Consider the following 54,843-nt stretch of genomic DNA (forward strand, 5'->3'; position numbering starts at 1 on the left):
CTGGAGGACGCCGGTACGCCCGCCCGCGCGCTGGCCGGCAGCCGGACCGGCGTCTTCGTCGGCGCCGGCTGGCACGACTACGAGCACGTCGGCCGCAAGAGCGGCAGCGGCGTCACCCAGCACACCGCCCCCGGCTACGCGCTCGACATGATCGCCGCCCGGGTCTCCTACTTCCTCGGCCTCACCGGCCCCAGCCTGGTCGTGGAGACCGGCTGCTCCTCCGCGCTGGTCGCCGCGCACCTCGCCGCCCAGGCGCTGCGCGCCGGCGAGGTCGACGCCGCGATCATCGGCGGCGTCGCGCTGATGCTCGACCCGACCGCCTCGATCGGCCTCACCTACTTCGGCGGCCTCTCCCCCGACGGCCGCTGCAAGGCCTTCGGCGCCGGGGCCAACGGCTTCGTGCGCGGCGAGGGCGTCGGCGCCCTGTACGTGAAGACGGTCGCCCGCGCGCTCGCCGACGGCGACCGGATCCACGGCGTCATCGCCGGCACGGCGGTGAACAACGACGGCGGCGGCCAGAGCGTCGTCGCGCCCAGCCCGCTGGGCCAGGAGCGGCTGCTGCGCGACTCCTACCGCCAGTGGGGCATCCCGGCCGACCGGGTCGCCTACCTGGAGGCGCACGGCACCGGCACCGCGGTCGGCGACCCGATCGAGGCCGGCGCCGTCGGCCGGGTCCTCGGGCAGGCCCGCAGCGCGGACGCGGGCCCGCTGCCGATCGGCTCGGTGAAGACCAACATCGGCCACCTGGAGGCCGCCGCCGGCATCCCCGGGCTGTTCAAGGCGCTGCTGTCGCTGCGTCACGGGGTGGTGCCGCCGAGCCTGCACTCCGCCGAGCTCAACCCCGACATCGCCTTCGACGAGCTGAACCTGACGGTGGTGCGCGAGCCGCTGCCGCTGCCCGCCGACGAGCAGGTCTTCCTCGGCGTGAGCAGCTTCGGCTGGGGCGGCACCAACGCGCACGTGGTGCTGACCGGCGCGCCGGACACCCCCGCCCCCGCGCCCGCCGCGACGGACGGCGCGGTGCCGGCCGGGGCGGAGCGCGCGGTGCTGCTGCCGGTCTCGGCCCACAACGAGCAGGCGTTCGCCGAGCGCGCCCGCGAGCTGCGCGAGGTGCTGGTCTCCGGCGCCGCCGCGCTCCCGGAGCTGGCCGGCACCCTGGCCTGGCAGCGCGACCAGTTCCCGGTCCGCGCGGCCGTCACCGCCACCGGCGCGGCCGAGGCGGCCGGGCACCTGGAGCAGCTGGCCGCCGACCCCGGCGCCGCCGGGGCCGGGGTGGTCACCGGACGCGCCGCGCCGCACGGGCGCACCGCCTTCGTCTTCCCCGGCCAGGGCTCCCAGTGGCACGCGATGGGCCGTGAACTGCTCGCCTCGGACCCGGTGTTCGCCGCCGTGATCCGCCGCTGCGCGAAGGCCCTGGAGCCGTACACCGACTGGAACCTGGTGGAGGTCGTCTCCGGCGAGGCCGGCGAGGAGTGGCTGTCGCGGATCGACATGCTCCAGCCGACCCTGTGGGCGGTCTCGCTGGGCCTGTGCGAGGTGTGGCGGGCGGCCGGGGTGGAGCCGGACGTCGTGGTCGGCCACAGCCAGGGCGAGGTCACCGCGGCCACCGCCGCGGGCATCCTCTCCTACGAGGACGGCGCGATGGTCGTCGCCCGGCGCAGCGCGATCGCCCGGCGCACCTCGGGCAAGGGCCGGATGCTGGCGGTGGACCTCTCGCTGGACGCCGCGAAGGCGGCGCTGTCCGGCTTCGAGGAGGGCGTCTCGCTGGCCGTGAACAACGGGCCGAACAGCTGCGTGCTCTCCGGGGACACCGAACTGGTCCTGGCGCTCAAGGAGTTGCTGGAGGCCGAGGGCACCTTCTGCCGGCTGGTCAACGTGGACTACGCCTCGCACAGCCCGCAGATGGACGAGCTGGAGGACGACCTGCTGGCGGCCCTGCGGTCGGTGCGCCCGGGCCGGGGCACCGTCGGGCTGATGTCGACGGTGCGGGTGGCCCCGCTGGAGGGTCCCGAGCTGGACGCCCGGTACTGGGTGGACAACCTGCGCCGCCCGGTGCTGTTCGCCGACGCGATGGAGCGGCTGTTCGACACCGGGGTCACCCATGTGGTGGAGATCAGCCCGCACCCGGTGCTCACCCCGGCGCTGGAGCAGCTGGCCGCGCAGCGGCCCGTCCCGCCGCAGGTGCTGTCGACGCTGCGGCGCGACCAGGGCTCGCCGGGCATGCTGCGCGAGGCGATGGCGCGGGCCTACGTGAGCGGTCTGGAGCCGTTCGGCGCGCTGCCCCGGTCGGCCTGGGCGCCGGTGCCGCCGTACCCGTGGCAGCGCACCGCCCACTGGGTGGAGCCGGCCCGCCGGCGCACCGCGGGCGGCGCGGGGGACGCGCTGCAGCTGGTGCCGTCGGTGACCGAGCAGGGGGCCTGGTCAGGGACGCTGGAGCTGGCCCCGGCTGACCTGCCCTGGGTGCGCGACCACCGGGTGTACGACGCGGTGGTGCTGCCCGGCACCGCGATGCTGGAGCTGGCGCTGCGCACGGCGCTGACCCGCACCGGCGGGGCGCACCGCACGCTCGCCGACGTCGGTCTGCACAGCCACCTCACCCTCACCGAGGAGCCGGTGACGGTGGCGCTGGGCTGGCGGGACGACGTCACCGGCGGTGGCAGCTTCACCCTCTCCTCGCTGGAGCCGGGCGCGCAGGGCTGGGTGCGGCACGCCACGGCGCGGGTGCTGGCCGAGGACACGGCGCGCGCGCTGCCGTCCTTCCCCGAGTGGATGCTCGGCCTGGAGGCGGCCCCGGCCGGGGAGTTCTACGCGGACTGCGCGGCGCGGGGGCTGAACTACGGTCCGGCGTTCCAGGGCGTGGTGGGTCTGCGCGGGGACGCCGCGGAGAGCCTGGCCGAGGTGCGGCTGCCGGACGGACTGCTGGTCTCCGGCTACCCGCACCGGCTGCACCCGGCACTGTGGGACGCGGCGCTGCAGGCGTCGATCCCGCTGTTCCCCGGTGACGAGGCGGCGGTGCCGGTCGGGGTGGGGCGGATCCACCTGCACACGGACCTGGCGGAGCCGGTCACCGCGCTCTGGTCGCACGCGGTGCGCCGGGACGGCGGCGAGGAGGTCGACCTGTTCCTGTTCGACGGCGGGCGCCGGCCGGTGCTGAGCCTGCTCGGGCTGCGGATGCGGGCCCTGGCGGCCTCGGCCGACCCGGGCGCGGCGGACGCGGAGCGGATCCACCGGATGGAGTTCCGGCCGTCGGCCCGGGCGGAGGGCGCGGAGGGCGACGGGGGCGCGGAGGGCGGCGGGACGGCGGCCCCCGGCCGCTGGGCGGTGTGCGCGGTCGAGGCGGCCGACGCCACGGCGGCCCGGTCGCGGGCCGGTGAGCTGGCCGAGGCGCTGGGCGCGCTCGGCGGCACCGCGCAGGCCCGGGTGGTGGACGGCGAGGCGGCCGGGGACGACGGGGCCTGGGAGGAGCGCCTGGCCTCGGTCGAGGGCCTGACCGGTGTGGTCTTCGTGGCGCCGCGCGCGGACGCCGGCCCGGACGCCCAGCGCGCGGGTCTGTCGGCGCTGGCCGCGCTGGTGCGTGCCTGTGCGACCCGCCCGCTGGTGCCCCGGCTGGCCGTGGTGACCGCCGACGCGCAGCTGCCGGCGTCGGCGCCCGGCGAGGGCGATCCGGGTGCGGCGCTGTACTGGGGCTTCGCCCGGGTGCTGCGCGGCGAGCACCCGGAGCTGCGGCCGGTGCTGGTGGACGTGGCCGCGGCGGACGACGGCTGGGCGGCGCGGTGCGCGGCCGAGCTGGCCGCCGAGGGCGGCGCGGACCAGGTGGTGCTGCACGGCGACGAGCGGCTGGTCGGCCGGCTGGTGCGCGGCGCGGCGGCGCCGGACGCCGCGGCGGGGCCGGCCCGGCCCGCCTGGCGGACGGCCGCGGCGCAGCCGTTCCGGCTCGCCCCGGACCGTCAGGGCACCTGGGACGGCCTGGCGTTCCGCCCGCTGGAGCGGCGGGCGCCCGGCGCCGGGGAGATCGAGATCGCGGTGGACGCGGCCGCGCTGAACTTCATCGACGTGATGAAGGTGATGGGCACCTACCCCGACCCGTCGGCCGACGCCCGGCTGCTCGGCCTGGACGGCGCGGGCGTGGTGACCAGGACCGGCGAGGGCGTGACCCGGTTCGCCCCGGGTGACCGGGTGGTCGCCTGCACCAGCGGCGGCGCGCTGGCCACCCACTGGACGGTGCTCGCCGACCACGCGCAGCCCGTGCCGGCGGAGATGTCCGCGCAGGACGCGGCGGCGTTCCCGGCGGTGACCATCACCGCCTGGTACGGGCTGCGGCACCTGGCCTCGCTGCAGCCCGGCGAGACGGTGCTGATCCACTCGGCGGCCGGCGGCCTGGGCCTGGCGGCGATCGAGGTGGCGCGGCTGCTCGGCGCCGAGGTGCTGGCCACGGCGGGCAGCGAGGAGAAGCGCGCCCATCTGCGCGGGCTGGGCATCCGGCACGTCTTCGACTCCCGGGACCTCTCCTGGGCCGGCCTCGTGCGCGGGGCGACCGGGGGCCGCGGGGTGGACGTCGTCCTCAACTCGCTGACCGGCGCGGCGATCCCGCTGGGCCTGGAGGTGCTGGCCGAGGGCGGGCGGTTCGTCGAGGTCGGCAAGGCCGACATCTACGGCGGGCGCACGCTGGCCCTGGACGCCTTCCGCAAGGGGATCTCGCTGGCCTCGCTGGACCTCGCGGGGGTGATCGCCCGCCGTCCGGCGCTGTTCACCCGGCTGTTCGCCGAGGTGTGGGAGCGGGTCGAGGCGGGCGGGCTGCGGCCGCTGCCGGTGCTGAGCCGCCCGTTCGCGCAGGCCGCCGAGGCGATGCGGGAGATGGCGCGCGGCAACCACATCGGCAAGTTCGTGCTCCAGGACCCGGCGACGGTCGCCGAGGTGGCTCCGGAGCCGCTGCGCGACGGCCGGTTCCGGGGCGACGGCACCTATCTGATCACCGGCGGCCTCGGCGCGCTCGGCCTGTCGCTGGCGGAGTTCATGGCCGAACGGGGCGCGGGCCGGCTGGCGCTGGTCGGGCGCTCGGCGCCGCGCGAGGACGCGGTGGCGCGGATCGAGGCACTGCGGGCGCTCGGCGCGCGGGTGGACGTCTTCGCGGCGGACGTTGCCGACCCGGCGGCGGTGCGGCGGGTGCACGAGCAGCTGCCGCCGCTGCGCGGCGTGGTGCACGCGGCCGGTCTGCTGGACGACGCGACGGTGCTCAATCTGACGCCCGGGCAGCTGCACCGGGTGCTGGCGCCCAAGGTCGACGGCGCGGCCAACCTGGACGCGGTGACCGCGGACGACCCGCTGGACTTCTTCCTGCTGTTCTCCTCGGCGGCGGCGCTGTTCGGCAACGCCGGGCAGGCGGCCTACGCGGCGGGCAACGCCTACCTGGACGCGCTGGCGGTCTCCCGCCGCAGGCGCGGGCGGCCGGCGCTGAGCGTGCAGTGGGGGCCGTTCAGCGACGTCGGTCTGGCGGCCGCGGAGGACAACCGCGGCAACCGGCTCGCGGAGCGCGGCATGGCCGGCTTCTCCACCGAGGAGGCGTGGCGGGCCCTGGAGGGCTTCCTGGGAGGTGACGAGCAGGTGGTCGCCTATGTGCCGATCGACCTGCGGCAGTACCTGGAGGCGTACCCCGACGCGGTGACGCTGGAGAGCTGGAGCGCGCTGCGCGAGCTGGCCCGGCACGGGGGCGGCGGCAGCAGCGCGGGGGCGGCCTTCCTCGCCGAACTGCGGGCCGCGCCCGAGGAGCGCTGGCCGGAGCTGCTGGAGGCCAAGGTGCAGGAGCTGGCCGGCCGGGTGCTGCGGCTGGACACCGGGGCGGTCGACCGGGACACGCCGTTCAAGTCGCTCGGGCTGGACTCGCTGATGGGCCTGGAGCTGCGCAACCGGCTGGAGGCGGCGTTCGGGCTGCGCCTGTCGCCGACCCTGCTGTGGACGTACGGCACGCCCCGGGCGCTGTCCGCGGTGCTGGCCGAGCGGCTGCTCGGCGAGCAGGCGGACGAGGACGCCCCGGCGGGCGCGGCCACCGACGGCGAGGGCTGAGCGCGATGACGGATCAGCAGACGACCACCGCGCCCACGCCGCTGACCAGGGCGCTGGACACGGTCCGCAAGCTGCGGGCGCAGCTGGACGCCGCGAGCGGCACCGGCCCGCTGGCCGTGGTCGGCATCGGCCTGCGGCTGCCGGGCGGCATCGCCGACCTGGACGGCTACTGGTCGGCGCTGGCCGCCGGCCGGGACCTGGTGGGCCCGCTGCCCGCCGGGCGGCGCGGGCCGTTCGCCGCCGAGTGGGAGCGGCTGCCGCACACCGGCGGGTTCCTGGACGAGGTGATGGACTTCGACGCGGAGTTCTTCGGCATGGGCGCCGAGGAGGCCCGCGGCACCGATCCGCAGCAGCGGCTGCTGCTGGAGGTCGCCTGGGAGGCGCTGGAGAACGCGGCGCTCCCGCCGGACCGACTGGACGCCGCCCGCACCGGGCTGTTCGTCGGGGTCACCGGGCAGGAGTACTGGGACTGGCACAGCGGGGAGCTGGACACCCACTGGGCGGGCGGCAACGGCCACTGCTTCACGGTCGGGCGGGTCGCGTACGCGCTGGGGCTGGCCGGTCCGGCCATCACGGTGGACACCGCCTGTTCGTCCTCGCTGGTCTCGGTGCACCTGGCGCGCCAGGCGCTGGCCCGCCGGGAGTGCGACGTGGCGCTGGCCGGCGGGGTGAACCTGGTGCTGTCGCCGCGGGCGACCCGGCTGCACCAGCTGGCGGGCACGCTCTCGCCGGACGGGCGGTGCAGCCCGTTCGACGCCCGGGCGAACGGCTTCACCCGGGGCGAGGGCTGCGGTGTGCTGGTCCTCAAGCGGCTGGAGGACGCCCGGCGCGACGGCGACCGGGTGCACGCGGTGGTGCACGGCTCGGCGGTGAACCAGACCGGCCGTTCGACCGGGTTCACGGCGCCCAACGTGCTGTCGGAGGTCGCGCTGACCGAGGCGGTGCTGGCGGACGCGGGGCTGGCCCCCGCGGACATCGGCCTGGTGGAGGCGCACGGGACGGGCACCTCGCTCGGGGACACCATCGAGATGGAGGCGATCGCCGCCGCGCTGGGCCGGCGCAACGGCGGGGCCGAGCTGGCGGTCGGCTCGGTGAAGGGCAATCTGGGGCACCCGGAGTCGGCGGCCGGGGTGATCGGGCTGGTGAAGGCGGTGCTGTGCCTGCGGCGGCGCGAGGTGCCGCCGCTGGCCAACTTCGCCACCCTCAACCCGCTGATCGACCTGGAGGGCACCGGCATCACCCTGCCGACGGCGCTGCGGCCGTGGCCGCGGGGCGCCGGGCGGCACGCGCTGGTCAGCGCCTTCGGCATGGGCGGCACCAATGCCCAGGTGGTCCTCGGCGCGGCCGAGGAGCAGGACGGCGGCGCGGCGCCGGCGGGGCCGGTCGACGGCTTCGAGCTGTCCGCCCGCACCCCGGAGGCGCTGCGGGCGCTGGCGGGCGCCCTGCACGAGCGGCTCACCGGGCTGGCGGACGCCGACTATCCGGCGTTCGCGTACACGGTCGCCGCCGGGCGGGCCCGGCACCGGCTGCGGGCGCGGATCACGGCCGGAGACCGGGGCGCCGCGCTGCGGGCCCTGCAGGGGCTCGCCGGGGGCGGTTCGGCGTCCGGGGTGGAGCTCTCCGAGCGCGAGCAGGGCGGCGACGGCGCTCCCGACGGGGCGGCGGCGCTGCCGCGGGCCGTGCTGGACCTGCCGCACTACCCGTGGCAGCGCCGCCGGTACGCGCCGGAGCCGGCCGGCCCGTCCGCGACCGCGCCCGTGTCCGCGCCCGTGCCGCCTCCGGCGGCCGGGGCGCCCGCGGAGGGCCGGCACGCCCTGTTCGCCCTGGAGTGGGCCCCCGCCGGGGACGGAGCCGAGGAGGCCCCGGCCGGCGCCCCCGGCCGGTGGCTGCTGTTCGCCGACCGCACGGGCGTCGGCGACGCGCTGGCCGCCGAGCTGACGGCCCGGCACGGCAGCGTGGTGACCGTCACTCCCGGCGAGCGGTCCCGGCGGCTGGACGCGCTGCGCCACGAGCTCGACCCGCGCCGCCCGGAGGACCTCACCGCCCTGCTCAAGGAGCTGCGCACCGCGGGCGACGAGCCGTGGGCCGGGGTGGTCCACGCGTGGGGCCTGGACGCCCCCGGCCCTCGGTCGGACGGGCCCGCGCCGTTCCCGCTCACCGAGGAGCGCGAACGCGCCGTGCGCCCGGCGCTCCAGCTGCTCCGGGAGCTGGCCGAGGAGGGCCTGCCCGGCGCCCCGCGCCTCGCGCTGCTGACCCGCGGCGCACAGCGGGTCAGCGAGCGCGACCCGGCTCCCGACCCGGCCCAGGCGCTGCTGCGCGGCGCGGCCGCGGCCGCGCCCGGCACGCCCCACCCGCTGGTCGTCGACCTCGACCCGGACCCGGGCCGCGACGACCCCGCCCGGCTGCTGGACGTGCTGCTGCGCCCCGCCGGGGAGCCGGCCGCCGCGCTGCGCGGCCCGGCCCGCTACGTGCCGGTGCGGGTGCCGCAGGACTCCGCGGACGGCACCGAACCCGGTTGGCAGCGGCGGCCGTTCGACCCGGAGCTGGACACCAACCACCGGATCCTGGCGGTGCGGCCCGGCCTCCTGGAGAGCCTGACGCCGACCCGCTGGGAGCGGACCGCGCCCGGCCCGGGCCAGGTGGAGATCGAGATCGCGGCGGCCGGGCTGAACTTCAGCGACGTGCTCAAGGCGATGGGCGCCTATCCGGGCGCCGCCGGGAGCGTCCCGCTGGGCGTCGAGTGCGCCGGGCGGGTCAGCACGGTCGGCGCGGGCGTCGACCGCTTCCGGCCCGGCGACCGGGTGATGGCCGTGGTGCCGTCCGCGCTGGCGGCGTACGCCACCACCGAGGCGCACCTGGTGGCGCCGCGGCCGGCCGCGCTGGACGACGAGCAGGCGGCGGCCGTCCCGGTCGCCTTCCTGACCGCCGTCTACGGGCTCGACCACCTGGCCCGGCTGCGGTCGGGCGAGACGGTGCTGATCCACTCGGCGAGCGGCGGGGTGGGCCTGGCCGCGCTGGCGGTGGCCCGGCGCCGCGGGGCCCGGGTGTTCGCCACCGCCGGGACGCCGGACAAGCGCCGCTTCCTGCGCGAACTGAGCGGGGTGGAGCGGGTGATGGACTCGCGCTCGACGGCCTTCGCCGACGAGGTCGCCGAGGCGACCGCCGGGCGCGGGGTCGATGTGGTGCTCAACTCGCTGACCGGGGAGGCGCTGCGGCGCGGGCTGGCGCTGCTGGCGCCGGGCGGGCGGTTCGTCGAGCTGGGCAAGCGCGACATCTTCGACGACAACCCGATCGGCCTCGGCCACCTCAAGGGCAACCGGGCGCTGTTCGCGGTCGACCTCGACCACACCTTCCACGCGCAGCCGGAGCTGCTCGCCGAGCTGTTCGCGGAGGTGGTGAGGGGCTTCGACAGCGGGGAGTTCGGTCCGCTGCCGGTCACCGCCCGCCCGTTCGGCGAGGCGCGGGAGGCGTTCGCCGCCATGGCGCAGGCCCGGCACCTCGGGAAACTGGTGCTGCGCCCGCAGCCGGCGCCGGAGATCGCGGTGCCGCCGAGCCCCGCGGTCGTCCGGGCGGACCGGGCCGGCTACCTGGTGACCGGCGGGACGACGCCCGCCGCGCTGGCCGCCGCCGGACGGCTGGCGGAGCTGGGCGCGCGCCGGATCGCGCTGCTCCGCTCCCCCGGCGCCGACGCCGCCCGGGCCGCCGAGGCGGCGGCCGGACTGCGCGCCCGGGGTGTGGAGGTGGCGCTGCCGGTCGCGGACCTGGCGCGGCCCGGGGAGGCCGGCGCGCTGCTGGCCGGCCTGGACGTGGCCGGGGTGGTGCACGTCGCGAGCGCCCCGGAGGACGGCGCCGGCGAGGACGACCCGACGGGCGCCCCGGCGGCCCGGGCCGCCGAGGCCTGGCAGCTCCACCTCGCCACGGCCGAACGCGCGCTGGACTTCTTCGTGCTGTGCGACCCGGCCACCGGGGCCGGGCGCGACACCGCCCTCGGCGCCTGCCTGGACGCGCTCGCCGCGCACCGCCGGGCGCTGGGGCTGCCGGCACTGAGCGTCGACGGCGAGGGCCTCGGCTCACTGGCCCGGCTGCTGGGCAGCCCGGCGACGATCGTCCGGGCCTCGGCGGCCGGCGACGGCGCCCCGGCCGCGGACTCCGACGGCGGGGAGGCGGTCCGCCGCCGGCTGCTGGAGGTCGAACCGGGCCGGCGCCGACGCGCCGTGCTGGTGCGGCACTGCCGGGAGCTGGCCGCCCGGGTGCTCGACGGGCCCGGCGCGGACGCCGCCGCGATCGACAGCTCGGCACCGCTGGCCGGTCTCGGCTTCGACTCCATGCGCACCCTGGAGCTGCGCACCCGGCTGGAGCTGTCGCTCGGTGTGCCGCTGCCCGCCACGCTCGGCTGGCAGTACCCGACGCTGGACGCGCTGGTGCCCTTCCTCGCCGAGCGGATGGGCATCCCGCTGGAGGCCGCCGCCCCGGCCGGGGCGAGCCGGCCCGCGGCCGCCCCGCCCGCGGCCGTCCGGGAGAGCGCCGGGGCGGCGGCCGCCGTGCGGGAGAACGCCGCCCCCGTCGACCTCGACGGGCTCTCGGAGAGCGAGCTCGAAGCGCTCCTCCTCGCCAAGACCGAGCAGTTCGACGCCGCTGCCGATGCCGATGCCGATCCGACCGACCGGGGACAGGGACGATGACCACCAGCGACGACACCACCCGGCCCGCCACGCCCGACGACCGGTCCGCGTCGATGACGGCGATGAAGCGCGCCTATCTGACGATGGAACGGATGCAGCAGCGGATCGACGCCCACGAGCGGGCGCGGACCGAACCGATCGCCATCATCGGCGCCGGCTGCCGCTTCCCCGGCGGCGTGGGCGACCCGGACTCCTACTGGGACCTGCTCACCGCCGGTACCGACGCGATCGGCGAGATCCCGCCCGACCGCTGGGACGTCGAGGCGCTGTACGACGAGCGGCCGCGCACCCCCGGCAAGCACAGCACCCGCTGGGGCGGCTTCCTGGACCGGATCGACCGCTTCGACCACGAGTTCTTCGGCATCTCCCGCCGCGAGGCCGTCTCCATGGACCCGCAGCAGCGCCTGGTGCTGGAAGTCGCCTGGGAGGCCCTGGAGGACGCGGGGCAGGCTCCGCACGCGCTGGCCGGCAGCCGCACCGGGGTGTTCCTCGGCATCTGCAGCAACGACTACGCGGGGCTGCTGTTCCGCGAGCCCGCCGACATCACCGCCCACGCCAGCACCGGCGTCGCCCACAGCATCGCCAGCGGCCGGCTCTCCTACCTGCTGGACCTGCGCGGCCCGAGCGTCTCGGTCGACACCGCCTGCTCCTCCTCGCTGGTCGCCGTGCACCAGGCCTGCCAGAACCTGCGTCTGGGCGAGTGCGACCTGGCGATGGCCGGCGGGGTCAACGCGGTGGTCTCCCCCGACGCGGCGATCTCCTTCTCGCAGTTCCCGGAGATGCTCGCCGACGACGGCCGCTGCAAGACCTTCGACGCGGCGGCCAACGGCTTCGTCCGCAGCGAGGGCTGCGGCGTGGTGGTGCTCAAGCGCCTCTCCGACGCCGAGCGCGACGGCGACCGGGTGCTCGCGGTGATCCGCGGCTCGGCCGTCAACCAGGACGGCCGCAGCTCCGGGCTGACCGCGCCGAACGGGGCGGCCCAGCGCGAGGTGTTCCGCCACGCCCTGGCCGCCGCCGGCATCGGCCCGGACCGGCTCGGGTACATCGAGACCCACGGCGCCGGCACCAAGCTGGGCGACCCGATCGAGGTGGCGGCGCTGGCCGAGGTCTACGGCCGCGAGGAGGGCGAGCCGCTCTACCTGGGCGCGGTGAAGACCAACCTCGGCCATCTGGAGGCGGCGGCCGGGATCGCCGGGCTGATCAAGGCCGCGCTCTGCGTGGAGCGCGGGCTGATCCCGGCGAACCTGCACTTCGGCGAGCTGAATCCGCACATCTCCTTCGACGGGACCACCTTCGCCGTGCCCACCGCGCTCACCCCGTGGCCGGCCGGCGCGGGGCCCCGGACGGCGGGTGTGAGCAGCTTCGGCTTCAGCGGCACCAACGCCCACCTGATCGTGGAGCAGGCGCCCGGGCGCCCGGCGGCGGAGCCGGACGACGCCCGCCCGCTGTCGGTGCTGGCCCTGTCGGCGAAGAGCGGCGGCGCGCTGCTCAAGCTCGCCCGCCGCTACCAGGACCGGCTGGCGGCGGCCGGCCCGCTGGACGCGCCCGACCTCTGCTTCTCCGCCAACACCGGCCGCTCGCACTTCCCGCACCGGCTCGCCGCGGTGGGCGCCTCCGCCGGGGAACTCGCCGACCGGCTGGCGGACTTCGTGCGCGACGACGCCGGGGAGGGACTGCTGCTGGGCACCGCCCGGGACGGCGGGCCGGGCACGGCCGCCGATCCGGTCTACCTGTTCACCGGCCAGGGACCTCAACGCGCCGGGATGGCCCGGCAGTTGTTCGAGACCCAGCCGTCCTTCCGGCGCACCCTGGAGCAGTGCGACGAGATCCTGCGGGACGTCCTGCCGGCGCCGCTGCTCTCCGCCGTGTACCCGGCCTCGGAGGCGGACGGCGAGCTGATCAACACCATGGAGTTCGCCCAGCCCGGCCTGTTCGCCGTGGAGTACGCGCTGGCCGAGCTGTGGCGCTCGTGGGGCGTGGAGCCGGCCGCCGTGGTCGGGCACAGCCTCGGCGAGTACACCGCCGCCTGCTTCGCGGGCGCGATGCCGCTGGAGGACGGCCTGCGGCTGGTCGCCGAGCGCGGCCGGCTGCTCCAGCGGCTCGCCGACGCCGGGGCGATGGCCGCGATCTCCGCCCCGGCGGAGGAGGTCGCCGCGGAGGTCGCCCGCCATGACGCCGCACTGGTGGCGGTGGCCGCGGTCAACGGCCCGGCGAACACCACCGTCTCGGGGGTGCGCGAGGTGGTCGAGGCGGTCTGCGAGGCGTTCACCGCGCGCGGCGCCGAGGTGCGCCGGCTGCGGATCTCCACCTCCTCGCACTCCCCGCTGGTCGAACCGGTGCTGGAGCCGCTGCGGACCGCGCTGGAGAAGGTCGTCCTCGGCGCCCCGCGGCTGCCGCTGGTGTCCAACCTGACCGGCCGGCTGTGGCCGTGGGACCAGCCGTTGGACACCGCGTACTGGCTGGGCCACGCCCGGCAGCCGGTGCTCTTCGCCGACGGGGTGCGCTCGCTGTACGAGCTGGGCTACCGCACCTTCCTGGAGGTCGGCCCGGCGCCGACCCTGCTGGGCCTGGTCCGCGAGGTGCTGACCGGCGACGACGTGCTGATGCTGCCCAGCCTGCGGCCCAAGTTCGACGACTGGGAGGTCCTGCTGGACAGCCTCGGGCGGCTGTACGTCGAGGGGGCCGAGGTCGACTGGGCCGGATTCGACCGCGACTACGCCCGGGCCCGCACCCCGCTGCCGCACTACCCGTTCGCCGCCACCCGCTGCTGGCACGAGCCGAGCGGCGAGGTCACCGCGGTCCGTCCGCCCCGACCGGGCCGGGCGGACCGCCCGGTCCGCCGGGCCCCCGCGCCCCGCACCGCCGAGCGGCCCCGGCGCGAGCAGCCGGCACCGCTGCCCGGGGCGCCCGGGCGGGCCTCGGCCGGTGCGCTGCCCACGGCCGAGGAGCTGGCACAGGCGCCCGCCGAGCGGCGCGTCGAGACCCTGGTGGCGGGGCTGACCGCCGGGGTGCGCACCGCCCTCGGCTCGCGCGCGGCCACCGTGGACCCCGACGCGCCGCTGTCCGCCCTCGGGCTGGACTCGCTGATGGCCGTGGAACTGCGCAACGAGATCCAGGCCCGGCTGGGCGTCAAGGTGACCGTGGCCGACTTCCTCAAGGGCGCGACCGTGCGCAGCCTGGCCGAGCAGGTGGTCGGCGAGCTGGCCGCCGCCCCGCGCCCCGGGCAGGCCGAGGAGAGCGCGCCGATCCGCCGGGCGGCCCGCGCGGGCGACCGCGACGCCGAGCTGCTCGCCCTGCTGGACCAGGTGACCGGGGAGACGGAGCGTTCCGATGGCTGAGACGGCACCGACCCCCGGGACGGGCGAGACCGCCGGGCCGACCGAGCTCGACCGGCGGCTGGCCGCCCTGACCCCGGAACAGCGGGCCCGCCTGGAGCAGCTGCTCGCCGAGCGGCGGACCGCGGCTCCCGCCGAGGACGTCTTCCCGCTCTCGGTGTTCCAGCAGGGCATGTGGTTCCTGGAGCAGGTCCGCCCCGCCAACCCGGCGTACGTGGTGCCGGGCGCGGTGCGGGTGCGCGGCCCGGTGGACGCCGGGGTGCTGCGCGCGGCGTTCGCCGAGGTGGTCCGCCGGCACGAGGCGCTGCGCACCGGCTTCGGCCTGCGCGAGGGCCGCCCGGTGCAGCTGGTGCGACCGGCGGCGGTGCCGGAGCTGCCGGAGATCGACCTGCGGGACGCCGGGCTGAGCGCGGCCGAGCTGGACGCGCGGATCACCGCGGCGGCGGTCGGCGAGCCGTTCGACCTGGAGACCGGGCCACCGGTGCGGCTGACCCTGCTGCGCACCGGCGAGGACGAGTCGGTGCTCGCCCTGGCGCTGCACCACCTGGTCTCGGACCGCTGGTCGTTCTGGGTGCTGCTGTCCGAACTCGCCGCACTGTACGCGGCGTTCGCCGAGGGCCGGCCCGCGCCGCTGCCGGAGCTCCCGGTGCAGTACGCGGACTTCGCCGTCTGGCAGCGCGAGCAGCAGGAACGGGGCCGCTGGGACGGGCAGTTGGCGTACTGGCGGGAGCGGCTGGCCGGCGCGCCGGCCGCGCTGGAGCTGCCGACGGACCGGCCGCGGCCGGCCGTGCAGGGCTTCCACGGCGGCGCGCTGCCGTTCGAGCTGCCCGAGCCGCTGGTGCGGGAGCTGGCCGCACTCGCCCACCGGCGCGGCGCGACCACCTACATGGCGCTGCTGGCCGTCTTCACCGTGCTGCTCGCCCGCTGGAGCCGGCAGCGCGACGTGGTGGTGGGCGTACCCACGGCGGTCCGTGACCGGCCCGAACTGGAGCCGCTGATCGGCTACTTCGTCAACACCCTGCCGATCCGCACCGAGCTGCACGGCGAGCCGTCGTTCGGCGAGGTGCTGGAGCGGGTCCGCACCGCCTGCCTGGGCGCCTACGAGCACCAGGAGGTGCCGTTCGAGCTGGTGGTCGGGGAGCTGGGCACCGCCCGCGACCTCAGCCGCCCGCCGGTGTACCAGGTGAGCTTCGCCTACGGCCGGGAGGCGGTGCCGGACCTCACCCTGGGCGGTGCACGGCTGGAGCAGGTGCTGGTGCGCAGCGGCGGCGCCCGCTTCGACCTGGAGCTCCAGGCCTTCGACCGGGACGGCGGGCTGAGCGGCTGGTTCGAGTACGACCGCGACCTGTTCGACGAGTCCACCGTCGTCCGGCTGGCCGCGCACTTCCGCCGGCTCGCCGAGCAGGCGGTGGCGGCGCCGGACCGGCCGGTGGACCGGCTCGATCTGCTGACGGAGCGCGAACGGCGGCTCGTCGTCGAGGAGTTCAACGCCACCGCGCGGCCGTGGCCGGCCACGGAGGGCTGGATCCACCAGGCCTTCGAGGAGCGGGCGCGGCAGCACCCGCAGGCGGAGGCGCTGCGCTTCGAGGGGCGGTCGGTCGGTTACCGGGAGCTGGACCGGCGGGCCAACCGGCTGGCGCACCGGCTGCGCGGGCTCGGCGTGGGCCGGGACGTCGTGGTCGGCGTCGGGATGGAGCGCTCGCCCGAGCTGGTGGTGGCGCTGCTGGCGGTGCTCAAGGCGGGCGGCGCGTACCTGCCGCTGGACCCGGAGCTGCCGGCCGCCCGGCTGGAGCACATGGTCCGCGACGCCCGGGTGCCGGTGCTGCTCGCCCAGCGCCGGGTGCTCGCGCGGCTTCCCCGCACCGGCGCCGAGGTGCTGTGCGTCGAGGAGTTCGAGGCCGCGCCGGGCGATGCCCCGGACACCGCCCCGGACGTCGAGGTGGGCGGCGAGGACCTCGCCTACGTCATCTACACCTCGGGCTCCACCGGCCTGCCCAAGGGCGTGATGAACGTGCACGCCGCGATTCGCAACCGGCTGCTGTGGATGCAGGACGCCTACCGGCTGGACGCGGACGACCGGGTGCTGCAGAAGACGCCGTTCTCCTTCGACGTCTCGGTGTGGGAGTTCTTCTGGCCGCTGGCCGCCGGCGCGACGCTCGTGCTGGCCCGCCCGGAGGGCCACCGGGACCCGGGCTACCTGTCCCGGACGATCCGGGCGGAGCGGATCACGACGGTGCACTTCGTGCCGTCCATGCTCCAGGCCTTCCTCCAGGAGCCGGTGGAGGAGTGCACCAGCCTGCGCCGGGTGGTGTGCAGCGGCGAGGCGCTGCCGCGCGACCTCCAGGACCGGTTCCTGGCCCGCAGCGGCGCCCGGCTGTACAACCTGTACGGCCCGACCGAGGCGGCGATCGACGTCACCCACTGGACCTGCGGCCCGGACGACGACCCGCGCCGTCCGGTGCCCATCGGCCGGCCGATCGCCAACACCCGGATCCACGTGCTGGACGGGGCGCTGCGCCCGGTGCCGGTCGGGGTGCCCGGGGAGCTGCACATCGGCGGCCGGGGCCTGGCCCGCGGCTACCTGAACCGCCCGGAGCTGACCGCCGAGCGTTTCGTGCCGGACCCGTTCGACCCGGACCCGGCGGCCCGGCTGTACCGCACCGGGGACCTCGCGCGGTTCCGCGAGGACGGCGCGCTGGAGTTCCTGGGGCGGCTGGACCACCAGGTGAAGCTGCGCGGCCTGCGGATCGAGCTGGGCGAGATCGAGGCGGTGCTGACCGCGCACCCCCGGGTGCGCGAGGCGGTGGTGACGGCCCGGGAGCACCGGGCCGGGGACGTCCGGCTGGTCGCCCATCTGACGGCGGCCGACGGCGCCGTGGCGCCGGGGCCCGCCGAGCTGGCCGCCCATCTGCGCGGACAGCTGCCCGGGTACATGGTGCCCGCCGCGTTCGCGGTGCTGGATGCCCTGCCGCTCACCCCGAGCGGCAAGGTGGACCGCGCCGCGCTGCCGGAACCGGAGCCGGAGGGCGGGCGGGCGCAGGAGCCCTTCGCCGCGCCCGGGACCGGTCTGGAGCGCACCCTCGCCGAGCTCTGGCGCAAGGTGCTGGGGATCGAGCGGGTCGGTGCCCACGACAACTTCTTCGACCTCGGCGGGCACTCCCTGCTGATGGCCGAGCTGCGTTCGCTGCTCGCCTCGGACACCGGGCACCTGGTCTCGATGGTCGAGCTGTTCCAGCACCCGACGGTGGCCTCGCTGGCCGCCCATCTGAACCGGTCCGAGGGGGAGCCGTCCGCGGCCCCCGGACCGGACGCGCGCGAACGCGCGGAACACCGACGCCGGGCCGGTGCCCGGCGGCAACAGGCGGCCGCGCGCCGCGCCCGTTCCTGAGGGACCGATGTGAGAGGGCGACAGGAGACCCCGATGCCGGAGATGTCCGAAGAACTCGACCAGATCGCCATCGTCGGCATGGCCGGCCGCTTCCCCGGCGCCCCCGACGTCGACGCGTTCTGGAGGAACCTGGAGGAGGGCCGCGAGTCGATCGCCGTGCTCTCCGGGGAGGAGCTGCGCGCCTCCGGGGTGGACCCCGGGGTGTCCGGCCGTGACGGCTATGTGCCGGCCAAGGGCGTGCTGGAGGGCGCCGACCGCTTCGACGCGGCCTTCTTCGGCTACAGCCCGCGCGAGGCCGAGATCATGGACCCGCAGCACCGGGTGTTCCTGGAGTGCGCGTGGGAGGCCCTGGAGTCCGCGGGGTGCGTGCCGGAGGCGTTCGAGGGGCGGATCGGCGTGTTCGCCGGCGCCGGCCTGAACACCTACCTGCTGCACAACGTGACGGCCAACCGGCGGGTCTTCGACTCGGCGGGCCCGTACCAGACGATGCTGGCCTCGGACAAGGACTTCCTCGCCACCCGGGTCGCCTACAAGCTCGGCCTCACCGGCCCGGCGCTGAGCGTGCAGACCGCCTGTTCCACCTCGCTCACCGCGGTCCACCTGGCCTGCCAGAGCCTGCTCAACGGCGAGTGCGACCTCGCGCTGGCCGGCGGCGTCTCGATCGGCTCGCCGCTGGAGCAGGGCTACCAGTACGAGCCGGGCGGCATCCTCTCCCCCGACGGCCACTGCCGTCCGTTCGACGCGGCGGCCGGCGGGACGGTGCCGGGCAACGGCGCCGGCGTCGTGGTGCTGCGCCGGCTGGCCGATGCCCGCCGGGACGGCGACACCGTGGACGCCGTGGTGCTCGGCTCGGCCGTGAACAACGACGGCTCGCTGAAGGCCGGGTACACCGCGCCCAGCGTGGACGGGCAGGCCACGGTGATCGCCGAGGCGCTGGCGGTGGCCGGGGTGGAGGCCGGCTCGGTCGGCTACGTGGAGACGCACGGCACCGGCACCGCGCTCGGCGACCCGATCGAGATCGCCGCGCTCACCCGGGCGTTCCGGGAGTCCACGCAGGAGAGCGGCTTCTGCGCGATCGGCTCGGTGAAGGGCAACATCGGCCACCTGGACGCCGCCGCCGGGGTCGCCGCGCTGATCAAGGCGGTGCTCGCGCTGCGGCAGGAGGCGATCCCGCCGTCGCTGCACTTCACCAAGCCCAACCCCGAACTCGACCTGGAGTCCGGCCCGTTCTTCGTCAACGACCGGCTGCGGCCGTGGCCCCGGGGCGGCGGGCCGCGCCGGGCCGGGGTCAGCTCGTTCGGCATCGGCGGCACCAATGTGCACCTGGTGCTGGAGGAGGGCCCGGCCCCCGAGCCCGCCCCGCCCGCCCCGCCCGCGGGGCAGGACGGCACTCCGGTCGTGCTGCCGCTGTCCGGGCGGACGCCGGAGGCCCTCGTGCAGGGTGCCCGCCGGCTCGCCGACCACCTGGAGGCCCACCCGGCGACGCCGCCGGCCGACCTCGCCCACACCCTGGCCCACCACCGCCGCGCCTTCGCCCGGCGCCGCGCGGTGGCCGGCCGCGACCTGGCGGAGGCCGTCGCCGCGCTGCGCGCCGTGACCGCCGCCGGCACCACCGAGGCCGCCGAGCGGGCCCGGGTCGCCTTCCTGTTCCCCGGCCAGGGCACCCAGTACGTCGGCATGGCCCGCGGCCTGTACCGCCACGAGCCGGTGTTCACCGCCGAACTCGACCGCGCCGCGGAGCTGTTCGCCGCCGAGCTGGGCGAGGACCCGCGCGCGCTGCTGTTCCCCGCGCCCGGCCGGGCCGAGGCGGCCGAGGAGCGGCTGACCCGCACCGAGTTCGCCCAGCCCGCGCTGTTCCTGGTCGAGTACGCGCTGGCCCGCCACTGGGAGGCCCTGGGCGTGCGGCCGGGCGCCATGGCCGGCCACAGCGTCGGCGAGTACGTCGCCGCCTGTCTGGCCGACGTGTTCTCGCTGGAGGACGCGGTGCGCCTGGTCGCCGCCCGGGGCCGGCTGGTCCAGGCGATGCCCGCCGGGTCGATGCTCACCGTGTTCCTGGCCGAGGGCGCGCTCGCGCCGTGGCTGGACGCGGACCCCGCGCTCGCCGTGGCGGCGGTCAACTCCAGCGAGCTGAGCGTGGTCTCCGGTCCGGCCGGGGCGGTGGACGCCCTGGAGCACCGGCTCAAGGCCGCCGGCGTCGCCTGCCGCCGGCTGCACACCTCGCACGCCTTCCACTCCGCGGCCATGGACGGCGCGGTCGCCCCGCTGGTCGAGGCGGTCCGCGGGGTGCGGCTGAGCCCGCCGCGGATCCCGTTCTGCTCCAACGTCACCGGCACCTGGATCACCGACGAGGAGGCGACCAGCCCGGAGTACTGGGGCCGCCACCTGCGCGAGCCGGTCCGGTTCGCCGACGCGGCCGCGCTGCTGCTGGCCGATCCGTCCTGGGTGCTGCTGGAGGTCGGGCCGGGCCACACCCTCGGCGACTTCGTCCGCCGTCACCACGCCTGGCAGGAGGGCCGCACGGTGGCCGGCTCGCTGCGCCACCCGCAGGAGCGGGAGGACGACCGGGTCCGGCTGGCGCAGGCGCTGGGCGCGCTGTGGAGCGCCGGGGCGCCCGTCGACCCCGCCGCCCTCGCACCGGCCGGGGGCCGGGTGCTGCGGCTGCCCGGCTACGCCTTCCAGCGCGAGCGCTACTGGGTCGACCCGGACCCCGGCACCGCCGCCGCGCCGCAGCGCCCGGCCGGACCGGTGCCGCTGGAGGACTGGTTCCGCACGCCCGGCTGGAAGCGCCTCGGCCCGGCCGCCGCCCGGCCCGGCCGTGACGGCGGGGCACTGTGGGTGGTGCTCGGCGACGGCACCGCCCTCGGCGCCGCCCTCGCCGACCGGCTGGCCGGCGAGGGCGCGCCCGTGGTCCGGGTCGCCGCCGACGACGGCCCGTCCCGCACCGACGGCCTGCGCGTCCCCGGCCCGCACCGCCTCGGCGAGCACGCCTGGACGCTGGACCCGGCCGACCGCGCACAGCTCGCCGGACTGCTCGGCTCGCTGGACCTCCGGGGCGCCACGGCCCTGCGGCTGGTGCACGCCTTCAGCCTCGGTGACGACCCGTCCGAGGACGCCGCCGTCGACGAGGAGCGGCTGGCCGCGGCCCGCCGGCTCGGCCTGGACAGCCTGAGCGCCCTCGCCCAGGCCGTCGGGGACGCCCGCCCCGCCGTCCCGGTCACCGTCGACGTGCTCTGCCGCGGCGTGCACGCCGTCACCGGCGAGGAGGCGCTGCGCCCCGAGCAGGCCCTGCTGGCCGGCCCGTGCACCGTCCTGCCGCAGGAGCTGCCGGACACCGTCTGCCGGCTGCTGGACCTCACCGGCACCGACCCGGGCGACCCCGGCCGGGAGGCGGTGGCCGCGGTGCACGCGCTGCTGCTGCGCGAGCCCGCGGAGCGCGACCTCGCCCTGCGCGGGCGGCACTGGTGGGTCCGCGACTTCGACGCCCTGCCGCTGGCCGACGGCGACCGGGCGGCCGGCCGACCGGCGCAGCTGCGCGACGGCGGCGTCTACCTGGTCACCGGCGGGCTCGGCGGTGTCGGCCTGGCCCTCGCCGAGCAGCTGGCCGACGGCGCCGGGTCCCCCGTCCTCGCGCTGCTCGGGCGCTCCGGCTTCCCCGCCGAGGACACCTGGCAGGCCTGGCTGGAGGCGCACGGCGAGCAGGACCCGACCAGCGTCCGGATCCGCCGGCTGACCCGGCTGCGCGAGCGCGGCGCCAGGGTCGTGGTGCTGCGCGCCGACGTCACCGACGAGGCGCAGCTCGCCGCCCGGCTGGCCGCACTGCGCGAGCGGTTCGGCCCGTTGAACGGCGTGGTGCACGCCGCCGGGGCGCCGTCGGCCGGGATGCTGGCGCGCCGCACCCCGGAGCAGGCCGACGGCGTGCTGGCCGCGAAGACCCTCGGCACCCTGCTGCTGGACCGGCTCTGCGCGGACGACCCGCTGGACTTCCTGCTGCTCTGCTCCTCGGTCAGCGCCGTTCTCGGCGGCCCCGGCCAGAGCGACTACGGCGCGGCCAACGCCTTCCTGGACGCCTACGCCCAGTGGCGGCGCGGGCAGGGCCGGCCGGTGACCTCGCTCGGCTGGGGCACCTGGGAGGGCGTCGGCATGGCCGCCGGGCTCACCGCCGGGACCGGCGCGGCGGGCGCGGAGACCGGGCACCCGCTGCTGCGGCTGGTCCGCTCCGAGGGGACCACCCGGGTCTACGAGACGGTGCTGTCCACCGCGGACAGCTGGATCGTCGACGACCACCGGCTGATGGGCCACGGCCTGGTGCCGGGCACCGCCTACCTGGAGCTGGTCCGCGCCGCGCTCGCCGGCCAGGCGGGCGAGCGCGACATCGAGCTGCACGACGTGCTGTTCATGACGCCGGTGATCGTCCCCGACGGGCAGACCCGGACGGTGTACACCACCGTCGAGGAGCACGACGGCCGCACCCGGTTCACCGTCCGCAGCCGCCCCGGCGAGGGGGCGCCCTGGCGCGAGCACGCCGTCGGCTCGGCGTCGTTCCACGAGCGCGGCCCGGACACGGTGCGCGACCTGGCCGAGGTGGAGGCCCGCTGCGAGGTGACCGAGGTGCTGCGGACCGAGGAGGAGATCCGCCGCCGGCTGGGGGTGGAGCGCTTCGAGGAGGGCGGCGGCCCGCTGCAGTTCTGGTTCGGGCCGCGCTGGCAGGTGCTGGAGACCATCCGCACCGGCGGCCGGCGGATGCTCGCCACCCTGCGGCTGGACGACGCCTTCCTCGCCGACCTGGACGCCTACCCGCTGCACCCGGCGCTGCTCGACATGGCCGGCGGCGTGTTCCGGCTGCACGCCGAGGACCCGTACTACCTGCCGCTGACCTACCGGAGCCTGCGGATCCTGCACCCGCTGACCGGCACCGTGCACGTCGCGGTGGAGATCAGGCACCCCGCCGGGTCGACCGGCGAGACCCTCAGCTGCGACCTCGAACTGCTCGATCCCGACGGCCGGCTGCTGGTCCGGGTGGGCGACTTCACGGTCAAGCGGATCAATGACGTCGACGCCCTGCTGGAGCAGATCGCGCAGACCGTCGCCGAGGCCGAGGGCGCCGGTGCGGAGACCGCGGCCGCCGGGGACGGCGGTGACGCCGGGGACACCGGGACCGGCGCACGGCCCGCGGCCGCCGGGGCGCTCGCCGCGCTCGGCGAGGGCTTCACCGAGGAGGACGGCCGGGCGGCCTTCGCCCGGGTGCTGGCGCAGCCCGGACTCCCGGCCCACCTGGTGGTCACCCCGCAGGACTTCGAGGCGCTGCGCCGGCTGGCCCGCTCGATCACCCCGGCCCTGCTGGCCCGGGAGCTGGAGCAGCTGGCGCCGCTCGGCGGCAGCCACCCGCGCCCGGACCTGGCGACGCCGTTCGTGGCGCCCGCCACCGAGCAGGAGGAGGCCGTCGCGGCGCTGTGGCGGGAGGTGCTGGGCGTCGAGGAGGTCGGCGTGAACGACGACTTCTTCGCCCTGGGCGGCCACTCGCTGGCCGCCGTGCAGATCAACACCCGGATCCAGGGCCGCTTCGGGACCGAGCTCGACCTGCGGGACTTCTTCCAGTCCCCCACCGTCGCGCACACCGTCCAGCTGCTGGCCGGGGGCGGCGGGGACGCCGAGGACGCCATCGAGGCGATCAGCCGCGACGCCTCCGTCGAACTCGGCGCCCTCGACGGCGAGGACGGCCCGGACGGCGCCGGCGGCCCCGGCGGCCCGGACGGGTTCGGCGACCTCGACGCCGACGACCTCGACGGCCTGTCGGACGACGAGGTGGAGGCCCGGCTGCAGGCCCTGCTGGCCGAGGAGTCCGCCGGACAGGGGGACCAGGAATGAGCACCCGCGACACACACGAGGACGGACGCGCGATGACCACCCCCGACCCGGCGACCCTGTCCGCCGCCGAGAAGCGGGCCCTGCTCGCCGAGCGCCTGCGCCGCAAGCAGGCCGCCGCCCAGCCCCGCCGGCACCGGTTCCCGGCCTCCTTCCCGCAGCAGCGGATGTGGTTCCTGGACCAGCTGACGCCCGGTGACACCGCCTACAACGTCTGCGGCGCCACCCGGATCCGCGGGCCGCTCGACCTGGAGCTGTGGCGGCGCGCCGTCTCCGCGATCGCCCGCCGCCACGAGGCGCTGCGCACCACCTTCCGGGCGGTGGACGGCGAGCCGGTGCAGGTGGTCACCGAGGGCGCCGAGCCGGAGTTCGCCGTCGTCGCCTGCGAGCACCTGGCCGGCCCGGACGGCGAGGAGGGCATCAGGGCCCTGGCCCGGGAGGAGTTCGCCCGCCCCTTCGACCTCGCCACCGGCCCGCTGGTGCGGATGCGCTTCCTGCGGCTGGCCGCCGACGAGCACGTCCTGCTGCTGACCATCCACCACATCGCCGGCGACCTCTGGTCCACCTCGGTGTTCCTGGACGAGCTGGTCACGCTCTACGGCGGGTACGCCTCCGGCACCGAGGCCGTGCTGCCCGCGCTGCCGATCCAGTACGCCGACTACGCGGTGTGGCAGCGCAAGCGGCTGGACGGCGACGGCGCGGCGGCCGACCTCGCCTACTGGACCGAGGCCCTCGCCGGCGCCCCGGCCGCCCTGGAGCTGCCCGCCGACCGGCCCCGGCCCGCCGTGCGCACCACCCGTGGCGGCTCGCGCCCGTTCGCCCTGTCCGCGCCGGTCATGGACCGGGTGCGGGAGTTCAGCCGGGCCGAGGGCGTCACCCCGTTCATGACGCTGCTCGCGGCCTTCCAGGTGCTGCTGCACCGCTACACCCGGGAGGAGGACGTCGTCGTCGGCGTGCCGGTCGCCAACCGGGGGCGCCCCGAGGTCGAGCGGCTGATCGGCTACTTCGCCAACATGCTGGCGCTGCGCACCGACCTGTCGGGCGCGCCGTCCTTCCGGGAGCTGCTGGCCCGGGTGCGGCCGGCCTGCCTGGGTGCCTTCGCCCACCAGGAGCTGCCGTTCGAGCGGCTGGTCGAGGAGCTGCACCCGCAGCGCGACCTCTCCCGCACCCCGGTCTTCCAGGTCTCCTTCGTCTTCCAGAACATCGCGATGCCCTCCTTCGACGTGGCGGGGCTGCACCTGGAGCCGATGGAGGTGGAGAGCGACACCGCCCGCTTCGACCTGGAGCTCCAGGTCTTCGACCGCCCCGAGGGCCTGAGCGGGCGCTTCGAGTACAACAGCGACCTGTTCGAGGCGGCCACCGTCGACCAGCTGGCCGGCCATCTGCGGCTGCTGGTCGAGCAGTTGCTCGCCGACCCGGACCGCCCGGTCGGCGAGGTGCCGCTGCTCGCGCCGGACGAGGAGCGGGCGCTGCGCGAGCGGGGCAACGACACCCGCCGGCAGTGGCCCGACTCGGGCCCGGTCCACCACCGGTTCGCCGAGCGGGCCGCCCGCACCCCCGGCGCCGAGGCGGTGCGCTGCGGCGCCGAGGCCCTGACCTACGCCGAGCTGGACGACCGGTCCGCCCGGCTGGCCCACCGGCTGCGCCGCCACGGCGTCGGCCGCGACGTCCTGGTCGGCGTCTGCACCGAGCGCTCGGTCGACCTGGTGGTGGCGCTGCTGGCGGTGCTCAGGGCGGGCGGCGCCTTCGTGCCGCTGGACCCGGAGTTCCCGCCGGAGCGGATCGCCTTCATGCTGGCCGACTCCGGGCTGCCGGTGCTGCTGACCCAGCGTCCGGTGGCCGGGCGGCTGCCCGCCGGGGGCGCCGAGGTGCTCTGCCTGGACGAGCTGCGCGAGGAGCTCGCCACCGAGCCGGCCGGCGACCCCGGCGCCCCGGTGGACGAGGGCGACCTCGCCTACGTGATCTACACCTCCGGCTCCACCGGGCGGCCGAAGGGCGTGCAGGTCCCGCACCGGGCGCTGACCAACTTCCTGTACGCGATGGGCGAGCGGCCCGGCCTGACGGCGGACGACACCCTGCTCGCGGTCACCACGCACTCCTTCGACATCTCGCTGCTGGAGCTGTTGCTGCCGCTGGTGCAGGGCGCCCGGGTGGTGGTCGCCGAGCGTTCCTCGGCCGCCGACGGCGAGCGGCTGTCGCGGCTGCTGGCCGCCTCCGGGGCGAGCGTCATGCAGGCGACCCCGTCCACCTGGCGGATGCTGCTGGACGCGGGCTGGCGGGGCGCGCCGGGCCTGAAGGTGCTGGCCGGCGGCGAGGCGCTGCCCGAGGACCTCGCCCGGCGGCTGCTGGCCGGCGGCGTGGAGCTGTGGAACATGTACGGGCCGACCGAGACCACCATCTGGTCGGCGGTGGCCGAGGTGGGCGAGGGCCCGGTCTCGATCGGCGCGCCGATCGCCAACACCGAGCTGCACGTGCTGGACGAGCGCGGCCGGCTGGTGCCCCCCGGGGTGCCCGGGGAGCTGACCATCGGCGGCGCGGGGCTGGCCCGGGGCTACCTGGGCCGGCCGGAGCTGACGGCCGAGCGGTTCGTCCGGCACCCCTTCGACCCGGACCCGGCGGCCCGGCTGTACCGCACCGGGGACCTGGTGCGCCGCCGCCGCGACGGCGGCATCGAGTTCCTGGGGCGGCTGGACCACCAGGTGAAGCTGCGCGGCTTCCGGATCGAGCTGGGCGAGATCGAGAGCGAACTGGCCGCCCATCCGGAGGTCGGCCACGCGGTGGTGACGGTCCGTGAGGACGTTCCCGGGGACCAGCGGCTGGTGGCGTACGTGGTGCCGGCCGCCGACGCCGGCGCCGCTCCGGCGCAGGAGTGGCCCGACCAGGTCGACGAGTGGCGCCGGATCTGGGACACCGCCTACGACGAGCCGAAGGACGCCCCGGCGCCCGAGGCGGCCCCGATCCCCGCCGAGGACCTGCGCGGCTGGAACAGCAGCTACACCGGCGAGCCGATCCCGGCCGCCGAGATGCGCGAGTGGGCCGACCGCACCGCCGAGCGGGTGCTCGCCCTGCGCCCGCGCTCGGTGCTGGAGATCGGCTGCGGCACCGGTCTGATCCTCCAGCGGGTCGCCCCGCACACCGAGCGCTACTGGGGCACCGACATCTCGGAGGTCGCCCTGGACGGCCTGCGCCCGGTGGTCGACGCCGCCGCCGGGGCCTTCGGCGAGGTCGCCCTGCACGCCTGCCCCGCCGACCGGCTGGACCGGCTGCCCGAGCGGCTCTTCGACGTCGTCGTGCTCAACTCGGTGGTCCAGTACTTCCCCGACGAGCGCTATCTGCTGCGGGTCGTCGAGGGCGCGCTGGCCCGGCTGGCCCCGGGCGGCTCGCTGTTCCTCGGCGACATCCGCAGCCTGCCGCTGCTGAGCGCCTTCCACCTCTCGGTGCAGCTGGCGCACGCCGAACCCGGCCTGCCCGGCGCCGAGTTGCTCGCCCGGGTGGGCCGCCGGGTGGAGGAGGACGAGGAGCTGGTCCTCGACCCCGCGCTGTTCACCGCCCTGCCGCGGCGCTTCCCGGCGATCGACGAGGTCCGGGTGCTGCCCAAGCGGGCCGCCGCCGCCAACGAGCTGAACCGCTTCCGCTACGACGTCGTGCTCACCACCGGCGATCCCGCCTCCGGACCGGCCACCGCACCCTGCGCCGAGTGGCTGGACTGGACGGCCGAGGGCCTGAGCGTGGCGGCGCTGCGCGAGCGGCTGACCACCGAACGCCCCGCGCTGCTCGCCGTGCGCGACGTGCCCAACGCCCGGGTGCGCGACCTCGCCGACACCCTCGGGCAGCTGGCGCAGGACGGCGGCGCCCCGGCGGCGGACCGCCCGGAGGCGGTCGACCCCGAGGAGCTGTGGTCCCTCGCCGACGCCACCGGCTACCGGATCGACCTCGACTGGTCCGGCCACGGCCCCGACGGCGCGCTCACCCTGGTCGCCCGCCGGACCGGCGCCGACGGCACGCCCGCGCTCGGCCTGCCGCGCCTCGCCGAGGTGCCGGCGAAGGAGCCGGACTGGGGCCGCCACGTCAGCGGCACCCGCCGCCGGCTGGCCCGCCGGCTCGTCCCGGTGCTGCGCACCGCCCTGGCCGCACGCCTGCCCGCCTACATGGTCCCCTCCGCCTACGTCCTGCTCGACGCCCTGCCGCTGACCCCCAACGGCAAGACCGACCGCAAGGCGCTGCCCGCCCCCGACGGCGAGCGCCGCGACCTCGCCGCCGCGTACGTCGCCCCGCGCGACGAGCGCGAGGAGGCGCTGTGCGCGCTGTTCGCCAAGGTGCTCGGGGTGCCGGCGGTCGGCGTCCACGACAGCTTCTTCGACCTGGGCGGCCACTCCCTGCTCGCGACCCGGCTGGTCTCCCAGATCCGCTCCGCGCTGGGCGCCGAGGTGCAGGTCCGGGCGCTGTTCGAGACCCCGACGGTGGCGGGCCTGGCCCGGCACCTGGCCGGCGAGGGCCCCGGGGGCGCCGAGGCCGCGCCGCCGCGCCCGGCCCTGGTGCCCGGGCCCCGGCCCGCCGAACTGCCGCTGTCCTTCGCGCAGCGCCGGCTCTGGTTCCTGGACCGGATGCAGGGCCCCTCCGCCACCTACAACATCCCGATGGCGGTGCGCCTGAGCGGGCCGCTGGATGCCGCCGCGCTGCGCGCCGCGCTCGCCGACGTGGTCGAGCGGCACGAGGCGCTGCGCACCGTCTTCCCCGACACCGCCGGTGTCCCGCGCCAGCACGTGCTCGGCCCCGACGCCGGACGCGCCGTGCTGACCGTCACCGAGGTGCCCGAGGCCGACGCGGCGCCCGCCGTGGAGGCCGCCGCCCGCCACCGCTTCGACCTGGCGCGCGAACTGCCGGTGCACGCCGAGCTGCTGGTGCACGGCCCGCAGCGGCAGACCCTGGTCCTGGTGGTGCACCACATCGCCGCCGACGGCTGGTCCGTCGCCCTGCTCGGACGCGACCTGGCCACCGCCTACGCCGCCCGCCGGGACGGCCGCGCGGCCCGCTGGGCGCCGCTGCCCGTCCAGTACGCCGACTACACCTTGTGGCAGCGCCGGCTGCTCGGCGACCAGGACGACCCGGACAGCACCTGGAACCGGCAGCTCGCCCACTGGCGCCGGGCGCTGGAGGGCCTGCCGGAGCGGATCGCGCTGCCCGCCGACCGTCCGCACCCCGCCTCGGCGAGCCAGCGCGGCGGCACCGTCGCGCTGCGCTGGGACGCCGCGCTGCACTCCGCCGTCGCCGAGCTCGCCCGGCGGCACGACGCCAGCGAGTTCATGGTCGTGCACGCCGCCCTGGCCGCGCTGCTGCACCGGCTGGGCGCCGGGGACGACGTCCCGGTCGGCGCGACCGTCGCCGGGCGCACCGACGCCGCCACCGAGGAGCTGGTCGGCTTCTTCGTCAACACCCTGGTGCTGCGGGTCTCCCTCGCGGGCCGCCCGACCTTCCGGGAGCTGCTGGCGCAGGTCCGCGAGCGCGGCCTGGACGCCTACGCCCACCAGGAGGTCCCCTTCGAGTTCCTGGTGGACGCGCTGCGGCCCGCCCGCTCCACCGCGCACCACCCGCTGTTCCAGGTGATGCTGGCCTGGCAGAACGTCCCCGACGCGGTGCTCGGCCTGCCGGGCCTGGCGGAGGAGGTCGTGCCGGTGGACACCGGCGGCGCCCGGATGGACCTGGTGTTCTCGCTGACCGGCCGGCGCACGCCGGGCGACGGCGCCCCGGCCGGGATCGACGGCGTCGTCGAGTACAACGCCGACGTGTTCGACCCGGCGACGGTGGAGCTGCTGGCCGAGCGGCTGCGCCGGATGCTGCTGGCGGTCTGCGCGGCGCCGGAGCGCCCGGTCGGCGAGGTGGAACTGCTCGCCCCCGAGGAGCGGCGGCAGCTGCTGACGGACTGGAACGGCGCGGCCGGGGCCCCGGCCGCCACGCTCCCCGCGCTGTTCGAGGCGCAGGCGGCCCGCACCCCGCGGCGGCTCGCGGTGCTGGACGCCGAGCGGAAGCTGACGTACGCGCAGCTGGAGGCGGAGGCCAACCGGCTGGCCCGGCTGCTGATCGGCCTCGGCGCGGGCCCGGAGCGGCCGGTGGCGGTGGCGCTGGCGCGCTCGGCCGCCTCGGTGGTGGCGATGCTGGCCGTGGTCAAGGCGGGCTCGGTCTACCTGCCCGTGGACCCGGACTACCCGGCGCAGCGGATCGCCTTCCTGCTCCAGGACGCCCGCCCGGTGCTGCTGCTGACGGCCGGCGAGGCCGCCGGGGCGCTGCCGGCCACCGACGTCCCGGTGCTGCGGCTGGACGCCCCGCGGACGGCGGCCGAGCTCGCCGCCCTCCCCGCGACGGCGCCGTCGGACGCCGACCGCACCGGTCCGCTGACCCCGGCGAACGCCGCGTACGTCATCCACACCTCGGGCTCCACCGGCACGCCCAAGGGCGTGGTGGTCACCCACACCGGCCTCGCGGGCCTGGTCGCCGCCCAGCGCGAGGGCTTCGGGCTGGACGAGGACAGCCGGGTGCTGCAGTTCGCCTCGCCGAGCTTCGACGCCTCGGTGGCGGAGCGCTGCGACGCGCTGCTGACCGGCGCCACGCTGGTCGTCGTGCCCAAGGAGGAGCTGCTCCCGGGCGAGCCGCTGGCCCGCACCTGCGAGCGGTACGGGGTGACCAATGTGACGCTGCCGCCCAGCGTGCTGGCCGCCGTGCCGCAGGGCGGGCTGCCCGCCGGGCTGTCGCTGGTGGTGGCGGGCGAGTCCTGCCCCGCCGCGCTGGCCGACCGCTGGTCGGCGCACGGGCGGATGGTCAACGCCTACGGCCCGACCGAGACCACGGTGTGCGCCACCCTGACCGGGCCGCTGGCGCCCGGCGGGGGCGTTCCGCCGGTGGGCCGGCCGGTCGCCGGCGCCCGGGTGTACGTGCTGGACGAGGAGCTGCGGCCGGTGCCGCCCGGCGTGCCCGGCGAGCTGTTCGTCGCGGGCGCCGGGCTGGCCCGGGGCTACCTGGGCCGCCCCGGTCTGACGGCCCGCCGCTTCCTGGCGGACCCGTACGGGGAGCCGGGCACCCGGATGTACCGCACCGGGGACCTGGTGCGGTGGCGGGCCGACGGCCAGCTGGACTTCCTGGGCCGCACCGACCACCAGGTGAAGGTGCGGGGCTTCCGGATCGAGCTGGGCGAGATCGAGTCCGCGCTCGGCGCCCTGCCGGAGGTGGCGCAGGCGGTGGCGGCGGTCCGCGAGGACCAGCCGGGCCGGCGCGCCCTGGCGGGCTACGTGGTCCCCCGGCCGGGGGCGGCGCCGGACCCGGCGGCGCTGCGGGCCGCGCTGGCCGCCCAGCTGCCGCCGTACCTGGTGCCGGCCGCGGTGGTGGTGCTCGCGGAGCTGCCGCTGACCGCCAACGGCAAGGTGGACCGGGAGCGGCTGCCGGCGCCGGAGTTCACCGCGGCCGCCGGTTCCGGCCGCCCGCGCACGGCGGCCGAGGAGACGCTCTGCGCGATCTACGCCGAGGTGCTGGGGCTGGCGGAGGTCGGCACCGGGGACGGCTTCTTCGACCTCGGCGGCGACAGCATCCAGGCGATCCAGGTGGTCTCCCAGGCCCGTACGGCCGGGCTGGTGATCGGCGCCCGCGACGTGTTCGCCCACCCGTCGGTGGCCGAGCTGGCGGCGGTGGCCGTCCGCGCGGAGGACGCGGCGGACGCCGAGGACGTCGGGACGGGCGAGATCGCCCCCACCCCGATCACCGAGTGGCTGCGCGACCTGGACCTGCCCGCCGAGGAGTGGGGGCGGTTCAGCCAGGAGGCCGTGCTCGCCGTGCCGCCGGCCGGGGAGCTGGACCTGCCGCGGCTCGCCGCGGTGGTGCAGGCGCTGGCCGACCACCACGACGTGCTGCGCTCCCGGCTGGACACCCGGGCCGACGGCCGCTGGGTGCTGCAGGCCGGACCGGCCGGTTCGGTGCGGGTCGCGGACCACCTGCTGCGGGTGGACGCCGAGGGCCTCGACGCGGACGGGCTGCGGGCACTGACCGCGCGACAGGCCGCCGCCGCGCGGCGCCGGCTGGACCCGCGGGCCGGGGTGATGCTCCAGGCGGTCTGGCTGGACGCCGGGGCGCACCGTCCCGGACGGCTGCTGCTGGTGCTGCACCACCTGGTGGTGGACGGGGTGTCCTGGCGGATCCTGCTGCCCGATCTGCGGGCCGCCGGCGAGGCGGTGCTCGCGCAGCGGCCGGTGGTGCTCGCCCCGGTGGGCACCTCGGTGCGCCGCTGGGCCGGCCTGCTGGCCGAGGAGGCCGCCGATCCGCGGCGCGTGGCCGAACTCCCGGCCTGGCAGCGGCTGCTGTCGGACACGCCGGCGCTGCTGCCGGCCGGCCCGGAGCCGGCCGGGGGAACGGGCCGGCTGGTCCTCACCCTGCCGGCCGGGGCCACCGCCGCGCTGCTCACCACCGCACCCGGCGCCTTCCACACCGGCGTGCAGGACGTGCTGCTGGCCGCGTTCGGCATCGCCCTGGAGGAGTGGCGCCGCCGCCGCGCCCCCGGGCGGGCGCCGGAGGGCGGGGTGCTGGTGTCCGTGGAGAACCACGGGCGTCAGGAGGACCTCGCGGACGGGGTCGACCTGTCGCGCACGGTGGGCTGGTTCACCAGCGTCCAGCCGGTGCGCCTGGCGGCCGGCCCGCTCGACTGGCCGCAGGTCGAGGCCGCCGGGCCCGAACTGGCCGCCGCCGTGGTCCGGATCAGGGAGCAGCTGGCCGCCCTGCCCGGGGACGGCCTGGGCCACGGCCTGCTGCGCCGGCTCAACCCGGAGACCGCCGCGGCGCTGGCCGCGCTGCCGGCCCCGCAGGTGGCGTTCAACTACCTGGGGCGCTTCGCCGACGCCGGTCCGGAGGCCCTCTGGGCGCCGGTCACCGCCGACGCGGCGCTCGCCCTCGGCGCCACCGGCACCGAGGACGACGCGCCGGCCGGACTGCGGACCCACCCGGTGGAGCTCAACGCCGTCACCTACGACGGCCCCGACGGCCCGTGCCTGGCGGCCGGCTGGACCTGGGCGCGGGGGGTGCTGGACGAGTCCGCGGTGCGCGAGCTGGCCGAGACGTGGTTCGCCGCCCTGACGGCCGTGGCGGCCTGCGCCGCCCTGCCGGACGCCGGCGGCCCGGTGCCCGTCCGCCCGGCGGCGCGGCCCCGGCGCCGCGGCCGCCCGGCCGGGCGCGGCGGCAGCGTCCCGCGGGCCGACCGCACCGGCGGCGTGCCGCTCTCCTTCGCCCAGCTGGACATCATGCACCAGCCGGTCGACCCGGAGGCCTCGCACCACAACGTCATCACCGCCACGGTGCTCACCGGCACCCTCGACCCGGCGGCGCTGCGCGACAGCCTGGACGCGATCGTGGCCCGTCACGAGGCGCTGCGCACCCGGATCGTCGAGGACGGCGCCGGTTCCTGGCGCCAGCTGGCCGACCCGGCGGGCGGCTGGCCGCTGACCGCCGTGGACCTGAGCGGCGAGCCCGAGGGGGCCAGGACCGAGGCGCTGCGACGGCTGGTCGAGGCCGAGGTGGACCGCCCGTTCCGGCTGGCCGAGGGCCCGTTGGTGCGCGGCACCCTGGTGACCACCGGACCGGACACCTGGGTCCTGGTGCTGGTGCTGCACCACATCGTGGTCGACCTCTGGTCGTACGCGCTGCTCGGCCGCGAGCTGGGCGAGCTGTACGCCGCCCGGGTGCTGGGCCGCGAGCCCCGGCTGCCCGAGCCGGCGCTCCAGTACCCGGACTGGGCGGCCTGGCAGCGGCGGCGGCTGGCCGACGGCGAGCTCGACGAGCACGTCGCCCACTGGGAGCGGCTGCTGACGGACCTGCCGGAGCTGCCGCGCTTCGAGGCGCCCGAGCACCAGAAGGCCGGCGCCGTCGAGGGCTACACCAGCGGCTTCGTGCTGGAGCCCGAGGTCACTGCGGCGCTGAAGGAGGCCGCGCAGCGCGAGGGCACCACGCTGTTCATGCTGCTGCTGACCGCCTTCCACCTGCTGCTGCAGAGCTACGCGCAGGAGGGCGCCGGCACCGACCTCGCGGTGGGCTTCCCGCTGGCGGGCCGGGAGCATCCGCAGACCGAGCAGATGATCGGCTTCTTCATCAACCCGGTCGTGGTCCGCCCCCGCCCGGCCGGCGACGCCACCGTCCGCGACCTGGTCACCGCCGTGCGGGCGGGCGTCCTGGACGCCCATCTGCACCAGGAGGTCCCGCTGCGGTGGCTGCGCCGGGACGCCGGGGAGGACCGCAACCCGCTGCGGCTGCTGTTCAACCTGCTCAACGTCGCGGGTGACCCGCTGGACCTGCACGGCCTGAGCGCGGCGCCGCTGAACCTCAACGTCGGCGACGCGGAGGTGATCCCGGAGCTGATCACCGAGATGCGCCCGCACAACGCCGACCTCTACCTGATGATGCACGAGTCCGACGCCGGGCTGCGCGGCCTGTGGCTGTACGCGCCGGACCGGATCGACCCGCGCTCGATGGCCGCCATGACGCGCCAGTGGCCGGCCGTCCTGGACCTGCTGACCGGCGAGCCCGACCTCCCGCTCGCCGAGCTGCGCCGCCGCGTGCGGCAGCGTCCCGCCTCCTGACCCCCGCCCGTTCACCCTCCCCTCCCCGAAAGGCACGCCATGCACCGCACGGCCACCCCCGTCGCGCTGATCACCGGCGGCACCCGCGGCATCGGCCGCGCCACCGCCCTGCGGCTGGCCGAGGACGGCTACGACGTCGCCCTGTGCTACAGCAGCGACGCCGAGTCCGCCCGCACCCTGGAGAAGGAACTGCGGGACCTCGGCCGCGCCGTCTACGTCCGCCGCACCGACGTGGCCGACGCCGCCGCCGTCCGCGAACTGGTCGACGGGGCCGAGGACGCCCTCGGCCCCGTCACCGCCCTGGTCGCCTCGGCGGCGATCCTGCGCGACACCCCGCTGCTGCTGATGGAGGACCAGGACTGGCACGACGTCCTCCAGGTCAACCTGAGCGGCGTCTACCACGCCTGCCGCGCCGTGATCGACGGCATGGCGCTGCGCCGCCACGGCGCCATCGTCACGCTGTCCTCCGTCGCCGGGGTCTGCGGCAACCCCGGCCAGACCAACTACGCGGCCACCAAGGCCGGCATCATCGGCTTCACCCGCTCGCTCGCCCAGGAGGTCGGGCGCTACGGCATCCGCGCCAACGTGGTCGCGCCCGGCTACATCGACACCGATCTGGTCGCCGAGCTCCCGGAGGAGGCCGTCGAGCAGTCCCTCGACCAGGTCGCCCTGCGCCGCCTCGGCCGCCCCGAGGAGGTCGCCGACCTGGTGGCCTTCCTGCTCTCCGACCGGGCGAGCTACCTCACCGGCGAGGTCGTCCGCATCGACGGCGGCTTCCGCTGACCCCCTTCCCCCCTCTGGAGCCCCCCGTGTCCGACACCCGCTGGACCGTGCTGGTCAACGACGAGGAGCAGCACGCCCTCCACCCCGCCGCCCTCCCCGTGCCCGCGGGCTGGCGCCCCGCCGGTTTCACCGGCACCGAGGACGCCTGCGAGTCCTGGGTCGACGCCCACTGGAGCGACCTGCGCCCGCTGTCCCTCCGTCAGGGGGCCGCCCGCACCTGAGGTGAACACTTCACCACGACCCGTGACCGTGCTAGCGTCCTCCGATGTCGAGGATTCTGGTCACCGATCTGGACGGCACCCTGCTCGGCGGCAGCCCGGACCAGCGTCGGCGGTTACGGGACGCGCTGCTCCGCCACCCCGAGGTGACCCCGGTCTTCGCCACCGGCCGGGGTCCCTCCGCGGTCCGCGAGGTCCTGCGCGACCCGCTCGTCCCCCGGCCCCGCTGGATCATCGCCGACGTCGGCGCCACCGTCCTCGACGGCACCGACCTCACCCCGGTGGACGCCCTCCAGGACCGGCTGCGGGCCGGCTGGCCGGGAGAGGAGCGGGTGCGCGCCGCACTGCGCCGCTTCCCCGGCCTGCGCTACCAGCACGGCGTCGTCCAGGACGGCCGCTGCTCCTACCACCTGGCGCCGCGGCACCTCACCGGCGAGCTCACCGCCGCCGTCGAGGCGCTCGGCTGCGCCTGGGTGTACTCCGGCGACCGCTACTTCGACGTGCTGCCGCCCGGGGCCTCCAAGGGCACCGCGGTGCGCGCCCTGGCCGGCAAGCTCGGCTGGCGGCCCGAGGACGTCCTGGTCGCCGGCGACTCCCTCAACGACCTCTCGCTGTACCGGCTCGGCACCCATGCGGTGGTCGTCGGCGGCGCCGAGCCCGCCCTGCTCGCCGCGCTCGCCGGCACCCCCCACGTGCTGCGGCCCGCACACCCCGGGGCGGCCGGCATCCACACCGCCCTGGACACCCTCGGCTGGCTCTGAGCGCTACGGCAGGATGCCGGCCCGGCGGGCGGCCACCACCCAGCGGGGGAACTGGGAGAGCAGCCGGTCGTACAGCTCCGGGTCGGGCAGGGTGCTGATGTCGTCCACGGAGAAGAAGCCGACGTTGTCCACGCGCCGCCCGGGCAGTTCGTCGAAGCGCTGCAGCACGCCGTAGTCCGAGCGGCCCAGTCCCACGAACTGCCAGAAGACGGGCTCCTCCACGGACGCGCGCAGTTCGCGCTCGATCTCGGCGTTGCGGTAGACGCCGCCGTCGGAGAAGAACAGCACCAGGGTGGGCGCCCCGGCGGGGTGCCGGCGCACGTGCTCCCGGACCTCGGCGATGACCTTCTGCTCCTCGTTGCCGACCCCGACCGCCTTCATGTCGACCTGGCCGTCGGGCAGCCGGCCGGCGCGCCGACGGCGTCCGAACAGCCCGGCCAGCTGCCCGACCCGGACGTGCTGCAGCCACTCCGGGAGGTCCCCCACCCGCAGGTCGGGCAGCCGGGCGGGGTTCGACGCGAACGTCCACGCCTGCATGGTCCCGTCGTCGTCCAGCTGCGCCGCCACCGCCACCATCCGCTCCACCACGTCGGCCACCACGCCCCGGGCGTAGAGCGCCGACATCGACCCGGAGGCGTCCAGCACCAGCACGACCCGCGCGACCATGCCCGCCGCCCCGTGCTTCTCCAGACTCACCGCCACCTGCCGCTTGCGCAGCGACAGCCGTTCCCGCATCCCGGCCGGGAGCCCCTCCTCCCCCGCCGCGCCGCCCGGCTGCCGCGCCCCGCCGCCCTCCTCGTCCACGGTGACCCCGAAGTCGGCCGCCAGCCCCGCGAGCCCCGAGGCGTACCCCTGCCCGACCGCCCGGAACCGCCACTGTCCGCCGCGCCGGTACAGCTCACCGCCGATGAGCACCGTCTCCGGCCCCGCCACCGGCTCGAACCGCGCCAGCTCCCGCTGCGTCGCGACGTCGACCAGCCGCACCACCAGGCCGCGCACCTGCCCGAAGGTCCCGCCGTCCGCCGAGGCCACCAGCACGACCCGCTCCACCCCCGGCTCCACGGCCGCCGGCTCCACCCCGAGCCGGTCCGTCACCACCCCGTCCTCCTCGGCCTTCCCCTGATGGACCACCGCCCCCGACGCGTGCCGCGGCTGGTTGTAGAACACGAAGTCCCCGTCCCCCCGCACCCGCCCGTCCGCCCCCACCAGCAGGGCCGAGGCATCGACATCGGGCCCCCCGGCCTCCCGGCCGACCTCCACCCGCACGGCCGCCGCGTCGACCGGAACATTCGCACCCGCACTCAAGGCTCGCTCCCTCATGGCCCCAGTCTGACAAGGCCCCTCCCACCCCGAACACCCGGGCGAACGCACCGGGCGGCACGGCACCGTCCGACAGCGGGACGCCTCGTCCGGGCGACGGCCGCGCAGGTGCCGGCGCACCCGCGGGGCGGCCGGCAGCCGCCGCCAGGCGGCCATCACCGTGCCGGGCAGGGAGTCAACGCGGTGCTGACGAGCTGTCCGCCGGAGGATGCCTCCGCGCTGTGGAACGCCGTCGACCGGTGGCCGGCCGTCCGCGACCGGTCGCGGGCCCGGCGTTCCCCGCGGACGGGTCCGGTGGCACCGGTCCGCCCGCGAGGTCCCCGCCCCGGCTGTCGCCGTGGCGCAGCAGGCCGGTCGGGCCGCGACGGCACGGGCACCGGCCCGCGCGTGCTCCACCGCGAGGGCGCCTGCGGCGGAGCGGCCGGCGACATCGCCGGCCGCTCCGCCGCCCGGGTCCCCACCCGGCGGCGCCGTCGCCTACAGTGAGAGCTTCTTTGCGGGCGGGACCGGGTGGCGGCACGAGCACGGAGGGGGGGCCGGAGTGGAGCGACGGGTACGTCGAACCGCGGCGGCCGCGCTGTCCTGCGCGTTCCTCGCGGCCTGGGCCGTCTGCCAGGTCCTCCTCGGCACGGCGACGGGGGCGGCGCGGCCGGCCCCTGACGCGCCGCCGGCCGTCAGCTCGCAAGCCGCCCCGGCCGCCCCCGTCGCCGTACGGTTCGGCCCGGCGGGTGCGGAGGTCCGGCGCACCGCGGACCGCCGGGACGCCGATGTCGCCCAGCGGCGCACGGCCGCCGCCGAGCCCGGCGTGCGGCTGCCCGCGCTCCCGCCGGCCGCGCTCCCGGGCGGGCGGACGGACGCCCCCCGGCTCCGGCCCGGGGTGTACGCCCCGGGGTCGCGCCAGGAGCGGGCGCCGCCGTCCGGCCCCTACCACCCCCGCCACACCCGCGGTCCCCCCTCCACCCGGTCCAGCTGACGTTCCACCGCGCCCGCCGACCGGGTGCCGCGGCCTGCCCGCGGCCCGGCCGGGAGGGCTCCGGCCACCGTGCCCGGAGCGCCTCCGGCGGCGCGCGTCCCCTCGCGTCCGCCCGTCCCGGGTGCGGCGTCCCCCGCGGACGCCCGGCTCCCGCGGACCGCCCGTGGAGTACCCATGCCTGCTCGCCGTGCCACGTTCTGGCGCGCGCTCGTCGCGCTCGCCGTCGTCGGTGTCTCGCTCTACACCGCCCTGACCACCCCGCCCCGCCTCGGCCTCGACCTGCGCGGCGGCACCCGGATCGTCCTGGAGACCCAGGACTCGCCCACCGTCCGCGCCGACGCGGACGCCACCGATCGGGCGCTGGAGGTGCTGCGCCGCCGGGTCGACGGCCTCGGCGTCGCGGAGCCCTCGCTCGCCCGCGCCGGGGAGCGGCGCATCGTCGTCGAACTCCCCGGCGTCCAGGACCCCCGCGAGGCCGCCGCGGTGATCGGCCGCACCGCCCAGCTCACCTTCCACCCCGTCACCGCGACCGCCGACGGCCCGGCCGGTCCCCCCGCGGCGGACGGCTCCCGGGTCCTCGCCGACCCCGCCCTGCCCGGCGGCCACCTGCGGCTGGGCCCGCCGGTGCTGACCGGCGACGGCGTCAAGGACGCCTCGGCCGTCCTCGACACCCGGACCGGCCTCGGCTGGAGCATCGACCTCTCCTTCCGCGGCTCGGCCGGCGACGCCTGGGCCCGGCTCACCGGGGAGGCGGCGTGCGCCGCCCCGGCCGACCCCGCCCGCCGGGTCGCCATCGTGCTCGACGACCGCGTCCTGTCCGCCCCCGGGGTCCAGGCCGGCGTGCCCTGCGGGCAGGGGATCACCGGCGGTTCGACGCAGATCACCGGCGGTTTCTCGGCCGACGAGGCCCGGGACCTCGCGGCCCTGGTGAAGGGCGGCGCGCTGCCCGTCCCGGTGACGGTGATCGAGCAGAGCACCGTCGGCCCGACCCTCGGCGCCGAGGCCGTCCGGGCCAGCGCGCTCGCCGCGGCCATCGGCCTGTTCTGCACCGGGGCCTTCATCATCGCCGTGTACCGCCTGCTCGGGGTGCTGGCCACCGTCGCGCTCGGCCTCTACGGACTGATCTCCTACGCCGCCGTGGTCGCGCTCGGCGCGACGCTCACCCTGCCCGGGCTGGCCGGCTTCGTGCTCGCCATCGGCATGGCGGTGGACGCCAACGTGCTGGTCTTCGAACGGGCCAGGGAGGAGTACACCGCGCCCCGGGCGGCCGGCCGCGGCGGGGAGCGCGACCTGCGGCGCCCGCTGCGCGTCGGGTTCGCGAAGGCGTGGAGCGCGGTGGCCGACTCCAATGTGACGACGCTGCTCGCCGCCGGGCTGCTCTTCGTGTTCGCCACCGGACCGGTCAAGGGCTTCGGGGTGACGCTCTCGATCGGCGTGCTGGCCTCGATGTTCTCGGCCATGCTGATCACCCGGCTGCTCGCCGAGTGGGCGGTGCGGCGGCCGGCCGTCGCCCGGCGGCCCGCCCTGACCGGCATGGCCGGCGTCGGCCGGCTCCGGACCCGGCTGAACCGGCGGCCGCCCCGGCTGATGCGCCACCGGCGGCGCTGGCTGGGCGCCTGTGCGGGCCTGCTGCTGCTCGCCCTGGCCGGGATCGGCGGGCGCGGCCTGGACTTCGGCGTCGAGTTCACCGGCGGCCGGGTGGCGCAGTACACCGCCGCACAGCGGGTCGACGCGGACGCCGCCCGCGCGGCGGTGGTCGGCGCCGGGTTCCCGCAGGCCGTGGTGCAGACCACCGGCGACACCGGGGTGTCCGTCCGCACCAAGGAGACCGGCGACGACCAGCAGCAGCACATCCGGGAGGCGCTCACCGGCGTCGCCGGCGAACTCGCGGTGGAGCGCGACGAACTGATCGGGCCGAGCCTCGGCAGCGAGCTGCGCGGCTACGCGCTGGCCGCGCTCGGGCTCGCGGTCGCCGCCCAGCTGCTCTACCTCACGATCCGCTTCCGGTGGACCTTCGCGACCGCCGCGGTGATCGCGATGGCCCAGGACCTGCTGCTCGTGCTCGGCCTCTTCGCCTGGCTGGGCAAGCCGGTGGACAGCGTCTTCCTCGCCGCGCTGCTCACCATCGTCGGGTACTCCGTCAACGACACGGTGGTGGTCCTGGACCGGCTGCGCGAGCTGCGCCGGACGGGGACGAGGGCGCGCTGGGCGGACCTCGCGGACCGCGCCGTGGCGCAGACCCTGCCCCGGACGGTCAACACCGGCATGGGCGCGCTGTTCGTCCTGGCGGCCCTGGCGGTCCTCGGCGGCGACTCGCTCGCCGACTTCTCGGTGGCGCTGCTGGCCGGGGTCCTGGTGGGCACGGCGTCGACGGTGTTCACCGCGATGCCGGTGGTGGTGCTGCTCCAGGGGCGGTTCCCCGATCGGCCGCGGCAGGCCCGGGAGGCGCCGGGGGCACGGGGGGCGCGGACGCCGCACCCGGCGGGCGCGGCGGGGACGCGCGACCACAACGGGGCGGTGGTCTGAGCGAGGCCCGCACCGCTCCCGGGCTCCGGTCCGGGAGCGGTGCGGGCCGGACTCCTCCGCCGACGGGGCGGCCGCCCCCGGCCGGTGGCCCCGCCGGACCCGGCGCCGTCCCGCTGCCGCCCTACCGCGCCGCCGCGGCCTCCAGGGCGGGGAGGGCGGCGACGAGGGCGTCCACGAAGGGCTCCAGCCGGCCGGGCTCGGGCATCTCGCCCCAGAGGAAGCACACCTCGTGGTCGCGGAACGACACCGCGGGCGAACCGGCGGCGGCCAGCCGCCGCGCGATGTCGGTGTCCACCAGGAGCTCCACCAGGCCCTCGGCGCCCTCGCCGCGGGGAACGTAGACCACGCCGCCGGGCCACTGGGCGCCCAGCGGCAGGGAGCTCCAGGGGCGTTCCAGCCGGACCGTGCGCGCGGGAGCCGCGAGGCCGACGCAGACCGCGAGCCCGATGTCCACGTCCCGGGGCCGGCTGCGCATCAGCAGGGCGATCGTCGCCCGGCGCCTGCCGAACATCCCGGACACGGTGTACACCGCGCGGGTCTCCTCCGTCAGCCAGCCGTAGTGCGTGAGGTGGCCGGTCCAGCGGGGCTCGCGGCGGTCGTGCTCCCACCAGCCCGGCCGTTCCCCGAAGGCCGCGACGGCCCTGCGCAGCCGCCCGGCGCGCCGGGCCTTGCGCCCGGCGAGCACGGCCGCGGCGAGCAGCACGACGACCGGCAGGCCGAGGGTCAGGAAGTAGACGATCGCTCCGACCATGGAGTCTCCAACTCGCCGATGGACAACCGGGGTTCACCGTAGCGCCGGCACGGCCCGGCGGAACAGCCGGCGGGCCCGCCGATCCGGCGGCGCCGGGCCGCTCCCCGCCCGCGCCGGCCGGTCCGGCGGGTCCGGTCGCGCGCCGATGAGCCCCCCGCACCGCGCCCGTCGGTACGCTGGGAGCGACTCACGGAGGGCCGGCGCCATGCGGAAACTCACCTACGGCATGAACGTGTCCCTGGACGGCTACATCGCCGCGCCCGGCGACGACATCGGCTGGAGCACGCCGAGCGACGAGCTGTTCCGGTTCTGGTCCGACCAGGTGCAGGCGACCGACCTGTCCCTGTACGGGGGCAGGCTGTGGCGCACGATGAGCTCCTACTGGCCGACCGCCGACCAGCAGCCCGGGATCACCCCGGCGGAGACCGAGTTCGCGCGCCGCTGGCGGGACACGGCCAAGGTGGTGTTCTCCTCGACGGTCGACGCGGTCGACTGGAACACCCGGCTGGTCCCCGGCGACGCGGTCGCCGAGATCGCCCGGCTCAAGGCCGAGGACGGCGGCCCGATGGACATCGGCGGCGCGACGCTCGCCGGGGCGGCCATGCGGGCCGGACTGATCGACGAGTACGTGCTGGCCACCGCGCCGGTCCTGGTGGGCGGCGGCACGCCGTTCTTCACCGCGCTGGACAGCTGGGTGAACCTGAACCTGGTGGAGACGCGGACGCTCCCCTGCGGCGTGGTCCTGAGCCGGTACGAGACGCGGCGCTGAGCATCCGCCGACCGGAATGGACGTTCAGTCCAGATCGGATATACAGTCCATTCCATGGAATCCGCAGACGAGAGCACGGACCCGCGGGTGTGGACGTGGGCGCCGGTGGCTCAGGCGGTCGCGCTGCTGCTCGGTCCGTACGCCGAGGTGGTGCTGCACGACCCGGACACCGACCGGATCCTGGCGATCTGGAACCCGATGACGTCCCGCGGTCCGGGTGACCCGTCGTTCCTGGGCGAGCTGGACAAGCTCGACCCGTCGGCGCGGGACGTGTTCGGCCCCTACGAGAAACTGCTCGCGGACGGCCGGCGCCTGTCCTCGGTCAGCGCGGTCCTGCGCGGCCCGGACGGCGGTCCGTCCGCCGTCCTGTGCGTCAACCTCGACCGCACGCCGCTGGAACAGGCCGCAGCCCTCCTGTCCGCCTTCGGCGCCCCGGCCACGCCCCCTCCCGAGCCGCTGTTCGAGCACGACTGGCACGAGCGCGTCCAGCACGTCGTCGGCGCGTACGTGCGCGAATGCGGGCGCCCGGTCGAACGGCTGACCCGCACGGACCGCCTGGCCGTCCTCGCCCGCCTCGACGAGGCCGGCGTCTTCGCCGTACGGCGGGCCACGCCCGTCGTCACCGGCGCCCTTCAGGTCTCCCGGTCCACCCTCTACGGCCTGCTGGCCGAACTGCGGGCACCGGCGAAGGACCGACGCGCATGACCGGCACGACCGCGGCCGCGGCAGGGGCCGCGGCCCGGCCCGATGACGACCGCGTTGCCAGGAGGCAACCGCGATCACGAACCACGCCGCCGCAGTGCGGAGCGGATCCGGTGGAGGCAGGCATGGAGTTCGAGCTGGTCGAGGTGTTCGGGAGCGGGCCCCTGACCGGAGGACCGCTCGGCGTGGTCCTGTGGGACGGCGCGGGCGACGATGCGCTGATGCAGCGTCTGGCCGCCCGCCTGGCCATGCCGGAGACCGTCTTCCTGCGCGGCGGTGACGGCGGAGAGGTGGACGTGCGGATCTTCACTCCCTATGTGGAGCTGGGCTTCGCGGGCCATCCGCTGGTGGGAGCGGCCGCCGTGGCGGTGCGGCGGAGGCTGGCCGCGCCGGGCTGGGTGACGATGCGCACGCGGGACGGGATCGTTCGCGCGCGGGTGGAAGCAGGAGCGGACGGCGCGGTTCTGGAGGAACGGATCTGCCGGGTGGGTCCGCCGGTCGCGCCGGACCTCGTGTGCGAAGCGGTGGGGCTCGCGCCGGATGCGGCCGTGGGGCCGGTGCGGTGGGCATCGGCCGGGCTCGGGTTCGCCTGCCTCCCGGTGAGTGCCGCCGGTCTGCGGTCGGCCCAGGCCCTGCCGCTCGAAGTCGCGGCGCTCGCCGAGCGGGTCCCCGGACTGGCCGACGTCTTCGGGGTGGCGGCATTCGTTCCGCAGCTGCCCGACGTCCGTTCCCGGGTCTTCGTTCCCGAGCCGGTGTGCGCGGAGGACCCGGCCACCGGCTCGGCCGCGCTGGCCGTGGCGGGATGGCTTGCGCACCAGCGGCGGCCCGAGGGGCCCCTCGCGTTCGACATCGTCCAGGGCACCGCCGGACTCGGCTTCGCCAGGATGCAGGTGAACGTCCGCGGCCGGGCCGGGCGGGATCCGCTCGCGAGCGTCGGCGGCGCGGTCCGCACGCTGGTGCGGGGGCAGCTCGCCCTGGACGGGCCCGCCGGGAACTGACGCCCCGCCCGCCCGGCCGCGGGTGCCGGCCGGGCGGGCGCACGGTCGTCGGACGGGTCGTCAGGCGGCCCGGCGGTAGCTGGTGAGGACGGCGGCGCCGGCCCGTTCGGCGGTCACGCATTCGAGGTCGGCCCGGGGGCCGTCGGCGGGGAAGAGCCGGCGGCCGGTGCCGAGGACGGTGGGGAAGGTCAGCAGGCGGTACTCGTCGACCAGGTCGGCGGCCGCCAGCTGCGCCACGATGCTCAGGCTCCCGGCGACGACCACGTCCCGCCGCTCACGCCGGACGACGTCGGCGAGGTCGCCGTCCAGGACCTCGGTGTTCGCCCAGGCCGTGTCCGCGCGGGCCAGGGTGCGGGTGGCGACCAGCTTCGGTGCGGCGTTCATCCGCGCGGCGAACGCGTCGTCGCGGCCGGGCCAGATCCGGGCGAACAGCTCCCAGGTGGCGCGCCCGAGCAGCAGCACGCCCTCGTCCAGGGCGCGGCCGAGCCGGAACTTGTCGCCGGCGACCGCCTGCGGCCCGTGCCGGAAGGCCCAGCCGCCCCCGGGCGTGCCGTCCGATCCGTCCGGGTCGGACACGATCCCGTCCACGGTGCTGAAGGCGATGACGATGACGCTCATGAGGAGTTCCTTCCGATGGGTGCTCACCGGTACGTACCGGCCGCGCCCGCCGGACTCATCGCTCCGGGCGGAGATCGTTCCCGGAGATCTCACCGGGCAGTCCGAACCCGGCGAGCAGCCCCGGATCGGCGAACACGACGTTGCGGGTGACCAGGCCGGCGGCGACGGTGAGGACCTGCAGGCTGTGCAGCCCGTGCCCGCCGCCGGGCCCGGACCCGGGCGCGTACGCGGCGAGCGCGGGCTGCCCGTTGGCGGTCGTCCCCCGCACCGCCCAGCCCGTGCCGCGCATCCGGAACACCCGCTCCATGAAGCGGCCGTAGTCCCCGCTGCCCCGGTACCACAGCGGCACGGGCGGCATCTCCAGGACGGCGTCCTCGGCCAGCAGCCGCACCAGCGCGGGCACGTCCGCCGCCTCGAAGGCCCGCACGTACCGCCGGACCACTGCCCGCACCTCGGGGTCGTCCGGCTCGCCGACCGGATCGGCGTCCCCCAGCCCGGCGACCGCCCCGCGGGCACGCTGCAGCGCGCTGTTGACCGCGGCGACCGTGGTGCCGAGCTGCCCGGCGACCTCGGCCGCGGTGAACGCCAGCACGTCGCGCAGCACCAGCACGGCCCGCTGCCGCGCCGGCAGCACCTGCACCGCCGCCACCCACGCGAGCCGCAGATCGGCCCGCACCTCCACGTCGAACCGCGCCTCGGGGAACGGCTCCAGCCAGGGGACGTCGACGGCCGGTGCCAGCGCGGCCCCGGTGTCCTCGCTCGGCGCCCCCAGCCCGGAGGGCAACGGACGCCGCCGGCGGCCCTCCAGGGCGCTCAGGCACGCATTGGTCGCGATCCGGTACAGCCAGGTGCGCACCGACGCCCGCGCCGGGTCGTACCGGTCGCGGGCCTTCCAGGCCCGCAGCAGCGTCTCCTGCACCACGTCCTCGGCGTCGTGGCACGAACCCAGCATCCGGTAGCAGAACGCCGTCAACTCACCCCGGTACGGTTCGAATTCCACCCGCCCATCATGCCGCACCCGCGACTGACGTCCCGCCGGTCGCGGTCGGCTCTGCACCGCCGGGGGTCACCGCCCCCGCGCCGCAGGGAGGACGGCAGGGTTCACCGGCACCGGCACCGGCATCGTCGGAGCGGGCGGGATCGTCCGGGCGATCGTCCGGGGCCACCGGCGCCCCGCTGCCCGCCGTGCGCGAACACCGCTCGGTCACCGCGACCTGCCCCCGGTGGCGGATCCCCTCGTCGACCGGCCGGGCGGGGCACTCCCGGTGGCGGACGAGAACACCGTCACCGTTCCACCGTCCTCCCCGCGCCGACCGGCCCCCAGGAGGCCCTGAACGGCCCGCACGACGATCTGCGGGAGGCCCCGCCGCCCGGCCGCGGCCCCGATCCGGTGCGCGGGTGCCCGTCCCCGGTGCTGCCCGGCCCGGGGCCCCACCGTAGGCTGCCTACCATGACCGGTGATCGAATGACTGTCCACGCCGCCCTGGAGACCCTGCTGGCTGGTAACCGGCGATTCACGGCGGGATCCCCCGAGCACCCCAACCAGGACGCCGCCCGGCGGGCGGCCATCGCCCCCGCGCAGAGCCCCTTCGCGGTTCTGTTCGGCTGCTCCGACTCCCGCCTCGCCGCGGAGATCATCTTCGACCAGGGGCTGGGCGACCTGTTCGTGGTGCGCACCGCCGGGCACGTGGTGGGCGCGGAGGTGCTGGGCAGCATCGAGTACGGCATCAGCGTGCTCGGCAGCCCGCTGGTCGTCGTCCTCGGTCACGACTCCTGCGGCGCCGTCGCCGCCACCCGCGCCGCCGTCGAGGAGGGCACCACGGCCACCGGCTACGTGCGCGACGTGATCGAACGCGTGACCCCGAGCGTGCTGGCCGCCCGGGCGGCGGGGTACACGGAGAACTCCGACTTCATCGACACCCACATCGAGCACACCGTCGACCTGCTCCTGGAGCGCTCGCGCACCCTCGCCGAGGCCGTCGCCGCCGGGACGGCCGCGGTGATCGGCGTCTCCTACCGCCTGGCCGACGGCACCGCGCACCTGGTCACCGCGCACGGCCTGGAGGAGCAGCCCGCCGGCTCGCCCTCGTAGGCCCGTCCGCTCACCCGAGGATCAGCGGCAGCGATCGCCAGGTGGCGCACCAGGTCCCGCACCAGCCGGCCGGCGCACCCCGACGGCCTGGCGAAGTCCTCCGCCGCGAGTCCGTCGGCCGCCGAGCGCAGCGCCGCCCACGACGGCCCGAAGAGCCCCACCGGGGCACGTCGGCGCCGCCCGCGGCCGGACGCCGGGGGCCGGACGACGCCGGGAATCAGACCGCGGCGGCCTGCGGCCGGAAGGTGCGGATCGCGTCGTGGCCCTCCTGGACGACCGCGTAGCTCGACTCGGGAACGGGGTTCCACGCCCCCGGCAGGTCGCCCAGCGGCTCGGAGACGATGATGCGGGCCTGCTCGGACGCCATCTGCAGGACGGGGTTGTCCGGGTGCAGGGCGCGCAGGGCCTGGACGCTGGTGCTGAAGTACAGCGACCGCGAGGCGCGCTCGCTCGAATAGCGGAACGCCCACAGCCGGGTGCCCTCGGAGACCGCCACCGTCATCTGCAGGGCGTCGGCGACGCCGTGGCGGGCCGCCGTCGCCTCGACGAAGCCGGCCATCCGCTCGACGGCTCCCGGGACGTCCTCGCGCAGCCCGAAGGTGAGCGCCAGGTGGAACATCAGCTCCGAGTCGGTGGAGCCCTCGATGAAGGGGAAGAGCGAGGCGTCCACGGCGACCATCAGGTCGCGTTTGAGTTCCGGGAAGGCACGGATCGACCCGTTGTGCAGCCACAGCCACGGCCCGTGGCGGAAGGGGTGGCAGTTGGTCTGCTGCACCGCCGTGCCGGTGGAGGCGCGGATGTGGGCGACGAACAGCGGTGAGCTCACGCAGCGCGCCAGTTCGCGCAGGTTGCGGTCGCTCCAGGCGGGGCCGGTCCCCCGGAAGACCGCGGGCTCCACGACCCGGCCGGGCTCACCGAGGCCGGGCCCGCCCTGGTCGGCGGGATACCAGCCGATGCCGAACCCGTCGCCGTTGGTCGTCTCCACTCCCATCCGGGCGTGGAGGCTCTGGTCGATCAGCGAGTGGGCGGGCTTGTAGAGCAGGACCTCCAGCCTGATCGGGGATCCGGAATAGGCCAGCCAACGACACATGCGGCTCACCTTCCTCACGGGCGACGCGGCCTCGCGGCACCGCGGCCCTTCGGCCGGGCTCCTTCCACGGTAGGCCGAGGAGCCCGGCCGGGCGCGCGGAGCACACGGCAGGCACGCCCCGCCCACCGGCCCGCCCTCAGGCGGACTTGGCGGCCCGGAGGAACTCCGCGATCAAGGCCGGGTCCTTGACGCCGCGCCGCACCTCCACGCCGCTGGAGACGTCCACGCCCCACGGCTTGGCGACGGCGATCGCGTCGGCGACGTTCGCCGGGCTCAGCCCGCCCGCCAGCAGCCACTTCCCGGCCGGGGGCGTCCGCCCCAGCGCGGACCAGTCCCACGGCTCGCCCGCCCCCGCCACCGGCGCGTCGAGCAGCAGCAGGTCCTCGCCGAAGTCTCCGCTGTCCGCCCCGGCCGCGGCGGCCGCCGAGGTGGCCCGGATCAGCGGCAGCCCCAGGTCGGACAGCTCCGCGAAGGCGGCCGCCGGATGGTTGCCGTGCAGCTGCACCGCCCGCACCCCGGTGGCGCGCACCGCCTCGCGCACGTACGCGGCCGGCTCCTCGCGGAAGACGCCCACCGTCAGCACCCCCTCGGGCACCGCGGCCGCCAGCTCCCGCGCCAACTCCGGCGACACCCGGCGCGGGCTTTCGGTGAGCACGAACCCGATCGCGTCGGCACCCGCCGCGACGGCGGCGGCGACGTCCTCGGCGGTGCTGAGACCACAGATCTTCACGAACACGTTCCCGGACGCTCCCTACTCGACGGCGGCTGCCAGGGTACCGCCGGAAGGCCCGGTCCGGAGCGCCGGGATCGCGTCCGGTTGGGAGCTTTTCCCGGAATGGAAAGGAGTGCACGAATCGCCCCGCCTTCTGACGACCTGTCGCATTGTTCGTCCTCAGATCGATACAAACCCCGAGGGATTCCGACTATTCCTTATGGGATCTTTATGTCCTGACCTTTCCTCAGGTCGGACCCACAGACGATGATCCCTCGGGAGTAGCGTTGCTACGGAAGTCCCAGGCCTCACCTGCCTTCGCAGGTGGGGCCTTCACTACGCGCAGAGCACGGCGCATAGCCCTGCTCGCCGCCCTCGGCCTGCTGGTGGAGACCGGCGTGGCCCTCAACGGGCTGACCGCGCCCCCGGCGAGGGCCGCGGAGCCCGCGCCCGCGGCCCGCTCCACCGCCGCCGCCCCGGTGACGGAGGCGCCCGACCAGACGTCGGCGCTGCTGGCCGCCCGGACGAACAACCGGCGGATCGAGGTGACCGGCGCCCGGACGGAGACCCTCACCCTCTGGGCCAACCCGGACGGCACGCTGAGCCAGGAGCTCTCGGCCGGCCCGATCCGGATGAAGCTCGGCGAGGCCTGGGTGCCCGTCGACACCACGCTGGTGGAGACCGGCGACGGCAAGGTCGCGCCGAAGGCGCACCCGGAGGGCCTGGTGTTCTCCGGCGGCGACGCCTCGGTGAAGACCGGCGACCCGCTGCCGTCCGCGGCACCGGCCCCGCCCGCGCCCCCGTCCGCGGACCCGTCCGCACGGACCCGCCGTACCGCCGTCGCCCCGCCGTTCGCGGCGCCGGCCCCGGCGTCCGGGGCACAGCCCGAGGCCCCGGCGTCCGCCCCGGCCCCGCAGGACCTGGTCAAGGTCGGCTCCGGCGACCGGCAGGTCGAGCTCGGCTGGCTGGGCAAGCTGCCCAAGCCGAAGCTCTCCGGCTCCACCGCCACCTACGCCGACGCCCGCCCGGGCGTGGACCTGGTGCTGGAGGCGACCAGGACCGGCTTCGAGCAGTACCTGATCGTCAAGAACCGGGACGCCGTCTCCCAGGCCGGCACGCTGACGCTGCCGCTGGACACCACCGGCTACCAGGTGGAGCGCCAGGACGACGGCTCGATCCACCTGACCGACGCGGCGGGCGGCAAGCCCACCGTGCGGATCCCCGCCCCGGTGATGTGGGACGCCGCGCTGGACGAGGCGTCCGGCGAGCACCTGCACCGCGGCGCGGTGTCGATGGAACTGCGCGGCGCGGGCCCGGGCAGCGAGCTGGTGTTCACCGCGGACCCGGCGTTCCTGGCGGACCCGGCCACCCGGTACCCGGTGACCATCGACCCGGTGGTCGACGTCGGCACCAACTTCGACACCTTCGTGCAGACCGACTTCGGCACCGACCAGTCCTCGTCGACCGAGCTGAAGGTCGGCACGTACAACGGCGGCGCGGTCAAGGCCCGTTCCTTCCTGCACTTCCCCGGCGGCGGGTTCAACGGGAAGCAGATCCTCAACGCCAAGCTGTACCTCGCCAACTTCCACTCCTACTCCTGCAGCCCCCGGAAGTGGGAGGTCTGGGCGGCCCAGTACGCGAGCACCGGGAGCCGGTGGGGCAACCAGCCCGGCCTGATCACCAAGTACGGGGAGTCCACCGACACCTGGGACATCGCGGGCGACCCGGACACGTACAACTGCTACGCGTCCGACGGCACCTACTGGGCGAAGGCGGACGTCACCAACCTGGTGCGCGACTGGTCCGGCATGGGTGCGGGCACCTACGCGCTGGGCCTGAAGGCCGCCGACGAGAACGACTCCTACGGGTGGAAGAAGTTCGAGTCCTCCGAGGGCGGTCACGCCCCGTTCCTGTCGATCACCTACAACTCGGTGCCGCCGACCCCGTCGACGGTCGACGTCCTGCCCTCCCAGCAGGGCAACCCGCGCTACACCTCCTCCGCCACCCCGGTCTTCCAGGTGCTGGCCAGCGACCCGGACGGCGGTGACGTCGGCGCCGACTTCGACCTGTACCGCGAGGGCGTCTTCGTCAAGCGCGTCTACAAGCAGGGCCCCAACGGCAGCTACCTCCAGGTCCGGCCCGCCGACTTCGGGCTGACCCGGCTCGACGAGGGCGTGTCGTACTCGATCGGCTCGCGGCTCTGGGACGGCCAGGTCAACTCGGGGTGGACGCCCAGCGTCACGGTGATCGCCGACACGGCGAAGCCGGCCTCGCCGTTCGTCAACTCCGCCTCCTACCCGTCGGACGGCCTCTGGCACGGTTCGGCCGGACAGTCCGGCACCTTCACCTTCACCCCGGCCCCCGGGGTCGCCGACCAGATCGCCTTCGTCCACAGCCTCGACGGCGCCGCCGCGGTGACCCTCGACGCCACCGGCGCGGCGAACGCCACCATCACCCCGGCCACCGACGGCCACCACACCCTGAAGGTGCAGTCGAAGGACCGGGCGGGCAACCTGTCCGACCCGACCGTCTTCGCCTTCTCGGTCGGCCAGGCCGGGCTGGTCTCCCCGGTCGACGGCAGCCAGGCCGCCAAGCGCGTCAAGCTCCAGGTCGACGCCCAGACCCAGTACAAGCGGGTCGTCTACCAGTACCGGCGCGGCCCCGGCGCGACCGAGTACAACGTGCCGCTCGCCAACCTGGCCAAGGCCGACAACACGCCCGTCACCGACCCCAAGCCGCTGCTCGCCGACCTCGGCCCGCACGCCAACTGGACGGTCGTCGACACCCTCGGCAACGTCGGCGGCGTCGTCCAGGTCCGCGCCCTGCTGTTCCCGCAGGACGGCTCCGGCACCGGCTACCCGACCGCCTGGAACACCATCACCGTCGACCGCAACGCGGACGGCGCGGCCGGCGCCGACATCGGCCCCGGCTCGGTCAACCTGCTGACCGGCGACTACTCCGTCGACGTGACCGACGCCGACGAGTTCGGCGTCTCGCTGGCCCGCAGCTCCTCCTCGCGCGACCTCGCGCGCGGCTGGCAGCCGCAGGGCGAGCGCCTGACGGCCAACCAGCGGCAGATCGGCTTCGACACCAACGGCTTCACCGCCGTCCAGGCCACCATCGAGCGCTCCACCGCCCGCGGCCACGACAACAGCACCGACTCGCTGCGCATCGTTCCCACCGCCACCGGCCAGGACTCCTACGCCGCCATCGGCGACCACTCCATGGCCATGGGCATGAAGCCCGGCCGGACCTACCGGCTCACCGGCTGGATCTACGTCCCCGGCGCCACCGGTCTCGCCCCCGACTTCACCGACCGCGGCCTGCGGCTGGCCGGCTTCACCAAGACCGCGGCCGGCTACGCCCAGATCACCTCCGGGAAGGCCGGGTTCACCGACGGCTGGCAGCAGCTGACGGTCGACATGGCCGTCCCGCAGGACGCCACCGAGGCGTTCTTCCGCCTCTACAACGGGTTCTCCGGCAGCGGGAAGGAGGTCTTCTTCGACGATCTGTCGCTGAAGGAGATCGTCGCGCCCTTCGGCCCGCAGTGGTCCGGCGGCCCGGACGCGGGCGCCGGCTCCGAGTACCGCTCGCTGGGCTTCCCCGAGTCCGACCTCGCGGAGATCAAGCTCACCGACGACTCCTCGCTCACCTTCGCCAAGGGCGCCGGCGGCACGTTCTTCCCGGAGCCGGGCGCCGAGTCGCTCACCCTGACCGCCCAGCCCGCCGTGGCCGGACCGATCACCACGCCGACCACCGGCCGCTGCCTGGACGTCAACGGCGGCAACACCGCCAACGGCACCGCCATCCAGACCTGGGACTGCAACAGCAGCGGCGCGCAGCAGTGGATCCTGGGCGACAACGGCTCGGTCTCCGCGGTCGGCAAGTGCCTGGACGTCCCGAACGCCTCCACCGCGGACTACACCAAGATCCAGCTGTGGGACTGCAACGGCACCGGCGCCCAGCAGTGGGAGGTCCGTCCCGACGGCAGCCTGATGAACGCCAACTCCGGCAAGTGCCTCGACGCCCCGGACTCCGGCGGCCAGGGCACCCAGGTCACCCTGCACTGGTGCCACGGCGGTCTCAACCAGAAGTGGACCCCGGCCAACTCCGGTACCACCTACAAGCTCACCGACCTCGACGGCAGCACCACCGTGTTCGCCCGGGGCCTCGGCACGAACGCGTTCCAGGTCCAGAGCGAGACCGGTGCGGAGGCGGCCTCCACCACCCGCTACGTCTACGACGTCACCGACGGCCGTGCGCTCCCCAAGCGTGCCGTCCCGACGGTGGAGCCCGGCGTGGACGACGCGGGCGGCTGCCTGGTCGACCCGCTGCCGCGCGGCTGCGAGGCGATGGACTACGACTACGCGGTCACCACGACGGCGACCGCCGGGACCCCCGGTGACTTCACCGACCGGATCCGCTCGGTCAAGGCGTGGTCGTGGAACCCGGTCACGGCGAAGCAGGAGGCCGTCGAGGTCGCCCGCTACGCGTACGACGAGCGCGGCCGGCTGGTGCAGGTGTGGGACCCGCGCCTGGCGCAGCCGCTGAAGACCACGTACGGCTACGACGCGGACGGCCGGGTCACCCGGATCACCGCCGCCGGTGAGCTGCCGTGGAACCTCGACTACGGCAAGGCCGCGGCCGACCAGGACCCGGGGCGTCTGCTGAAGGTCCGTCGCGCCGCGCTGGCGCAGGGCAGCAAGGACCAGGTCAACGGCGAGGTCGCGACCAACGTCGTCTACGAGGTGCCGCTGACCACCGGCGCGGGCGGTCCGTACGACCTGTCCGGCGCGGACGTGGCGAAGTGGGCGCAGCTGGACGCGCCGACCGATGCCACGGCGGTGTTCGGTCCGGAGGACGACCCGGGCACCAACACCGCCACGGCGGCCAAGCCGGGCAAGGACGGCTACAAGCCGGCCGCCGTCCACTACCTCAACGCCTCCGGCAACGAGGTCAACGCGGCGAGCCCGTCCGTCACGCCCGGCGGTGACATCGACACCACCGAGTACGACCGCTACGGCCACGCCGTCCGGACCCTGGAGGCCACCAACCGGGCCATCGCCCTGGGCACCCACCCGGACACCGCCCGGTTCGTCGAGGAGCTCGGCCTGCCCGCGGCGTCCGCCGACCGGGCCCGTCTGCTCGACTCCCGCACCACCTTCACCGCGGACGGCCTGGACGTCGTCGAGACGCTCGGCCCGGTGTACCGCGCCTCGCTCGCCGAGGACGTCGCGGCCGGCACCAACCCGGCGACCGTCACGGTCGAGGGCGAGAACATGCCCCGCCTGGGCACGACCGCCTCGGTCATCACCCAGAACGGCGACGGGAGCTGGGTCGGCGGGGGCGGCTGGTCCGGCAACGCCCAGGTGATGCTGCTCGGCAAGAAGACCGGGGACAGCGCCTCGTTCCGGGTCGCCGTCCCGGAGGAGGGCGCGTACCTGCTCTCCGCCAGGATGACCAAGGCCGCCGACTACGGCATCGTCAAGTTCGTCCTCGACGGCACCGACGTCACCGGCAGCTTCGACGGCTACAACAACGGCGTCACCACCTCCCCGTGGTCCGCCGGGGCCCCGGTGCAGCTGGCCCGCGGCGACCACCAGCTCGACCTGGTCGTCACCGGCACCAACCCGTCGGCCGGCCAGCCGTACTACCAGGCGGGCATCGACACCCTCACGCTGACCAAGACCACCGTCAACCCGGCCCTCGCGGCGGGGACGTCGGTGGTGGCGCGGGACCACAACACCAACACCTATGACGAGGGGAAGCCGGACGGCAAGGCGTACCACCTGGTCACCACCCAGACCGACGGTGCCCGGATCGACGGCTACGCCGACGACGTCGAGCTGCGGGTCACCAGGACCGGCTACGACACGCCGATCGGCGGCACGTCGGGCTGGTCGCTGAAGACCGCGACGTCCATCACCACGGACGCGCTGGGCGCCAAGCTGACCTCGACGGTCAAGTACGACGCGTCCGGCCGCGCCGTCGAGTCCCGCAAGCCGGGGTCGAACGGGGCGGACGCCGGGACGGTGAAGTCGGTGTTCTACACCGCCGGTGCCAACCCCGACGACGCCGCGTGCGGCAACCGTCCCGAGTGGGCGGGCCTGCCCTGCGTGACCGGGCCGGGGGGTGCGATCACCGGTGCGGACGCCTCGCGGATGCCGACCACCCTGCCGGTCAAGCGCGTCACCCGCTACTCGCCCTTCGGCGAGCCGGAGGAGACCACCGAGACCAACGCCGGAAAGTCCCGCAAGACCGTCACCACCTACGACGGCGCGGACCGTATCACCTCCACCGAGATCACCTCGGACGAGGGCAAGGCGCTGCCGAAGGTCACCACCGAGTACGACCCGGCCACCGGCGACATCGTGAAGACCACCGCGGGCGGCAAGTCGCTGACCCGGGTGATCGACCAGCTCGGCCGGCTGATCTCCTACACGGACGCCGACGGCGGCACCACCACCTCGGAGTTCGACAGGTTCGGCAAGCCCGTCAAGGTCTCCGACCCCACCGGGTCCACCACCTACACCTACGACCGCGCGAAGGAGCCGCGCGGGCTGGTCACCTCGGTCAACGACAGCGTCGCCGGTGAGTTC

23 protein-coding genes (1 of these 23 running past the window's edge) are annotated in these 54,843 nt (G+C 76.3%); 16 read left to right on the forward strand and 7 right to left on the reverse strand.

Annotation, left to right across the window (positions count from 1 at the left end; genetic code table 11):
- The 9 genes in view from ACF1AK_RS21215 to ACF1AK_RS21255 are tightly spaced (at most 44 nt apart) and all read left to right on the forward strand, a layout consistent with a single transcriptional unit that may run on beyond the window.
- Positions 1-6,060, forward strand: partial view of an SDR family NAD(P)-dependent oxidoreductase gene (locus ACF1AK_RS21215; RefSeq protein ID WP_391500358.1) — the 3' portion only. It extends 315 nt beyond the left edge of the window; only the last 6,060 of its 6,375 coding nucleotides appear in the window; its start codon lies beyond the left edge, outside the window; the stop codon is at positions 6,058-6,060.
- A gap of 5 nt (positions 6,061-6,065) precedes the next feature.
- A complete protein-coding gene (locus tag ACF1AK_RS21220) occupies positions 6,066-10,742 on the forward strand; it encodes a beta-ketoacyl synthase N-terminal-like domain-containing protein (protein ID WP_391500359.1) in 4,677 nt (1,558 codons plus the stop codon).
- Positions 10,739-14,080: a type I polyketide synthase gene (locus ACF1AK_RS21225; RefSeq protein ID WP_391500360.1), complete on the forward strand. Its 3,342-nt coding sequence runs from the start codon at positions 10,739-10,741 to the stop codon at positions 14,078-14,080. Before ACF1AK_RS21220 ends, ACF1AK_RS21225 begins: the two co-directional genes overlap by 4 nt.
- Positions 14,073-17,465 (forward strand): amino acid adenylation domain-containing protein, encoded by a 3,393-nt coding sequence (locus ACF1AK_RS21230; RefSeq protein WP_391500361.1) that lies wholly within the window; start codon positions 14,073-14,075, stop codon positions 17,463-17,465. The genes ACF1AK_RS21225 and ACF1AK_RS21230 overlap by 8 nt, the downstream gene beginning before the upstream one ends.
- 33 nt (positions 17,466-17,498) lie before the next feature.
- The gene (locus tag ACF1AK_RS21235) at positions 17,499-23,330 is read left to right on the forward strand and encodes an SDR family NAD(P)-dependent oxidoreductase (protein ID WP_391500362.1); all 5,832 of its coding nucleotides are present in this window, start codon (positions 17,499-17,501) and stop codon (positions 23,328-23,330) included.
- Positions 23,331-23,362: 32 nt separating this feature from the next.
- Complete coding sequence (locus ACF1AK_RS21240; protein WP_391500363.1) at positions 23,363-33,931, forward strand: amino acid adenylation domain-containing protein; 10,569 nt, start codon at positions 23,363-23,365, stop codon at positions 33,929-33,931.
- A gap of 39 nt (positions 33,932-33,970) precedes the next feature.
- Entirely contained in the window at positions 33,971-34,714 is a 744-nt protein-coding gene (gene fabG / locus ACF1AK_RS21245) for a 3-oxoacyl-ACP reductase FabG (protein ID WP_391500364.1), read from the forward strand.
- A 26-nt stretch (positions 34,715-34,740) separates the two neighbouring features.
- Complete coding sequence (locus ACF1AK_RS21250) at positions 34,741-34,935, forward strand: MbtH family protein (RefSeq protein WP_391500365.1); 195 nt, start codon at positions 34,741-34,743, stop codon at positions 34,933-34,935.
- Between the two features lie 44 nt (positions 34,936-34,979).
- Positions 34,980-35,693 carry an HAD-IIB family hydrolase gene (locus tag ACF1AK_RS21255; protein WP_391500366.1) on the forward strand — a complete coding sequence of 238 codons (714 nt, stop codon included), beginning with the start codon at positions 34,980-34,982 and terminating at the stop codon, positions 35,691-35,693.
- Positions 35,694-35,696: 3 nt separating this feature from the next.
- Here the strand turns inward: ACF1AK_RS21255 and ACF1AK_RS21260 are convergent, their stop codons facing one another.
- On the reverse strand, positions 35,697-37,013 hold the full coding sequence (locus ACF1AK_RS21260) for a VWA domain-containing protein (RefSeq protein ID WP_391500367.1): 1,317 nt from the start codon (positions 37,011-37,013) through the stop codon (positions 35,697-35,699).
- Positions 37,014-37,554: 541 nt separating this feature from the next.
- On the opposite strand from ACF1AK_RS21260, the gene ACF1AK_RS21265 reads away from it, so the two are divergent.
- Positions 37,555-37,986, forward strand: coding sequence for a hypothetical protein (locus tag ACF1AK_RS21265; RefSeq protein WP_391500368.1), 432 nt, complete (start codon positions 37,555-37,557; stop codon positions 37,984-37,986).
- A 174-nt stretch (positions 37,987-38,160) separates the two neighbouring features.
- Positions 38,161-40,512: a protein translocase subunit SecD gene (secD, locus tag ACF1AK_RS21270; protein ID WP_391500369.1), complete on the forward strand. Its 2,352-nt coding sequence runs from the start codon at positions 38,161-38,163 to the stop codon at positions 40,510-40,512.
- Positions 40,513-40,633: 121 nt separating this feature from the next.
- Here secD and ACF1AK_RS21275 read toward each other — a convergent pair whose 3' ends face one another.
- Complete coding sequence (locus ACF1AK_RS21275; RefSeq protein ID WP_391500370.1) at positions 40,634-41,263, reverse strand: hypothetical protein; 630 nt, start codon at positions 41,261-41,263, stop codon at positions 40,634-40,636.
- Between the two features lie 205 nt (positions 41,264-41,468).
- Between ACF1AK_RS21275 and ACF1AK_RS21280 the strand changes: the two genes are divergently transcribed.
- Genes ACF1AK_RS21280 through ACF1AK_RS21290 form a run of 3 tightly spaced genes read left to right on the forward strand, consistent with a single transcriptional unit; the run spans position 41,469 to position 43,732 of the window.
- Entirely contained in the window at positions 41,469-42,032 is a 564-nt protein-coding gene (locus ACF1AK_RS21280; RefSeq protein ID WP_391500371.1) for a dihydrofolate reductase family protein, read from the forward strand.
- A gap of 54 nt (positions 42,033-42,086) precedes the next feature.
- Positions 42,087-42,737, forward strand: a complete 651-nt coding sequence (locus ACF1AK_RS21285) for a transcriptional regulator (protein WP_391500372.1) — start codon at positions 42,087-42,089, stop codon at positions 42,735-42,737.
- Positions 42,734-43,732: a PhzF family phenazine biosynthesis protein gene (locus ACF1AK_RS21290; RefSeq protein WP_391500373.1), complete on the forward strand. Its 999-nt coding sequence runs from the start codon at positions 42,734-42,736 to the stop codon at positions 43,730-43,732. The genes ACF1AK_RS21285 and ACF1AK_RS21290 overlap by 4 nt, the downstream gene beginning before the upstream one ends.
- A 60-nt stretch (positions 43,733-43,792) precedes the next feature.
- Here the strand turns inward: ACF1AK_RS21290 and ACF1AK_RS21295 are convergent, their stop codons facing one another.
- Positions 43,793-44,350: a dihydrofolate reductase family protein gene (locus tag ACF1AK_RS21295; protein WP_391500374.1), complete on the reverse strand. Its 558-nt coding sequence runs from the start codon at positions 44,348-44,350 to the stop codon at positions 43,793-43,795.
- Between the two features lie 55 nt (positions 44,351-44,405).
- Positions 44,406-45,407 carry an RNA polymerase subunit sigma-70 gene (locus ACF1AK_RS21300; RefSeq protein ID WP_391500375.1) on the reverse strand — a complete coding sequence of 334 codons (1,002 nt, stop codon included), beginning with the start codon at positions 45,405-45,407 and terminating at the stop codon, positions 44,406-44,408.
- Between the two features lie 393 nt (positions 45,408-45,800).
- Between ACF1AK_RS21300 and ACF1AK_RS21305 the strand changes: the two genes are divergently transcribed.
- Positions 45,801-46,442: a carbonic anhydrase gene (locus ACF1AK_RS21305; protein ID WP_391500376.1), complete on the forward strand. Its 642-nt coding sequence runs from the start codon at positions 45,801-45,803 to the stop codon at positions 46,440-46,442.
- Here the strand turns inward: ACF1AK_RS21305 and ACF1AK_RS21310 are convergent.
- The 3 genes from ACF1AK_RS21310 to ACF1AK_RS21320 all read right to left on the reverse strand — a co-directional run bounded on the left by ACF1AK_RS21310 (position 46,364) and on the right by ACF1AK_RS21320 (position 48,262).
- Positions 46,364-46,750 (reverse strand): maleylpyruvate isomerase N-terminal domain-containing protein, encoded by a 387-nt coding sequence (locus ACF1AK_RS21310; protein WP_391500377.1) that lies wholly within the window; start codon positions 46,748-46,750, stop codon positions 46,364-46,366. The two genes, ACF1AK_RS21305 and ACF1AK_RS21310, sit on opposite strands and share 79 nt — an antisense overlap.
- Positions 46,660-47,532, reverse strand: coding sequence for a class II glutamine amidotransferase (locus ACF1AK_RS21315; protein ID WP_391500378.1), 873 nt, complete (start codon positions 47,530-47,532; stop codon positions 46,660-46,662). The genes ACF1AK_RS21310 and ACF1AK_RS21315 overlap by 91 nt, the downstream gene beginning before the upstream one ends.
- Positions 47,533-47,668: 136 nt before the next feature.
- Positions 47,669-48,262, reverse strand: coding sequence for a phosphoribosylanthranilate isomerase (locus ACF1AK_RS21320; protein WP_391500379.1), 594 nt, complete (start codon positions 48,260-48,262; stop codon positions 47,669-47,671).
- 380 nt (positions 48,263-48,642) lie between these two features.
- Between ACF1AK_RS21320 and ACF1AK_RS21325 the strand changes: the two genes are divergently transcribed.
- On the forward strand, positions 48,643-54,843 hold a 6,201-nt coding region (locus ACF1AK_RS21325), incomplete at its 3' end, for a ricin-type beta-trefoil lectin domain protein (RefSeq protein WP_391500380.1).

Origin of the sequence: Kitasatospora sp. NPDC015120 (genome assembly GCF_043080305.1) — a bacterium.
Taxonomy (GTDB): Bacteria; Actinomycetota; Actinomycetes; order Streptomycetales; family Streptomycetaceae; genus Kitasatospora.

Coding starts and splice junctions, on each gene's coding strand:
- ACF1AK_RS21225 (WP_391500360.1), top strand. CDS start 10,739: ATGACCACCAGCGACGACACCACCCGGCCCGCCACGCCCGACGACCGG.
- ACF1AK_RS21260 (WP_391500367.1), bottom strand. CDS start 37,013: ATGAGGGAGCGAGCCTTGAGTGCGGGTGCGAATGTTCCGGTCGACGCG.
- ACF1AK_RS21240 (WP_391500363.1), top strand. CDS start 23,363: ATGACCACCCCCGACCCGGCGACCCTGTCCGCCGCCGAGAAGCGGGCC.
- ACF1AK_RS21285 (WP_391500372.1), top strand. CDS start 42,087: ATGGAATCCGCAGACGAGAGCACGGACCCGCGGGTGTGGACGTGGGCG.
- secD (WP_391500369.1), top strand. CDS start 38,161: ATGCCTGCTCGCCGTGCCACGTTCTGGCGCGCGCTCGTCGCGCTCGCC.
- ACF1AK_RS21290 (WP_391500373.1), top strand. CDS start 42,734: ATGACCGGCACGACCGCGGCCGCGGCAGGGGCCGCGGCCCGGCCCGAT.
- ACF1AK_RS21235 (WP_391500362.1), top strand. CDS start 17,499: ATGCCGGAGATGTCCGAAGAACTCGACCAGATCGCCATCGTCGGCATG.
- ACF1AK_RS21230 (WP_391500361.1), top strand. CDS start 14,073: ATGGCTGAGACGGCACCGACCCCCGGGACGGGCGAGACCGCCGGGCCG.
- ACF1AK_RS21315 (WP_391500378.1), bottom strand. CDS start 47,532: ATGTGTCGTTGGCTGGCCTATTCCGGATCCCCGATCAGGCTGGAGGTC.
- ACF1AK_RS21295 (WP_391500374.1), bottom strand. CDS start 44,350: ATGAGCGTCATCGTCATCGCCTTCAGCACCGTGGACGGGATCGTGTCC.
- ACF1AK_RS21275 (WP_391500370.1), bottom strand. CDS start 41,263: ATGGTCGGAGCGATCGTCTACTTCCTGACCCTCGGCCTGCCGGTCGTC.
- ACF1AK_RS21305 (WP_391500376.1), top strand. CDS start 45,801: ATGACCGGTGATCGAATGACTGTCCACGCCGCCCTGGAGACCCTGCTG.
- ACF1AK_RS21220 (WP_391500359.1), top strand. CDS start 6,066: ATGACGGATCAGCAGACGACCACCGCGCCCACGCCGCTGACCAGGGCG.
- ACF1AK_RS21255 (WP_391500366.1), top strand. CDS start 34,980: ATGTCGAGGATTCTGGTCACCGATCTGGACGGCACCCTGCTCGGCGGC.
- fabG (WP_391500364.1), top strand. CDS start 33,971: ATGCACCGCACGGCCACCCCCGTCGCGCTGATCACCGGCGGCACCCGC.
- ACF1AK_RS21280 (WP_391500371.1), top strand. CDS start 41,469: ATGCGGAAACTCACCTACGGCATGAACGTGTCCCTGGACGGCTACATC.